General features: G+C 72.6%; 49 protein-coding genes and 7 tRNA genes (2 of these 56 only partly in view). 31 read left to right on the top strand and 25 right to left on the bottom strand.

Going from position 1 to position 57,213, the window contains the following annotated elements; genetic code table 11:
- From OG519_RS05360 to argH, 8 genes are all read left to right on the top strand, one after another.
- Positions 1-442 carry the 3' portion of a methyltransferase gene (locus OG519_RS05360; RefSeq protein ID WP_405579312.1) on the top strand. 809 nt of this gene lie to the left of the window's left edge, so the window shows 442 of its 1,251 coding nt (coding positions 810-1,251); its start codon lies beyond the left edge, outside the window; the stop codon is at positions 440-442.
- A 138-nt stretch (positions 443-580) separates the two neighbouring features.
- On the top strand, positions 581-1,609 hold the full coding sequence (gene argC / locus OG519_RS05355) for an N-acetyl-gamma-glutamyl-phosphate reductase (protein WP_405579309.1): 1,029 nt from the start codon (positions 581-583) through the stop codon (positions 1,607-1,609).
- Positions 1,610-1,676: 67 nt separating this feature from the next.
- On the top strand, positions 1,677-2,831 hold the full coding sequence (argJ, locus tag OG519_RS05350; protein WP_405579306.1) for a bifunctional glutamate N-acetyltransferase/amino-acid acetyltransferase ArgJ: 1,155 nt from the start codon (positions 1,677-1,679) through the stop codon (positions 2,829-2,831).
- On the top strand, positions 2,828-3,823 hold the full coding sequence (gene argB, locus OG519_RS05345) for an acetylglutamate kinase (RefSeq protein WP_405579303.1): 996 nt from the start codon (positions 2,828-2,830) through the stop codon (positions 3,821-3,823). The genes argJ and argB overlap by 4 nt, the downstream gene beginning before the upstream one ends.
- Positions 3,820-5,013, top strand: coding sequence for an acetylornithine transaminase (locus OG519_RS05340; protein ID WP_405579301.1), 1,194 nt, complete (start codon positions 3,820-3,822; stop codon positions 5,011-5,013). The genes argB and OG519_RS05340 overlap by 4 nt, the downstream gene beginning before the upstream one ends.
- A 225-nt stretch (positions 5,014-5,238) precedes the next feature.
- The gene (locus OG519_RS05335; protein WP_405579299.1) at positions 5,239-5,772 is read left to right on the top strand and encodes an arginine repressor; all 534 of its coding nucleotides are present in this window, start codon (positions 5,239-5,241) and stop codon (positions 5,770-5,772) included.
- A gap of 143 nt (positions 5,773-5,915) precedes the next feature.
- Positions 5,916-7,112, top strand: coding sequence for an argininosuccinate synthase (locus tag OG519_RS05330; RefSeq protein WP_405579297.1), 1,197 nt, complete (start codon positions 5,916-5,918; stop codon positions 7,110-7,112).
- A complete protein-coding gene (argH, locus tag OG519_RS05325; RefSeq protein WP_405579294.1) occupies positions 7,109-8,545 on the top strand; it encodes an argininosuccinate lyase in 1,437 nt (478 codons plus the stop codon). Before OG519_RS05330 ends, argH begins: the two co-directional genes overlap by 4 nt.
- Positions 8,546-8,610: 65 nt before the next feature.
- Here the strand turns inward: argH and OG519_RS05320 are convergent, their stop codons facing one another.
- Complete coding sequence (locus tag OG519_RS05320) at positions 8,611-9,279, bottom strand: lysophospholipid acyltransferase family protein (RefSeq protein WP_405579291.1); 669 nt, start codon at positions 9,277-9,279, stop codon at positions 8,611-8,613.
- 347 nt (positions 9,280-9,626) lie between these two features.
- Here OG519_RS05320 and OG519_RS05315 point away from each other — a divergent pair, with 347 nt between their 5' ends.
- On the top strand, positions 9,627-10,256 hold the full coding sequence (locus OG519_RS05315; RefSeq protein WP_405579289.1) for a sigma-70 family RNA polymerase sigma factor: 630 nt from the start codon (positions 9,627-9,629) through the stop codon (positions 10,254-10,256).
- Between the two features lie 165 nt (positions 10,257-10,421).
- The gene (locus OG519_RS05310) at positions 10,422-10,937 is read left to right on the top strand and encodes a GNAT family N-acetyltransferase (RefSeq protein ID WP_405579286.1); all 516 of its coding nucleotides are present in this window, start codon (positions 10,422-10,424) and stop codon (positions 10,935-10,937) included.
- Positions 10,938-10,962: 25 nt separating this feature from the next.
- Here OG519_RS05310 and OG519_RS05305 read toward each other — a convergent pair whose 3' ends face one another.
- The 3 genes from OG519_RS05305 to OG519_RS05295 form a co-directional block, all read right to left on the bottom strand.
- Positions 10,963-11,454 (bottom strand): hypothetical protein, encoded by a 492-nt coding sequence (locus OG519_RS05305; protein ID WP_405579283.1) that lies wholly within the window; start codon positions 11,452-11,454, stop codon positions 10,963-10,965.
- A gap of 46 nt (positions 11,455-11,500) precedes the next feature.
- Complete coding sequence (locus OG519_RS05300) at positions 11,501-11,869, bottom strand: hypothetical protein (protein ID WP_405579281.1); 369 nt, start codon at positions 11,867-11,869, stop codon at positions 11,501-11,503.
- 88 nt (positions 11,870-11,957) lie between these two features.
- Positions 11,958-12,773 (bottom strand): class I SAM-dependent methyltransferase, encoded by an 816-nt coding sequence (locus OG519_RS05295; RefSeq protein ID WP_405579278.1) that lies wholly within the window; start codon positions 12,771-12,773, stop codon positions 11,958-11,960.
- A gap of 202 nt (positions 12,774-12,975) precedes the next feature.
- On the opposite strand from OG519_RS05295, the gene OG519_RS05290 reads away from it, so the two are divergent.
- The 5 genes from OG519_RS05290 to OG519_RS05270 all read left to right on the top strand — a co-directional run bounded on the left by OG519_RS05290 (position 12,976) and on the right by OG519_RS05270 (position 21,519).
- Complete coding sequence (locus tag OG519_RS05290) at positions 12,976-13,683, top strand: GNAT family N-acetyltransferase (protein ID WP_405579276.1); 708 nt, start codon at positions 12,976-12,978, stop codon at positions 13,681-13,683.
- Positions 13,684-13,802: 119 nt separating this feature from the next.
- On the top strand, positions 13,803-15,002 hold the full coding sequence (cbiE, locus tag OG519_RS05285; RefSeq protein WP_405579274.1) for a precorrin-6y C5,15-methyltransferase (decarboxylating) subunit CbiE: 1,200 nt from the start codon (positions 13,803-13,805) through the stop codon (positions 15,000-15,002).
- Positions 15,003-15,347: 345 nt separating this feature from the next.
- A complete protein-coding gene (gene cobT, locus OG519_RS05280) occupies positions 15,348-18,959 on the top strand; it encodes a nicotinate-nucleotide--dimethylbenzimidazole phosphoribosyltransferase (RefSeq protein ID WP_405579272.1) in 3,612 nt (1,203 codons plus the stop codon).
- Between the two features lie 534 nt (positions 18,960-19,493).
- On the top strand, positions 19,494-20,723 hold the full coding sequence (cobA, locus tag OG519_RS05275; protein WP_405579270.1) for a uroporphyrinogen-III C-methyltransferase: 1,230 nt from the start codon (positions 19,494-19,496) through the stop codon (positions 20,721-20,723).
- Entirely contained in the window at positions 20,716-21,519 is an 804-nt protein-coding gene (locus OG519_RS05270) for a TrmH family RNA methyltransferase (protein WP_405579268.1), read from the top strand. The genes cobA and OG519_RS05270 overlap by 8 nt, the downstream gene beginning before the upstream one ends.
- Positions 21,520-21,538: 19 nt before the next feature.
- Here the strand turns inward: OG519_RS05270 and OG519_RS05265 are convergent, their stop codons facing one another.
- The 5 genes from OG519_RS05265 to OG519_RS05245 all read right to left on the bottom strand — a co-directional run bounded on the left by OG519_RS05265 (position 21,539) and on the right by OG519_RS05245 (position 27,844).
- Positions 21,539-22,120: a hypothetical protein gene (locus OG519_RS05265; protein ID WP_405579266.1), complete on the bottom strand. Its 582-nt coding sequence runs from the start codon at positions 22,118-22,120 to the stop codon at positions 21,539-21,541.
- Positions 22,121-22,407: 287 nt separating this feature from the next.
- On the bottom strand, positions 22,408-24,795 hold the full coding sequence (locus OG519_RS05260; RefSeq protein WP_405579264.1) for a beta-glucosidase: 2,388 nt from the start codon (positions 24,793-24,795) through the stop codon (positions 22,408-22,410).
- Entirely contained in the window at positions 24,792-25,634 is an 843-nt protein-coding gene (locus OG519_RS05255) for a carbohydrate ABC transporter permease (protein WP_405579261.1), read from the bottom strand. Before OG519_RS05255 ends, OG519_RS05260 begins: the two co-directional genes overlap by 4 nt.
- Positions 25,631-26,530: a carbohydrate ABC transporter permease gene (locus tag OG519_RS05250; RefSeq protein WP_405579258.1), complete on the bottom strand. Its 900-nt coding sequence runs from the start codon at positions 26,528-26,530 to the stop codon at positions 25,631-25,633. Before OG519_RS05250 ends, OG519_RS05255 begins: the two co-directional genes overlap by 4 nt.
- Positions 26,531-26,542: 12 nt before the next feature.
- On the bottom strand, positions 26,543-27,844 hold the full coding sequence (locus OG519_RS05245; RefSeq protein WP_405579256.1) for an ABC transporter substrate-binding protein: 1,302 nt from the start codon (positions 27,842-27,844) through the stop codon (positions 26,543-26,545).
- Between the two features lie 164 nt (positions 27,845-28,008).
- Between OG519_RS05245 and OG519_RS05240 the strand changes: the two genes are divergently transcribed.
- On the top strand, positions 28,009-29,025 hold the full coding sequence (locus OG519_RS05240) for a LacI family DNA-binding transcriptional regulator (RefSeq protein WP_405579254.1): 1,017 nt from the start codon (positions 28,009-28,011) through the stop codon (positions 29,023-29,025).
- A 49-nt stretch (positions 29,026-29,074) separates the two neighbouring features.
- On the opposite strand, the gene OG519_RS05235 is transcribed toward OG519_RS05240, so the two are convergent.
- From OG519_RS05235 to OG519_RS05225, 3 genes are all read right to left on the bottom strand, one after another.
- Positions 29,075-30,241, bottom strand: coding sequence for an acyl-CoA dehydrogenase family protein (locus tag OG519_RS05235; RefSeq protein ID WP_405579252.1), 1,167 nt, complete (start codon positions 30,239-30,241; stop codon positions 29,075-29,077).
- Positions 30,238-31,530 carry an acyl-CoA dehydrogenase family protein gene (locus OG519_RS05230; RefSeq protein ID WP_405579250.1) on the bottom strand — a complete coding sequence of 431 codons (1,293 nt, stop codon included), beginning with the start codon at positions 31,528-31,530 and terminating at the stop codon, positions 30,238-30,240. Before OG519_RS05230 ends, OG519_RS05235 begins: the two co-directional genes overlap by 4 nt.
- 232 nt (positions 31,531-31,762) lie before the next feature.
- Positions 31,763-33,130 carry a serine/threonine-protein kinase gene (locus OG519_RS05225; RefSeq protein WP_405579247.1) on the bottom strand — a complete coding sequence of 456 codons (1,368 nt, stop codon included), beginning with the start codon at positions 33,128-33,130 and terminating at the stop codon, positions 31,763-31,765.
- Positions 33,131-33,350: 220 nt separating this feature from the next.
- On the opposite strand from OG519_RS05225, the gene OG519_RS05220 reads away from it, so the two are divergent.
- The 3 genes from OG519_RS05220 (at position 33,351) to OG519_RS05210 (ending at position 35,680) form a co-directional block, all read left to right on the top strand.
- Entirely contained in the window at positions 33,351-33,596 is a 246-nt protein-coding gene (locus OG519_RS05220) for a hypothetical protein (protein ID WP_405579245.1), read from the top strand.
- A gap of 629 nt (positions 33,597-34,225) precedes the next feature.
- Entirely contained in the window at positions 34,226-35,341 is a 1,116-nt protein-coding gene (locus OG519_RS05215; RefSeq protein ID WP_405579243.1) for a phosphotransferase family protein, read from the top strand.
- Positions 35,342-35,374: 33 nt separating this feature from the next.
- Positions 35,375-35,680 carry a zf-TFIIB domain-containing protein gene (locus OG519_RS05210; protein WP_405579240.1) on the top strand — a complete coding sequence of 102 codons (306 nt, stop codon included), beginning with the start codon at positions 35,375-35,377 and terminating at the stop codon, positions 35,678-35,680.
- A gap of 117 nt (positions 35,681-35,797) precedes the next feature.
- On the opposite strand, the gene OG519_RS05205 is transcribed toward OG519_RS05210, so the two are convergent.
- From OG519_RS05205 to OG519_RS05185, 5 genes are all read right to left on the bottom strand, one after another.
- Positions 35,798-35,869 (bottom strand) — tRNA-Val (locus OG519_RS05205).
- Positions 35,870-35,899: 30 nt separating this feature from the next.
- A tRNA-Val gene (locus OG519_RS05200) sits at positions 35,900-35,971 on the bottom strand.
- 34 nt (positions 35,972-36,005) lie between these two features.
- A tRNA-Val gene (locus tag OG519_RS05195) sits at positions 36,006-36,077 on the bottom strand.
- 1 nt (position 36,078) lies between these two features.
- A tRNA-Cys gene (locus OG519_RS05190) sits at positions 36,079-36,152 on the bottom strand.
- A gap of 37 nt (positions 36,153-36,189) precedes the next feature.
- Positions 36,190-36,262 (bottom strand) — tRNA-Gly (locus tag OG519_RS05185).
- Between the two features lie 298 nt (positions 36,263-36,560).
- On the opposite strand from OG519_RS05185, the gene OG519_RS05180 reads away from it, so the two are divergent.
- Genes OG519_RS05180 through OG519_RS05170 form a run of 3 tightly spaced genes read left to right on the top strand, consistent with a single transcriptional unit; the run spans position 36,561 to position 39,458 of the window.
- The gene (locus OG519_RS05180) at positions 36,561-37,772 is read left to right on the top strand and encodes a chorismate-binding protein (RefSeq protein ID WP_405579239.1); all 1,212 of its coding nucleotides are present in this window, start codon (positions 36,561-36,563) and stop codon (positions 37,770-37,772) included.
- Entirely contained in the window at positions 37,769-38,590 is an 822-nt protein-coding gene (locus tag OG519_RS05175) for an aminotransferase class IV (RefSeq protein ID WP_405579237.1), read from the top strand. The genes OG519_RS05180 and OG519_RS05175 overlap by 4 nt, the downstream gene beginning before the upstream one ends.
- Before the next feature lie 46 nt (positions 38,591-38,636).
- Positions 38,637-39,458, top strand: coding sequence for a GNAT family N-acetyltransferase (locus OG519_RS05170; protein ID WP_405579235.1), 822 nt, complete (start codon positions 38,637-38,639; stop codon positions 39,456-39,458).
- Between the two features lie 213 nt (positions 39,459-39,671).
- Here the strand turns inward: OG519_RS05170 and OG519_RS05165 are convergent, their stop codons facing one another.
- Entirely contained in the window at positions 39,672-40,181 is a 510-nt protein-coding gene (locus tag OG519_RS05165) for a DsbA family protein (RefSeq protein WP_405579233.1), read from the bottom strand.
- Between the two features lie 186 nt (positions 40,182-40,367).
- Here OG519_RS05165 and OG519_RS05160 point away from each other — a divergent pair, with 186 nt between their 5' ends.
- Together OG519_RS05160 and OG519_RS05155 are read left to right on the top strand one after the other, a co-directional pair.
- Positions 40,368-40,865, top strand: a complete 498-nt coding sequence (locus OG519_RS05160; protein ID WP_405579231.1) for a hypothetical protein — start codon at positions 40,368-40,370, stop codon at positions 40,863-40,865.
- 656 nt (positions 40,866-41,521) lie between these two features.
- A complete protein-coding gene (locus OG519_RS05155) occupies positions 41,522-41,683 on the top strand; it encodes a hypothetical protein (protein WP_405579229.1) in 162 nt (53 codons plus the stop codon).
- Between the two features lie 58 nt (positions 41,684-41,741).
- Here the strand turns inward: OG519_RS05155 and OG519_RS05150 are convergent, their stop codons facing one another.
- Complete coding sequence (locus OG519_RS05150) at positions 41,742-42,299, bottom strand: CGNR zinc finger domain-containing protein (RefSeq protein WP_405579227.1); 558 nt, start codon at positions 42,297-42,299, stop codon at positions 41,742-41,744.
- Positions 42,300-42,501: 202 nt separating this feature from the next.
- Positions 42,502-42,915, bottom strand: coding sequence for an SsgA family sporulation/cell division regulator (locus tag OG519_RS05145; RefSeq protein WP_003959770.1), 414 nt, complete (start codon positions 42,913-42,915; stop codon positions 42,502-42,504).
- Between the two features lie 401 nt (positions 42,916-43,316).
- Between OG519_RS05145 and OG519_RS05140 the strand changes: the two genes are divergently transcribed.
- Positions 43,317-43,388 (top strand) — tRNA-Val (locus OG519_RS05140).
- A 179-nt stretch (positions 43,389-43,567) separates the two neighbouring features.
- On the opposite strand, the gene OG519_RS05135 is transcribed toward OG519_RS05140, so the two are convergent.
- Entirely contained in the window at positions 43,568-44,032 is a 465-nt protein-coding gene (locus OG519_RS05135; protein WP_405579224.1) for a hypothetical protein, read from the bottom strand.
- 216 nt (positions 44,033-44,248) lie between these two features.
- Here OG519_RS05135 and OG519_RS05130 point away from each other — a divergent pair.
- Positions 44,249-44,323 (top strand) — tRNA-Val (locus OG519_RS05130).
- Between the two features lie 164 nt (positions 44,324-44,487).
- Here the strand turns inward: OG519_RS05130 and OG519_RS05125 are convergent.
- Together OG519_RS05125 and OG519_RS05120 are read right to left on the bottom strand one after the other, a co-directional pair.
- A complete protein-coding gene (locus OG519_RS05125) occupies positions 44,488-44,727 on the bottom strand; it encodes a helix-turn-helix domain-containing protein (RefSeq protein ID WP_405579222.1) in 240 nt (79 codons plus the stop codon).
- Between the two features lie 109 nt (positions 44,728-44,836).
- On the bottom strand, positions 44,837-45,532 hold the full coding sequence (locus OG519_RS05120; RefSeq protein WP_405579219.1) for a hypothetical protein: 696 nt from the start codon (positions 45,530-45,532) through the stop codon (positions 44,837-44,839).
- 327 nt (positions 45,533-45,859) lie between these two features.
- Between OG519_RS05120 and OG519_RS05115 the strand changes: the two genes are divergently transcribed.
- Positions 45,860-47,299 (top strand): hypothetical protein, encoded by a 1,440-nt coding sequence (locus OG519_RS05115; protein ID WP_405579216.1) that lies wholly within the window; start codon positions 45,860-45,862, stop codon positions 47,297-47,299.
- 99 nt (positions 47,300-47,398) lie between these two features.
- On the opposite strand, the gene OG519_RS05110 is transcribed toward OG519_RS05115, so the two are convergent.
- A complete protein-coding gene (locus OG519_RS05110) occupies positions 47,399-48,220 on the bottom strand; it encodes an alpha/beta hydrolase (RefSeq protein WP_405579213.1) in 822 nt (273 codons plus the stop codon).
- Positions 48,221-48,320: 100 nt separating this feature from the next.
- A complete protein-coding gene (locus OG519_RS05105; RefSeq protein WP_405579210.1) occupies positions 48,321-49,037 on the bottom strand; it encodes an HAD family hydrolase in 717 nt (238 codons plus the stop codon).
- Between the two features lie 413 nt (positions 49,038-49,450).
- On the opposite strand from OG519_RS05105, the gene OG519_RS05100 reads away from it, so the two are divergent.
- From OG519_RS05100 to OG519_RS05085, 4 genes are all read left to right on the top strand, one after another.
- Entirely contained in the window at positions 49,451-51,148 is a 1,698-nt protein-coding gene (locus OG519_RS05100; RefSeq protein ID WP_405579208.1) for a choice-of-anchor P family protein, read from the top strand.
- A gap of 321 nt (positions 51,149-51,469) precedes the next feature.
- A complete protein-coding gene (locus OG519_RS05095; RefSeq protein WP_405579206.1) occupies positions 51,470-54,664 on the top strand; it encodes a hypothetical protein in 3,195 nt (1,064 codons plus the stop codon).
- A 29-nt stretch (positions 54,665-54,693) separates the two neighbouring features.
- Positions 54,694-56,277: a phospholipase C gene (locus OG519_RS05090; protein ID WP_405579203.1), complete on the top strand. Its 1,584-nt coding sequence runs from the start codon at positions 54,694-54,696 to the stop codon at positions 56,275-56,277.
- Between the two features lie 433 nt (positions 56,278-56,710).
- Positions 56,711-57,213, top strand: partial view of an Ig-like domain-containing protein gene (locus tag OG519_RS05085; protein WP_405579201.1) — the beginning only. The gene runs 3,556 nt beyond the window's last position; only the first 503 of its 4,059 coding nucleotides appear in the window; its start codon is at positions 56,711-56,713; its stop codon lies off the right edge, out of view.

Genomic DNA, 57,213 nt, shown 5'->3' with positions numbered 1-57,213 from the left:
CGGCCCGGACCGGGTGGTCGACCTCGGCTGCGGCAACGGTGTCGTCGGTACGGCGGCGGCGCTCGCCAACCCCGGCTCCGAGGTGCTCTTCGTGGACGAGTCCTACCAGGCGGTGGCGTCCGCCGAAGCGACCTTCCGGGCCAACACCGACCCGGCGGCGAAGGCCGACTTCCTCGTCGCCGACGCGCTCACCACGCTCCCGCCGGACAGCGTCGACCTGGTCCTGAACAACCCGCCCTTCCACTCGCACCGGGCCACCACCGACACCGCGGCCCGCCATATGTTCGCCACCGCCCGCGCCGCGCTCCGCCCCGGCGGCGAACTCTGGGTCGTCGGCAACCGCCACCTCGGCTACCACCTCCGGCTGCGCCGCCTCTTCGGGAACTGCGAAGTCGTCGCCTCCGACCCGAAGTTCGTGATCCTGCGAGCCGTCAAGCGCTGACCGCCGCCCGCCGCCCTGACCGGCTCGACCGCCCTGACCGGCTCGCCCAGAGCCGGTCCGCCGCCGCGCCCCGCCCACCATTGCATAAAACTGCGACCCCTCGTATACTCATACCGTCGAGTGTGGAGGAGCGGACCGATGGCGTTGCGGGTGGCGGTGGCCGGGGCCAGTGGGTATGCCGGAGGGGAAGCGCTCAGGCTGCTCCTCGGCCACCCCGGGGTGGAGATCGGGGCGGTGACCGGGAAGAACAGCGCCGGGCAGCGGCTCGCGGCGGTGCAGCCGCACCTGGCGCCGCTGGCCGGACGGGTGGTCGAGCCGACCACGGCCGAGGTGCTCGGCGGCCATGACGTGGTCTTCCTCGCGCTGCCGCACGGGCAGTCCGCCGCGGTCGCCGAGCAGTTGGGCGCCGATGTGCTCGTCATCGACATGGGCGCCGACTTCCGGCTGAAGGACCCCGCCGACTGGGAGCGCTTCTACGGCTCGCCGCACGCCGGCACTTGGCCCTACGGACTGCCCGAGCTGCCGGGCGGCCGCGCCGCGCTGGAGGGGTCCAAGCGCATCGCGGTCCCCGGCTGTTACCCGACCGCCGTCTCGCTCGCGCTCGCCCCCGCGTACACCGCCGCCCTGGTGGAGCCGGAGGCGGTGATCGTCGCCGCGTCCGGCACCTCGGGCGCGGGCAAGGCGCTCAAACCGCATCTGCTCGGCTCCGAGGTGATGGGCTCGATGAGCCCGTACGGCGTCGGCGGCGGCCACCGGCACACCCCCGAGATGATCCAGAACCTCAGCGCGGCGGCCGGCGAACGGGTGGGCGTCTCCTTCACCCCGACCCTCGCCCCCATGTCCCGCGGCATCCTCGCCACCTGTAGCGCCAAGGCGAAACCGGGCGTCACCGCCGCCGATGTGCGGCAGGCGTACGAGAAGGCCTACGCCGACGAGCCGTTCGTCCACCTGCTGCCGGCCGGCCAGTGGCCGGCCACCGCCGCCGTGCACGGCTCCAACGCGGTCCAGCTCCAGGTGGCCCACGACGAGTCGGCGGGCCGGGTGATCGTCGTCAGCGCCATCGACAACCTCACCAAGGGCACCGCGGGCGGCGCCGTACAGAGTATGAACATCGCCCTCGGGCTGCCGGAGACGACGGGCCTCTCAACGGTCGGGATCGCGCCATGAGCGCGGCCCGGCAGGGGGCCCGGGACCGAGCGGCCCGAACGACCGGAGCAGCGGAAAGGGATTCGAAGTGAGCGTGACCGCAGCCAAGGGGTTCACGGCGGCCGGTGTCGCCGCCGGGCTCAAGACCAACGGCAACCCCGATGTCGCCCTCGTGGTCAACACCGGCCCCGGCCGCGCCGCCGCGGGTGTCTTCACCTCCAACCGGGTGAAGGCGGCCCCGGTGCTGTGGTCGCAACAGGTCCTGAAGGCGGGCGAGGTGACCGCCGTCGTCCTCAACTCCGGCGGCGCCAACGCCTGTACCGGGGCCAAGGGCTTCCAGGACACCCACGCCACCGCGGAACGGGCCGCCGAGGTGCTCGGCCACAACGCGGGCGAGATCGCGATCGCCTCGACCGGCCTGATCGGCACCCTGCTGCCGATGGACAAGCTGCTGCCCGGAGTCGGGCAGGCCGCCGCCCAACTCTCCGCGCACGGCGGGGAGAAGGCCGCCATCGCGATCAAGACCACCGACACCGTGCACAAGACCGCCGTGGTGACCGGTGAGGGCGGCTGGGTGGTCGGCGGTATGGCGAAGGGCGCCGGCATGCTCGCCCCGGGCCTCGCCACCATGCTGGTGGTCCTCACCACCGACGCCGACCTGGACGCCGGCACCCTCGACAAGGCGCTGCGCGACGCGACCCGGCAGACCTTCGACCGGATCGACTCCGACGGCTGCATGTCCACCAACGACACGGTGCTGCTGCTCGCCTCCGGAGCCTCCCATGTCACCCCCGGGTACGACGAGTTCGCCGACGCGGTCCGTGCCGTCTGCGGGGACCTCGCCCGGCAGCTCATCGCCGACGCCGAAGGCGCGAGCAAGGACATCAGGATCGAGGTGGTGCACGCCGCCAGCGAGGAGGACGCGGTCGAGGTCGGCCGGAGCATCGCCCGCAACAACCTGCTGAAGTGCGCGATCCACGGTGAGGACCCCAACTGGGGCCGGGTGCTCGCCGCGATCGGCACCACCGGGGCCGACTACGAACCCGACCGGCTCGACGTCGCCATCAACGGCGTCTGGGTCTGCCGGGCCGGCTCGGTCGGCGAGGACCGCGACCTGGTGGACATGCGCTTCCGCGAGGTCGTCATCACCGTGGACCTGGCCGCGGGCGACGCCACCGCGGTGATCTGGACCAACGACCTCACCGCCGACTACGTCCACGAGAACAGCGCGTACAGCTCATGACCACGCGCAAGCACACCGTGCTGCCCAAGGCGCAGATCCTCATCGAGGCGCTGCCCTGGCTGACCCGCCACCACGGGCGGACCGTCGTCATCAAGTTCGGCGGAAACGCCATGGTGGACGAGGAGTTGAAGGCCGCCTTCGCCCAGGACGTGGTCTTCCTGCGGCACGCCGGGCTCAAGCCGGTCGTGGTGCACGGCGGCGGCCCGCAGATCAACGCCCAACTCGACCGGCACGGACTCGTCAGCGAGTTCAGGGCCGGGCTGCGCGTCACCACCCCCGAGGCGATGGACGTCGTCCGGATGGTGCTGGCCGGCCAGGTGCAGCGCCAACTCGTCGGACTGCTCAACCAGCACGGACCGCTCGCGGTCGGCATGACCGGCGAGGACGCGCACACCATCACCGCGGTCAAGCACTACCCGGAGATCGACGGCGAACGGGTGGACATCGGCCGGGTCGGCGAGATCACCGCGATCGACACCGGAGCCATCCAGGCGCTGCTCGACGACGGCCGGATCCCGGTGATCTCCTCGATCGCCCGCGCCGCCGACGACGCCCATGTCTACAACGTCAACGCGGACACCGCCGCGGCCGCCCTCGCCGCCGCCCTCGGCGCGGAGACGCTGATGGTCCTCACCGATGTCGAAGGGCTCTACGAGGACTGGCCGAACAGTGACGACGTGATCAGCCGGCTCACCGCGACCGAGCTGGAGAAGCTGCTGCCCGAGCTGTCCAGCGGCATGGTCCCGAAGATGCGCGGCTGTCTGCACGCGGTACGCAACGGGGTGCGCACCGCCCGGGTGATCGACGGCCGCGTCCAGCATGCGATCCTGCTGGAGATCTTCACCGACGAGGGCATCGGCACCATGGTCGTCCCGGACGATCCCGCTCCCGCCGCGGTCCCGGCCGCGCGGGCGACCGGTGCGGCCAACACGACCCATGCGATGAATACCGGCAGTGCGGCCGGAACAGCAGGAGAAGGGGGAGACCGGTGACCGGCAACGAGGAGCTGGCGCGGCGCTGGCAGGGCTCGCTGATGGACAACTACGGGCTGCCCCGGCTGCCGCTGGTTCGCGGCGAGGGCACCCGATTCTGGGACGCCGACGGCAAGGTCTACCACGACTTCCTCGGCGGTATCGCCGTCAACGCCCTCGGTACCGCCCACCCGGCCGTCGTGGCGGCGGTGACCGGGCAGATCGCCTCCCTCGGCCATGTCTCCAACCTCTTCATCGCCGAGCCGCCGGTCGCCCTCGCCGAGCGGCTGCTCCAGCTCTTCGGCCGGCCGGGCCGGGTCTTCTTCGCGAACTCCGGCGCGGAGGCCAACGAGGCCGCGTTCAAGATCGGCCGGCTCACCGGCCGCCGGCACATGGTGGCCACCGAGGGCGCCTTCCACGGCCGCACCATGGGCGCTCTCGCGCTCACCGGGCAGCCGGGCAAGCGCGACCCCTTCCAGCCGCTGCCCGGCGACGTCACGCATGTGCCGTTCGGCGACACCGAGGCGCTCCGGGCGGCCGTCACCACCGACACCGCGCTGGTCGTCATCGAGCCCATCCAGGGGGAGAACGGCGTCGTCGTACCGCCGGCCGGCTATCTCGCCGCCGCCCGGGAGATCACCGCAGCCACCGGCACGCTGCTGGTGCTCGACGAGGTGCAGACCGGCATCGGCCGCACCGGGCACTGGTTCGAGGGCCAGGCCCAGGGCGTGGCCGCCGATGTGGTCACGCTCGCCAAGGGGCTCGGCGGCGGACTGCCGCTGGGCGCCACCGTCGCCTTCGGCCCGGCCGCCGACCTGCTCACCCCGGGCGCCCACGGCACCACTTTCGGCGGCAACCCGGTCGCCTGCGCCGCCGCGCTCGCCGTGCTCGACACCATCGAAGCCGACGGCCTGCTGGAGAACGCCAAACGGCAGGGCGAGAAGCTGCGCAAGGGAATCGAGGCGCTGCGGCACCCGCTGGTCGATCAGGTGCGCGGCGCCGGGCTGCTGATCGGTATCGTGCTCCGCGAGCCGCTGTCCGCGCCGGTCCAGCGGGCGGCTCAGGAGGCGGGACTGCTGGTGAACGCGGCTGTTCCCGATACGGTACGGCTCGCGCCGCCACTGATCGTCGGCGACGATGAGACGGATGTGTTCCTGCGGGTGCTGCCCGGCGTACTCGACCGGGTGCTCCGGGCGGCCGGGGAGAACTGACGGGGGATCCGGCCGGGCGGACCGGGTCCGCAGCCGGGGCACCCGGGAAGCGCCGGGGAACGCCTGGAGAGCCGGAAACGCCGGGACCGCCCAACACCGCGTAGCACCAGCAGGCCGAGAAGACGGGGAACGCCGAGAAATGCCGGGAACGCCGAGAAGAGCGCCGAGAGCCCTGAGAACGCCGGGAACCCCGGGAAGGCCGCCGGCGCGGAGAACGGCGCGACGATGAGCGAGGCGCAGACGCACGGCGGCGGCCAGGCCGTACCGCAGACCCGCACCGCACGGCACCGCAGGATCGTGGACATCCTCGGCCGGCAGCCGGTGCGGTCGCAGAGCCAGCTCGCCAAGCTGCTCGCCGACGACGGGCTGAGCGTCACGCAGGCGACGCTCAGCCGCGACCTCGACGAACTCGGTGCGGTGAAGATCCGGACCAACGACGGCGAGCTGATCTACGCGGTCCCCTCGGAGGGCGGTTTCCGCACCCCGCAGGCGCCGCTCGGCGAATCCGTCAAGGAGGAGCGGATGCGGCGGCTGGCCGGGGAGCTGCTCATCTCCGCCGAGGCCTCCGCCAACCTGGTGGTGGTCCGCACCCCGCCGGGTGCCGCCCAGTTCCTCGCCTCCGCGATCGACCAGGCCGAGGTGTACGACATCCTCGGTACGATCGCCGGTGACGACACGGTCGTGCTGATCAGCCGCGACCCGGCCGGCGGCCAGAAACTCGCCGACCACCTGCTGCGCCTCGCCCAGGGCGAGGGCTAGGGAGCAGCGCCGCAAGCACCCCCGCGTCCCCGCCGGCCACCCCGCTGTCATCGCCCTGTCACCCCTCTGACCTGCCGCGTTGACGAGTCATACGGAGGAGTGCATACTTATACCTGTCAGTGTATGAACCTAAGGAGAGAGTCGTGACCGAGCGCGTCGTACTCGCCTACTCAGGCGGCCTGGACACCTCCGTCGCCATCGGCTGGATCGCCGAGGAGACCGGCGCCGAGGTCATCGCCGTCGCGGTGGACGTCGGCCAGGGCGGCGAGGACCTGGACGTCATCCGCAAGCGCGCGATCGCCTGCGGTGCCGTCGAGGCCGAGGTCGCGGACGCCAGGAGCGAATTCGCCGACGAGTACTGTCTGCCGGCGCTCAAGGCCAACGCCCTGTACATGGACCGCTACCCGCTGGTCTCGGCGCTCTCCCGGCCGGTCATCGTCAAGCACCTGGTCGCCGCCGCCCGCAAGCACGGCGCCGACACGGTCGCCCACGGCTGCACCGGCAAGGGCAACGACCAGGTCCGCTTCGAGGCCGGCATCTCCTCGCTCGCCCCCGAGCTGAAGTGCGTCGCCCCGGTCCGTGACTACGCGATGACCCGGGACAAGGCCATCGCCTTCTGCGAGGCGAAGAACCTCCCGATCGCGACCACCAAGAAGTCCCCGTACTCCATCGACCAGAACGTCTTCGGCCGGGCGGTCGAGACCGGCTTCCTCGAGGACATCTGGAACGCGCCGATCGAGGACGTCTACGAGTACACCGAGAACCCCGCGACCCCCCGGGAAGCCGACGAGGTGGTCATCACCTTCAAGCAGGGCGTGCCGGTCGCCATCGACGGGCACCCGGTCACCGTCCTGGAAGCGATCCAGCAGCTCAACGTACGGGCGGGCGCGCAGGGCATCGGCCGGATCGACATGGTCGAGGACCGGCTGGTCGGCATCAAGTCCCGGGAGATCTACGAGGCGCCGGGCGCGATCGCGCTGATCACCGCCCACCAGGAGCTGGAGAACGTCACCGTCGAGCGCGAACTCGCCCGCTACAAGCGGCAGGTCGAGCAGCGCTGGGGCGAACTCGTCTACGACGGCATGTGGTTCTCCCCGCTCAAGCGGGCGCTGGACGGCTTCATCAACGAGGCCAACGAGTATGTCTCCGGCGAGGTCCGGATGGTGCTGCACGGCGGTCGCGCGGTGGTCAACGGACGGCGCTCCGACACCTCGCTCTACGACTTCAACCTGGCGACCTACGACACCGGCGACACCTTCGACCAGTCGCTGTCCAAGGGCTTCATCGAGATCTTCGGCATGTCCTCGAAGATCGCCGCCAAGCGGGACATGGCGCAGTGACCGAAGGCAGGGACCACCAGGACGTCAAGCTCTGGGGCGGCCGGTTCGCCGACGGACCGTCCGCCGCCCTGGAGAGGCTCTCCGCCTCGGTGCACTTCGACTTCCGGCTCGCGCCCTATGACATCGCCGGCTCCCGGGCCCACGCCCGGGCGCTGCACCAGGCCGGACTGCTCACCCCGGACGAGCTCGACCGGATGCTGGCCGGCCTCGACGACCTCGAAACGGCCGTCGCCACGGGCGAGTTCACCGGCACCATCGCCGACGAGGACGTGCACACCGCGCTCGAACGCGGTCTGCTGGAACGCCTCGGCCCCGACCTCGGCGGCAAGCTGCGGGCCGGCCGGTCCCGCAACGACCAGGTGGCCACGCTCTTCCGGATGTACTTGCGCGACCACGCCCGGATCATCGCCGGTCTGATCGCCGACCTCCAGGACGCGCTGGTCGGCCTCGCCGAAGCGCATCCGGATGTCGCGATGCCCGGCCGCACCCACCTCCAGCACGCCCAGCCGGTGCTCTTCGCCCACCATGTGCTGGCCCATGTCCAGGCGTTCGCCCGGGACGCCGAACGGCTGCGGCAGTGGGACGCGCGCACCGCCGTGTCGCCGTACGGCTCCGGCGCGCTGGCCGGTTCCTCGCTCGGCCTCGACCCGGAGGCCGTCGCCGCGGAGCTCGGCTTCGAGCACGGCAGCGTCGGCAACTCCATCGACGGCACCGCCTCGCGCGACTTCGTCGCCGAGTTCGCCTTCATCACGGCGATGATCGGGATCAACCTGTCGCGGATCGCCGAAGAGGTGATCATCTGGAACACGAAGGAGTTCTCCTTCGTCACCCTGCACGACGCCTTCTCCACCGGCTCCTCGATCATGCCGCAGAAGAAGAACCCGGACATCGCCGAGCTGGCCCGCGGCAAGTCGGGCCGGCTGATCGGCAATCTCACCGGACTGCTGGCCACGCTGAAGGCGCTGCCGCTCGCCTACAACCGCGACCTCCAGGAGGACAAGGAGCCGGTCTTCGACTCCTGCGACCAACTGGAGGTGCTGCTCCCGGCGTTCACCGGGATGATGGCCACCCTCACGGTGCACCGGGAGCGGCTGGCGGAGCTGGCCCCGGCCGGCTTCTCGCTGGCCACCGACATCGCCGAGTGGCTGGTCAGGCAGGGTGTGCCGTTCCGGGTCGCGCACGAGGTCGCGGGGGAGTGCGTCAAGGTCTGCGAGGCCGAGGGCATCGAACTCGACCAGCTCTCCGACGAGCAGTTCGCCAAGATCTCACCGCACCTGACCCCCGAGGTGCGGACCGTGCTCAATGTGCCGGGGTCCCTCGCCTCCCGCGGCGGCCGCGGCGGCACCGCGCCCAGCGCGGTCGCCACCCAACTGGCCGAGGTCAAGGGCGATGTGGCCGGGCAGCACACCTGGGCCGAGGCCAAGAACGTCTGACAACCGCCCCGCCCCGGGCCGGCCGGCGCCGCGCCCGGGGCGGCCCGTCGGGCGCGTCGGACGGATCAGGCGGCCTTCGCCTTGGTCGCGTAGATGTCCACGTACTCCTGGCCGGACAGCTTCATCACGTGGCTCATCACCTCGTCGGTGACGGCCCGCAGCACATAGCGGTCGCGCTCCATGCCCTCGTAGCGGGAGAAGTCCAGCGGGGCGCCGAAGCGGATGGTGACCGGGGCGATGTGGATCATGCCGGTGCCGCCGGGCTGGACCTTGTCGGTGCCGACCATCGCGAAGGGCACCACCGGGGCGCCGGTCATCAGCGCCAGCCGGGCGACGCCGGTCCGGCCGCGGTAGAGACGGCCGTCGGGGGAGCGGGTGCCCTCGGGGTAGATCCCGAAGATCCGGCCCGCGTCGAGCACCCGGCGGCCGGTCATCAGTGCCGCCACCCCGCCGTGGCCGCCGTCGCGGTCCACCGGGATCATGCCGCAGGTGGTGAAGAACCACGCCATCAGCCGGCCCTTGGGGCCCTTGCCGGTGATGTATTCGTCCTTGCCGATGAAATACACCTGCCGCCGCACCACCAGGGACAGGAACAGCGAGTCCACGAAGGTGACATGGTTTCCGGCCAGGATCACCGGCCCCGTGCCGGGGATCCGTTCGGCGCCCTCGACCGTCGGGCGGTAGAAGAGGCGCATCAGCACCAGCAGGATCGCCTTCAGCACACTGCGGGACATGCGGGAGTACAACGGACCCTCCGGTCGTTCACGGTCGCCGAGCACGAGCCGCCGCCACCTGCGGCTACCGGCCCGTACCGCTGACCCTACTTCGCCCGGTCCGCCTCGCGCACCGTAAGCCGGCGACCACTTGCCGCACCCGCCGCCCGCCCCGGCCGCCGGCGGGCAGCGGGCGGGGTGCTGGTGAACAGGGGTGCATAGGGGTGAATGCGGGTGAACGCGGGGGGCCGCGGGAGGGCGCACCCGCCGCCGGACGAGTGCCGGCCGCACCACACCATGCGGTGAAACCGGCCACGCCGGGCCGCCGCCCGCCCCCTCCGCCGCCCCGCACCGGCTATGCAGAAGCCATGGAACTCGCGGCAGCCATCGACCTCGCTGACCCTGCCGACCCCGGCGGCCGGCTCGCCCGCTATGCCTCGCTGGGCCCGCTGCTCACCGCGGAGGCCGCCGCCGAGGCACCGCCCGGCGGCGGCATCGAGGCGGCCGATCTCGAACAGGCGGTCTGGCTCCGGCTGCTGGAGCTGGACGGGCCGCCGCCCGAGCCCGGCGCCTGGGTGCGCGGCGCGGTGCGGGACGAGGCCCGCTCGGAGATCCGGCGGATCCGCTGCGAACGACCCTGCGGCGCCCCCGACGCGGGGCCCCCGGTGCCGGGCGCCGACGGCGGCGGGGCGGCCGGGACGGTGGAGGAGCAGGTGCTGGCCGCCGAGCGCCATCGCGCGGTGCTCGCCGCGGTACGGGGGCTGCCCGGCCGCTGCCCGCAGATCGTCGCGGCCCTGCTGTCCCGGTCCGACCTCACGTACCAGGAGATCTCCCGTGAGCTGGGCATCTCCCAGGGGAGTCTCGGCCCGCTGCGCTCGCGTTGTCTCGGCTGTCTGCGGTCAATCCTCAATTCGAGGGTTGGATCCCCGGTGAGTCGGGGTAAGGCACGGTCAACAGTCGGCGGCGGTGGGTACCTTGGCGCGCGCGGACGGGACTGAGACGAGCAGCACACTCACGGTGCTCGGTCGGACGTTTGTGCGATCATCGGCGCCACGGAGACGGCGCGAACCCGCACCAACTCCACCTCAAGCAGGCGTCCCGGGCGCACCTTCCGGACCCATCCGGTAACCGCCGGGACGTATTCGAAGGGGAGGCCTGCGCGCATGGGCATGAGCGTGACCATCTCTACGGCGGAGCACGGCGACGCCGAGAAGATCCTGAAACTCCAATACCTCTGCTACCAGGGCGAAGCCGAGCTCTACGGCGACTACGCCATCGAGCCGCTCACCCAGACGCTGGACGAGCTGCGGGACGAACTCGCCCAAGGAGTCGTCCTGGTGGCGCGGCTCGGTCAGGAGGTCGTCGGCTCGGTGCGCGGCACGGTCGACGACAAGGGCACCGCGATGATCGGCAAGCTGATCGTCCATCCGCGGCTGCAACGGCACGGCCTCGGCGGCCGGCTGCTGGCCGCTTTGGAGGTCAGGCTCGCCGAGGAGGCGGAGACCAAGCGGTTCCGGCTCTTCACCGGCCACCGCAGCGAGGTCAACCTTCGGATGTACCGCAAACTCGGGTACGAGCAGGTGGGCGCGGCCGAGCCGGTCAGCCGCCGGCTGAGCCTGGTGCACATGGAGAAGTCCGCGGCGGGCGAGATCTCCCCGTCGCTGGCGGCCACCGCCTGACACCGGCCCGTTTACGCGGACCTGATCAGTGACCGGCCTGCCGTGGCCCCGCCCCCGCCCCCGCCGCACGGGCGGCTCGGCGCAGCCACAGCAGGCCGGCCACCGGAAGCGCCAGCGGCAGGAAGACGTAGCCGATCCCGAAGTCGGACCAGACGGTCGCGTCGGGGAAGGCGGAGGAGTCCGCGACGGTGGCGACGCCCACCGTGAGCACCCCGAGCAGCTCCGCCGAGCAGCACACCAGCGCGACCCTGCGGGCGGACTCGCCGCCCCGCCACAGCGCGACGGTGATCACCGCGTAGACCACCCCGGCCAGCCCCGAGAGCAGATACGCCAGCGGCGCCTCGTGGTATTTGGTGCTGAGCTGGACGATCGACCGGGAGAGCGCGGCCACCGTGAACACCGCGTAGAGCGAGAGCAGCAGCCGTCCGGGGCCGGTCCCGATGCCGTCCGCCGCCTTGCCCGGTGCCGGGTCCACCGCGTCGTCCGCCGGCTTGCCCGGTGCCGTCTGCTGTGTCATGTCCCCAGCCGTGTCAGGAGCCGTGTCAGCCGTCCCGGCCGTGTTGTCAGCCATGTGCGTTACCCCAGATCTCGTGCAGCCGCAGTTCGAGCACGGCCAGGATGATCCCGCCGGCCGCGACGATCGCCGAGCCCCAACGGGTCCGCTCGACCAGGGACATGAAAGCCGCCGCCGGAATCGTGCAGGCCGCCCCGATCTGATAGGCGAGGAAGACCGCCAGACCCTGCTCCGGTCGCTCACCGCGGCCGAGCTGCACCACGGAGATCACGAGCTGGACCAGGGTGACCAGCGTCACCACCGCCATCGCGGCGAAGTGCCAGTCCTTCGTCGGCGAGTCGCGGTAGGCCGCGAAGCCGCACCACGCCGCCAGCAGCAGCGCCGTGACGGATACCGTGATGATGACCGCGTCAAGCATGCGACGACTTTATTACCCGGCGTGTCGGCCGCCGCCTCCCGCCCCCCGCGCAAGCCCTCCGAGGGCGTCCCGGCAGGCGGCCCGGGCGTCAGCCGAAGCGCGTCCAGTACACGTCCGTCTGGTACGGCATCTCGATCTCGCCGCCGCCCCGGGTGGCGTCGTATCCGCTCGATCCGCTCGGTCCCCTCAATCCGCTCAGCACCGCCTCCACCTCCGAGCGCACCCGCGTCCGCGCGCCCGCGTCCAGCACCGCGATGTGGCTCGACGACATCATCCGCTCCACCACGTCCGCCACCGTCGTCGTGTGCGGATTGGGCCAGTGCCGCTCCTCGACCGCGCCCCAGCCCGCCCGGGCGGCGAACACCGCCCGCCAGTCGCCGGGGTCCCCAGGGCCGGACGTCAGCGGCGGGCTCGGCAGATCGCTCGGCGCCAGCCGGAAGTAGATGTCCTGGAAGGCCCTGACCCACCGCACCGAGGTGTCGTACGTGTTCCACACCAGGGCCAGCGCGCCTCCGGGCCGCAGCAGCCGCTCCACCTCGGTCAGCGCCTCGCCCGCGCGGAACCAGTGCCAGGACTGCGCCGCCACCACCGCGTCCGCGCAGCCGGCCGGCAGCCCGGTCGCCTCCGCCGTGCCCGAGGTCACCGCGACCCCCGGCAGCAGCTCCGCGATCTGCTCGCGCATCTCCCGGACCGGCTCCACCGCCAGCACCTCGGCGCCGGTGAGCGCCAGCAGCCGGGTGAACTTGCCGGTGCCGGCGCCGAGATCGACCACGGTACGACCGGACTCCAGGGGCAGCGCGTCGGCGAGGGCCGCCAGCGCGGCCATCGGGTAGGAGGGCCGGGAGCGCTCATAGACCCCCGCGGCCCGCTGATAGCCGACGCCTGCTGCGTGGTGCACTCTCACGCGGGCTGACGGTAGCAGTTTCGGATGACGTCCACGGATACCCGTCCTGACGGGCATTCGGCCTACCCTGGAAGGGCGTTCGCCGCCGCGCCGCCGCCGCGACCCTGCCCGGTGGCAGCCGCGCGCGATGCTGCATGCTGTTCAGTGCCGTTCACATCACAGCCGTGCAACCCACCCCATGCCCCCGGCCACGGAGCAGCGAATGACCTCAAGCCCGGCCTTCCCGGACATCTCCATCTCCACGGAGCGGCTGGGCTTGCGCGCGTACGACGAGGCCGACGTGCCCTCGCTCGTCGAGATGATGGACGACGAGCTGATCACCGCGTGGACCGGGGTGCCGCAGCCGTACACGGCCGCCGACGCCCATGAGTTCGTGGCCAGGACCGCCCCCGCCGAACGCGCCGAGGGCCGCGGCCTGGTGCTCGCCGTCACCGAGTTCCTCACCCAGCGGCTGGTCGGCACCGTGACCCTCCAGCGCACCGACTGGCGGATCCGGGCCACCGAGATCGGCTATCTCACCGCGGTCTGGGCCCGGGGCGAGGGATACGCGTGCGAAGCCGTACTCGCCGTCTGCCGCTGGCTCTTCGAGGAGCAGGCGTTCGCCCGGGTCGAACTGCGCACCGCCGCGGACAACACCGCCTCCCAGCAGGTGGCCCAGAAGATCGGCTGCGTCAGCGAGGGGGTGCTGCGCGGCGCCGGGCTGGTGCGCACCCAGACCGGGCCGGGGCACTGGGCCGAGACCCGTACCGACCTGCTGGTGTGGAGTCTGCTGCCGGAGGACCTGGACGAGGACTCCGGCCAGGGGGGCGGCGACGAGAGCTACGACGGTTACCGGTCCTACGGCGGTCACGGCGGCGCCGGCGCCGCCGGCAACTACCCGCACCACAGCGCGTATGCGCGGTGGCGCTGACCGCGCCGCGCCGCCCGCCGCCGCGCCGGGTTAGGGTTCTCACCCCGGACCGGTTCAGCGCGTGACGAGGACACCGCCGGGGCCCAGTGATCCGCACCGCCACGAAGGGGCTTCAGACGATGGCCGACCGGGTCACCGTGATCGGGTGGGACGGTTCACCGCCGTCCGAAGCAGCGATCGCCGCGCTGGACGCCGCCACACTGGTGGCCGGCTCGCGCCAGCACCTGGCCCTGCCGTATGTGCCGAAGGGCGCGGAACACATCGTCCTCGGCAGCATCGAGATCGCCGCCCGGCGGATCGCCGGCCATCGCGGCACCGCGGTGGTGCTCGCCGACGGCGACCCCGGCTTCTTCGGCGTGGTGCGCGAACTGCGCGCCCCCGAACACGGTCTCGAAGTCGAGGTCGTGCCGGGCGTCTCCTCCGTCGCTCAGGCGTTCGCCCGGGCGGGCATGCCCTGGGACGACGCCCGGGTGGTCGCCGTCACCAGCCGCACCCTGCGCCGCGCGGTCAACGTCTGCCGCGCCTATCCCAAGGTGGCGGTCCTCACCGCCCCCGGCGCGGGCCCCGCCGAACTCTCCCTGCTGCTCACCGGGGTGCACCGCACCTTCGTCATCTGCGAGGCCCTCGGCACCGAGCACGAACAGGTCACCGTCCTCACCTCGGACAAGGTCGCCGACCACATCTGGCGCGATCCCAACGTGGTGCTCGTGGTGGGCGGCATGGCCTCCAGCGCGCCCGGTGTGGCCGGCCGCACCGGCTGGATCGCCGGCCGCGACCCCGGCTTCCCCGGGCCGGTCCGCGGCTGGGCGCTCGCCGCGGGATACGGCGGCGACGTGCCCGCCCAGCTCCGCGCCTTCCAACTGGCCAGGCTGGGCCCGCGCACCGGCGACCTGGTGTGGGACATCGGCTCCGCCGACGGCTCGATCGCGGTGGAGGCGGCCCGCTTCGGCGCCGCCGTCATCGCGGTGGACCGCGACGCGGACGCCTGCGACTGGATCACCGTGACCGCCCGCCGGATCGGTGTCCAACTGCACGTCGTGCACGGCACCGCGCCGCAGGCCCTCGACGATCTGCCGGAGCCGGACGTGGTGCGGATCGGCCGCGCCGACCCCGATGTGGCCACCGCGTGCGCGGCCCGCCGCCCGGAGCGGATCGTGACCGACGCGGCCACCCGCGATCAGGCCGAAGCGGTCACCAGGGCGCTGGAGGAGGGTGGCTACGACGTGGAGCGCGTCCTGCTGCAATCCGTCGAACTGGACAACGAATGGGCCGAGCGCGAACGTTCGGTCACCTTCGCACTGAGCGCCACCCGCCGCTGACGCCCGCCCCCGGCGTACGCCCCGCCCGCTCCCGCCGCGGGGGCATCCTTGACCTCCTTGACCACGTTTTCCCTGGTCGAAGCGGCAGGAAGGCGGCAGGAAAGGGGACGGTGTGACGTACGTCCCGAGGTGCGGACTTCTGGCCGGACGGCCGACCGGCGGGGGGTAGGCTGACCGATCGTTGTGCCGTCGTCGTGCGTTGACGGGGTGTCGAGCTCTTCGGGCACCGGGCGCCGACGTGCCGCATCCCTGGCACGCTCGTTGTGCTTCATGGGGGTCATGAAGCACTGGCTCGTGGTCGGCGCAGCGGCTGGAAGGAGCGAAACCGATGGGCGAGGGGCACGCATGACGGACACCGGTCAGATCCCCGGCGAGGGGCTGCCGGAGAACGCGCTCGGAGACGCGGCCCGCCGGCCGCACCCCGACGTTCCCGGCCACGGCCTGCCGCAGCAGCCCGAGTGGGGAGGAGCGGACCCGCAGGTTCTCCTCGCCCCGCAGGCGGCCGAGCAGGGCGCGAACGGGTACGCCTATCTCGACCAGCCCGCCGCACCCGGCGCCGGCCTTGAGGACGAGGACGACGTCCTGCTGATGCCGGGACCGCAGGGCAGTTGGAGCGACCCGCAGCCGGTGCCGCCCCAGCGGTATGACGTACCGTCGGTTCCCGGCACGCCCGCCGGGCAGCCGCTCGGCGCGGAAGGGCACGCCGCCGTCGAGTCCGCCGGTGGTGAACCGGCCGGCGCCGGCCTCGGGTCCTTCGGCCCGGGCATCGCGGGGCCGGGTACGGGGGAGCAGGCCGCCCCGGGCCCGATGGCCGCGCCGCGCCGCCCGCTGCATCTGGGTCCGCCCATCGTGGACACCCCCAGCGGCGGGGTGTCGGTGCGTTCCCTCGCCGACCGCGGTCCGGCCGTCCATGCGCCGGGACCGCCCACCGTCGGCCCCGAATACCTCGATGTGCCGTCCGACGGCACCCCGGTGATTCCCGCCCAGCAGACCGGCGAGCCCGCCAACCCGGCCGCTCCGCTGCCCGGCAGCGCGTGGCCGACGGCTCCGGTCGCCTCGCAGCAGTCGCTCATCCCGCACGCCGACAGCATCATCCCGGCCCAGCACACTCCCGCGGCCCAGGCCGCCGCACCGGTCCCGGCCGCCGATCCGCTCCCGGCCGTGGCGGACGGGCCCCAGTTCGCCGCGCCCGCGCCGCAAGTGCCCGACGGCGGCGGGGCGATGCTGCCCGAGCAAGCGGTGGAAGCCCCGGCCGCGCATCCGGCGCCCGAGCCGGTGGCACCGCCCGAGCCGGCGCCCGAGGCGGTGGCCCCCCCGCAGCCGGTGGGCGATCCGTCGGGAGCGGTGGCCGTGTCGGCGACCGAGCCGACGGTGAGCGGTACGGCGGAGGTCACGTCGCCACCGGCCGAGCCGGTCGGGGCGCAGGCCGCGCCCCAGGCCGCCGCCGCCCCGGCCGCGGCGGAGCACGCCGCCGGCGCCACGGAGGCCGTCCCCGGCCAGGAGCCGGACGCACGGGACGGTTTCGCGCCCGTCGCCGACCAGCCCCCGGCCGACCCCGGCGCCGTGGATCTTCCGGCGCCGCAGCCGGCGGAACAGGCCGCGCCCCTGCCCGCCGTCGCGGCGGCCCCCACGGCCGAGCCGTCGTCGGGCGCCGCGGCCGAAGGCGCGCCGGTGCCGGGCTTCGCGATGCCGCTTCCCCCGGTGGTGCCCCCCGTCGAGATCCCCGTCGCGCCGCCCGCCGCGGTGCCCGCGCCCCAGCCGGCCGCCCCGGCCGAGGCAGCCACGCCCGTCGAGGCAACCGCGCCCGTCGAGCCGGGAGCCGAGGACGCCGGTGCCGCACCGGTCGCGGCCGGCGCCCCCACCACCCTCACCGTTGTCCCCGACCCCGTCGGACCGGACATCGCCGACGCGCGGGCCGTGCCCGACGACGCCCCGACCGGCGACGGTGACGGCGCCGGCCCGGACGTCCAGGGCGGACCCGTACCGGTCGAGCCCGAGGCCGTGACCCTCGACACCCTTGACACCCTCGGCACCCTCGGCACCCTCGACGCCCCCGAGCAGCAGCTCACGGAGGCCGGGACCGCGGGCGAGGCGGAGGCAGGCAAGGGCCGTCGCCGCCGGGCCGCGCCGGCCGAGGACGCCGACGCGGCGCCTGACGGACTCGCTGCTGACGCCCCGCCGCGCGGCGACGGTCTCGCCCTCGTCCCACCGCCGGACCCCGGCACCGCGGCCGAGCCGTACGAGCCCGCCGTCCGCGACGCCGTGCACCGGGTCATCCGCGAACGCCGCGACATCCGCAACGGCTTCCGCTCCGACCCCATCCCGCACGACGTCCTGCTCCGCGTGCTGGAGGCCGCGCACACCGCGCCCAGCGTCGGCCACTCCCAGCCGTGGGACTTCGTGGTGATCCGGTCCGAGAAGACCCGCGAGAAGATGCACGGCCTCGCCATGCTCCAGCGCGAGGCGTACGCCAAGTCGCTGCCGAAGGGCCGCGCCCGGCAGTTCCGCGAGCTGAAGATCGAGGCGATCCTCGACACCCCGGTGAACATCGTGGTCACCGCCGACCCCACCCGCGGCGGCCGGCACACCCTCGGCCGGCACACCCAGCCGCAGATGGCCCCTTACTCCTCGGCGCTCGCCGTCGAGAACCTCTGGCTGGCGGCCCGGGCGGAAGGGCTCGGCGTCGGCTGGGTCAGCTTCTTCGACGAGCGCCAGATGGTCGCGGAACTCGGCCTGCCCGAACACCTGGAGGTCGTCGCCTACCTCTGCGTCGGCTATGTCGACGAGTTCCCCGACGAGCCCGAGCTGATGCAGGCGGGCTGGTCCAAGCGGCGCCCGCTGTCGTGGGTCGTGCACGAGGAGGAGTACGGCAACCGGGCGCTGCCCGGCGAGGAGCCGCACGACCTGCTCGAAGAGACGCTGCGCGGCATCAGGCCGCTCGACGCCAAGGCGCTCGGCGAGGCGTGGGAGCGGCAGAAGCGGATGACGAAGCCGGCCGGCGCGCTCGGCATGCTGGAGATCATCTCCGCGCAGCTCAGCGGGCTGTCCCGGCAGTGCCCGCCGCCGATCCCGGAGCCCGCGGCGGTGGCGATCTTCGCCGGTGACCACGGGGTGCACGCCCAGGGTGTGACGTCGTGGCCGCAGGAGGTCACCGCGCAGATGGTCGCCAACTTCCTGGGCGGCGGCGCGGTCTGCAACGCGTTCGCCAACCAGGTCGGCGCGGAGGTGTGCGTCATCGATGTCGGCGTCGCCTCGGAGCTGCCCACCACGCCGGGGCTGTTGCCGCGCAAGGTCCGGCCGGGCACCGCGGACTTCACCGTCGGCCCGGCGATGAGCCGCGAGGAGGCGCTGCGGGCGATCGAGATCGGCATCGAGACGGCCCGCGATCTGGTGGCGGCGGGCAACAAGGCGCTGCTCACCGGGGAGATGGGGATCGCCAACACCACGGTTTCCGCGGTGCTGATCGCCGTCTTCACCGGGGCGGACCCGGCGGAGGTGACGGGGCGCGGGACCGGGATCAACGATGAGATGCACGCGCGCAAGGTCGAGGTCGTGCGGCGGGCGCTGGAGCTTCACCGGCCCGACCCGGCGGATCCGATCGCCGTCCTCGCGGCGGTCGGTGGCCTTGAACACGCGGCGATCGTCGGGCTGTTGCTCGGGGCGGCGGCGCTGCGGACGCCGGTGATCCTGGACGGTGTGAGCGCCGGGGCGGCGGCGCTTGTCGCCCGGGCGATCGCGCCGGAGGTCCTGGCCGCCTGCATCGCGGGACACCGCAGCGCCGAGCCCGGTCATGTCGCCGCCCTCACCACCCTCGGCCTGCGCCCCCTCGTCGACCTGGACCTCCGCCTCGGTGAGGGTACGGGGGCGTTGCTGGCGCTGCCCCTCGTCCAGAGCGCGGCCCGCGTCATGCACGAGGTCGCCACCTTCGACGCGGCGGGGGTCACCGAAAAAGGGTAGGACTCCCTCCGGGTGACCAGATCTCCCGGCTCACCCCGTCTGCCCCCCGCGGGCGCGTTTGGGTGGGCGGTGCGTTCGTCGCCTGCGGGTGCGTCGTGGTTGCGCGCGCGGACCCTCGCGCCCCTGGGTACGTGGTGGTTGCTCCGGGCAGGGGGGCTGGGCCCTGTAGGGGCGTGGGGAACTGCGCGATCGGCGCCCACGGGGCCGCGGTCCGGGTGCGACGGGGGCGCCCCGCTGGTTTCGGCCGTTAACGGCCTGTGGGTGCGTCGTGGTTGCGCGTGCAGTTCCTCGCGCCCCTGGGTACGTGGTGGTTGCCCCGGGCAGGGGGGCTGGGCCCTGTAGGGGCGCGGGGAACTGCGCGATCGGCGCCCACCGGGCCGCGGTCCGGGTGTGACGGGGGCGCCCCACCGGTTCCGGCCGGCCCCGCACCCCGCAGGGGGCCGCGCTGGACCCTGGGGGATCGGGCGAGGCGCGGGCCACCGTAACCTGGGGATCCGCCTGGTGGGGGCACCGCCCGGAGAAGAGGAGCCGTACATGCAAGAGCAGCGCGCCGCGTACCCCGTGGGGCTGAGGCTGGCCGGGCGGCGGGTCGTGGTGGTCGGCGGCGGACAGGTCGCCCAGCGGCGGCTGCCCGCCCTGGTCTCCGCCGGCGCGGACATCCTGCTCGTGTCGCCCGCCGTGACCCCCTCCGTGGAGGCCATGGCGGCAGCCGGCGAACTCCGGTGGGAGCAGCGCGGCTACGCCGACGGCGACCTCGCCGACGCCTGGTACGCCCTGATCGCCACCACCGACGCCGCCGTGAACGCCGCCGCCTCCGCCGAGGCCGAGGCCCGCCGGATCTGGTGCGTACGGAGCGACGACGCCGAGGCCGCCACCGCCTGGACCCCGGCCACCGGCCGCACCGACGGGGTGACCGTGGCCGTCCTCACCGGCCGCGACCCGCGCCGCTCCGCCGCCGTACGGGACGCCGTGATCGCCGGGCTGCGCGAGGGCACCCTCGTCGCGCCCCAGCACCGCACCCGTACCGCCGGCGTCGCTCTGGTCGGCGGCGGCCCCGGCGACCCCGACCTGATCACCGTCCGCGGCCGCCGGCTGCTCGCCGAGGCCGACGTGGTGATCGCCGACCGCCTCGGCCCGCGCGACCTGCTGGACGAACTGGCGCCGCACGTCGAGGTGATCGACGCGGCGAAGATCCCGTACGGCCGGGCGATGACCCAGGAGGCCATCAACGCCGCGCTGATCGACCACGCCAAGGCCGGCAAGGCCGTCGTCCGGCTCAAGGGCGGCGACCCCTATGTCTTCGGGCGCGGGATGGAGGAGGCCGAGGCACTCGCCGCCGCCGGTGTCCCGGTCACCGTCGTCCCCGGTATCTCCAGCTCCATCAGCGTGCCGGGCGCCGCCGGGATCCCCGTCACCCACCGCGGCGTCGCCCATGAGTTCACCGTGGTCAGCGGTCATGTCGCCCCCGGCGACCCGCGTTCCCTGGTCGACTGGCCGGCCCTCGCCCGGCTGCGCGGCACCCTCGTCCTGCTGATGGCGGTGGAGCGGATCGGCGCGATCGCCGAGGCGCTGATCGCCGGCGGCCGGGCCCCGGACACCCTGGTCGCGGTGGTCCAGGAGGGCACCACCGCCGCGCAGCGCCGGGTGGACGCGACCCTCGCCACCGTCGCCGCGAAGGTCGCCGAGGAGGCGGTCCGGCCGCCGGCCGTCATCGTCATCGGTGCTGTGGTGGGCGTCGGCCGGGGGACGGCCGCCCATGGCTGAGCCGGTCGTGCTGGACGACGCAGCCGATCCGCGGCTGGCCGACTACACGTCGCTCACCGACGTCGAACTGCGCCGCCACCGCGAACCCGCCGAGGGCCTCTTCGTCGCCGAGGGCGAGAAGGTCATCCGCCGGGCCGTCGCGGCGGGTTACGCGATGCGTTCGATGCTGCTCTCCGCGAAGTGGCTCGATGTGATGGGTGATGTCATCGAGGCGGCGACCGCCCCCGTCTACGTGGTCGACCCGGCGCTCGCCGAGGAGGTCACCGGCTATCACGTCCACCGCGGCGCGCTCGCCGCGATGGCCCGCCGGCCGTTGCCCGCCGCCGCCGAACTCCTCGCCGGCGCCCGCCGGATCGCCGTCTTCGAGGACACCGTCGACCACGCCAACCTCGGCGCCGCCTTCCGCAACGCCGCCGCGCTGGGCGTCGACGCGGTCCTCCTCACCCCGCGCTGCGCCGATCCGCTCTACCGCCGGGCGGTGAAGGTGTCGATGGGCACGGTCTTCCAAGTGCCGTGGACCCGGATCGAGTCCTGGCCGGCCGACCTCGAACTGCTGCGGCGGCACGGCTTTGTGACGGCCGCGCTGTGCCTCGCCGAGGACTCCGTCACCCTCGACGAGCTCGCGGCGCGCCGCCATGACAAGCTCGCCCTGCTGCTCGGCACCGAGGGCGACGGCCTGTCGAAGGCCGCACTCCGCGAGGCCGAGGTCCGGGTGTGCATCCCGATGGCCGGGGGAGTGGACTCCCTCAATGTCGCCGCCGCCTCGGCCGTGGCCTTCTACGCGACCCGGCCGTGATCCCGCGGTCCTGAACCCGTCAACCGCCCCGCGTGCCAGGTGAGTACGCCGGCCGGACGGCCACCAGGTCCTGGAGTTTCCCGCCGGCGGTGAGCCAGCCGAGCAGGCAGGACGGCCACAACCAGTGGCCGTGCGGGGTGTCGACGGGCAGCAGGGTGACCTCCTGCCGCGCGGTGTCGAGCGCGGCCCAGCCGTTTTTGGTCAGCGGCACCGCGGCCATCCGGCAGGTGTCGCGCCCGGCGGCGATGCCGGTCAGCCAGCGGATCGCGTCGCCGGGGCTCCGCGGCCGGCTGCCGTAGAGCACGTCGGCGCAGTCCAGCCAGGCCCGGTCGAGCCGGGCACCGGAGTCATGGGCGTCGGCGTCGACGACGAAGTGCTCGTCGAGGACCTGCCGGCCGCCGGGCTCGGCGGCGCCGGGGGTGGCCCGCAGCACCACCTGCCCGGCGGTGGTGCCGACGGCGAGGGAGAGCGCGGGCACGCGTCCGTCGAGGCCGCACCCGCCGCCCGGCGGGTGTTTTCTGGCCCGGGTCACTTCATAGCGTTCGACGCTGACAAAGCCGCGGGCGTCGGCTAAGGCGCCCGGTGGGGTGCCGGAATCCATGGCGGCGGCCTCCTGCTTCCGGCGGACCGACGGCGCAGCGGTGCGTTGTCGGGCGGCCACCGCCGTACGGTGCTCCGGAACGACCGGAAGGGCTGCCGCCCGCGCTGCGACCGCCGTCCTCGGGCGGTTTCTCACCGTTTCAGCTCATCAAGCCTCCGTTTCAGGCACGTTACGGCGGGCGAACAAGACGTGACGGATGTCACCTCGTGGCCAACGGCCGTTCCCCTGGCCGCCGAGGGGAGGCGAGGACCGTAGGCCCGGCGGCCATCAGCGGCCTCCAGCGGCGATCAGCGGCCGCCGGAGTCGAGCGGGGTGACCCCGAAGTCCGCGTGCAGCCGCCGGGTGTGGTCCAGTCGCCGTGCCGGCCCGGTGAGGGTGAGGATCACGGTCAGCCGGGCATCGGTGGAGGAGGGGCCGAGCCGCAGCTCCAACGCCCCCGGCTCCACGACGCGGTGGCCGTCCCGGCCGGTGAACCCGGCGAGTTCGGCCGGTATCCGCAGCGTCACCCTGGCCGCCGCGCCGGCCGCCAGCTCCACCCGCTGATAGCCGATCAGCCGCTGCACGGGCTGGACCACCGAGGCGACCGGGTCGTGCAGATACACCTGCGCCACCTCGGTGCCCCCGCGCCGGCCCGTGTTGCGCACCGTGAACGACAGACGAACGTCGCCGCCGGTATGGGTGTGCAGTTCGTCCACGTCGAGATCGCTCCAGCGGAACGTGGTGTACGTCAGCCCGTGCCCGAAGCCGAAGGCCGGCGTCGGATCGATGCTGGACACCTCGCTCACCTGCCCGAGCCGCGCGGCGAGATACGTGGACGGCTGGCCGCCCGGACCGCGCGGGACCGAGACGGGTAGCCGGCCCGACGGATCGACCCGGCCGCTGAGCACCCCGGCGATGGCCCGGGTGCCCTCTTCGCCGGGAAAGAAGGACTGCACGATGGCCGCGGCCTCCCGCACCCCCCGGCCCAGCGCGTAGGGGCGCCCGGCGAGCAGTGTCACCACCACCGGCACACCGGCGTCCAACAGCGCGTCCAGCAGGTCCTGTTGCACACCCGGCAGGGCCAGCGACTCCGCGTCGCAGCCCTCCCCGCTGGTGCCGCGCCCGAAGAGCCCGGCCCGGTCGCCGAGCGCGAGCACCACCACGTCGGCGGTACGGGCCAGCGCGGTCGCCTCGGCGATGCCGCCGGTGGCGGACCCGTCGATGTCCGTGCCGGCCGCGGTGACGATCTCACTGCCGGCGAACTCCGCCGCCAAAGCCTCGCGCAGCGTGGGCAGTTCGATGCCGACCGGCACCTCGGGATGGCGCACCCCGACATGGACGGGGAAGGCGTAGCAGCCGAGGACGGCGGCCGGCGCCTCGGCGTTGGGGCCGATGAGGGCGATACGGGCGGGCGCGGCCAGCGGCAGCGTCCCGTCGTTGCTCAGCAGCACGATGCTCTGCTCGGCGATCCGCCCGGCCACCTCGCGGTTGGCGGCGCCGTCGAGATCGACCGAGCCGCGCAGGGCCCGCGGGTCGGTCAGGTCGGCGCCGGCCAGCGCCTCGGGCACGGCGTCCCAGTCGTCGTCGAGCAGGCCGAGTTGGGCCTTCTGGACGAGCACCCGGCGCACCGCCCGGTCGATGAGCGCCTCGGGGACCTCGCCGTCCGCGACAGCGGTGAGCAGCGGCTCCCCGAAGGCCTTCACGGTGGGCAGTTCGACGTCGACACCGGCGGCGAGGGCCGCGCCGGCCGCCTCGCCGAGCGTCCCCGCCACGCCGTGCAGGGTCTTGAGGAAGGTGATGCCGAAGTAGTCGGCGACGACCGTCCCGGTGAAGCCCCAGGTGTCCCGGAGCAGCCCGGTGAGCAGCCGCTCGTCGGCCGCGGCCGGCACCCCGTCGGTGTCGGTGTAGGCGTGCATGACCGAGCGGACACCGCTCTCCCGGATCGCCATCTCGAAGGGCGGCAGGATCACGTCGGCGCGTTCCCTGGTCCCCATGCCGACGGGGGCGAGGTTGCGGCCGGCCCGGGAGGCGGAGTAGCCGGCGAAGTGCTTGAGGGTGGCGACGACCCCGGCGGACTCCAGCCCCTGGACGTAGGCCGTGCCGACGGTCCCCACCAGGTAGGGGTCCTCCCCGATGGTCTCCTCCACCCGGCCCCACCGCGCGTCGCGCACGACGTCCAGCACCGGGGCGAGCCCCTGGTGCACCCCGACCGAGCGCAGATCCCGGCCGATGCGCTCGGCCATCTCACGGATCAGCCCGGGGTTGAAGGTCGCGCCCCACGACAGCGGCACCGGATAGGCGGTGGCGCCCCAGGTGGCGAAGCCGGCCAGGCACTCCTCGTGGGCGAGCGCCGGGATGCCGAAGCGGTTGGCGGCGGCGATCCGGCGCTGGGTGCGCAGCAGCGAGAGCGCGCCGAGCGCCGGATCGACCGGGGCGGTGCCGAAGGGCCGGGTGAGCTGGCCGAGCCCGTGCGGCAGCAGGGGTTCGAGCTCGGTCCGCTCCTCCATCTCGTGCTGGTAAGGGGCGACTTCGCCGCCCTCGGCGGAAGCGCCCACCCACACGCCGAAGAGCTGCGCGACCTTCTCCCGCAGGGTCATCTCGGCGATCAGCGCGTCGGCCCTGGCGGCCGGCGCCAGGGTACGGTCCCGCCAGGCGGGGGCGGCGGGGTCTTTCTCTTCGGCCACGGTGTCGGTCACTTTCCTCCGACGCCCATGAGCCCCTGGACCAGGGCGCGGCGGGCGAACAGGTAGACGATGAGAATGGGCAGCATCGACAGGACGACCGCGGCCAGCAGACCGGGGATGTCGACGCCGTGCTCGGTCTGGAAGTTGTAGAGGCCCAGGGTGATCACCTTCGCCGAGTCGGACTGGGTGAGCACCAGGGGGAAGAGGAAGCCGTTCCACGCCTGGAGGGCGGAGAAGACGACGATGGTGGACAGGCCGCCCTTGGACAGCGGCAGGACGAGCTGGACGAAGACCCGCCACGGCGGGGCCCCGTCCATCGCCATCGCCTCGTAGAGGTCGGGGGTGATGTCGCGCATCACCCCGGTGAGGATCAGGGCGCACACCGGCAGCGAGAAGGCCGCGGTGGGCAGGATCACCCCGATCAGGTTGTCGTAGAGGCCGGCCTTGCTGATGACGTAGAACATCGGCACGATCACCGCCTGCGCGGGGATGGCGAGACCGAGCAGGAAGAGCCGGAAGACCCCGGTGGTGATGCGGCCGCGGCTGCGCACGATGGCGTACGACAGCGGTGGCACCAGCAGCAGCACGATGCCGACCACCGCGAGGGTGACCACGACCGTGTGGAGGAAGTACCGGCCGAAGCCGTTGGAGAAGTCCGCGGTGTAGTTGTGCAGGGTGAAGTGGCGGGGGAAGGCCAGCGGACCGCCCGCCGCGTAGTCGCTCCGGCTCTGCAGGGTGGCGGCGAGCATCACGTACAGCGGCAGGCCGACCAGGAAGAGCCAGACCAGCGAGCCGAGTCCGGCCAGGTAGTTGGGGCGGTGTCGTCTCGACGCGCCGCGGCGGGGGCTCACAGTCCCTCCGCCGAGCCGCGCATGTCGTCGTAGCCGGAGATCCGGACGACGATCAGGGAGATGATCGTGGCGACCACCACCAGCACCAGGGCGATGGCCGCGCCGCCGCCGAAGTCGAAGCCCTTGAAGGCCTTTTGGTACATGTAGTAGGCGCTGATGGTGGTGTCGGTGCCCGGGCCGCCCTGGGTGAGGATCAGCACCGTGTCGAAGGTGGTCAGGCCGCCGACGACCATCAGGATCATCGAGGTGATCATGGTGTTGCGCAGTTGCGGCAGGGTGATGTGGAAGAACTGCCGTACGGTGCCCGCGCCGTCGATCTGCGCGGCCTGGTAGAGGACCTGGGGGATCGCGCGCGCCGCCCCCTGGTAGATCAGGGTGTGGAACGGGGTGTACTGCCAGGCGCCCACGAACACCAGGACGCCGATGGCCCCGGTCTGGGTGCCGAGCAGATTGCCGTCGCCGAAGAGCCATCTGGCCTGGGCGGGCACCCCGAAGTTGGGGTCGAGCAGCGCCCGCCACAGGACGGACACGGCGGTCGCCGACAGCAGCAGCGGGACGAAGTAGACCGCCGACAAGACCGCGCGGTTGCGCTGCCGGCCGGCCGCCCACACCCCGAGCAGCAGGCTCAGCGGGGTCTGCACCGCGACGCCGAGCACGGTGACGACCAGGCTCAACCACAGGCTCTGGACCATCACGTGGTCGTGGAAGAGGGCGGTCCAGTTGTCGAAGCCGGCGAACGCGGGCGAGCCCAGGCCGTCCCAACTGGTGAAGGAGAGCACGGCGACCAGGATCAGCGGCACGACGGCGAACAGGACGAAGAAGGCGGTGGCGGGGACCGCCCAGGCAAAGCCCGGGCGGGTCACCGCGACAGCGGAGGTACGGTGGCTGGGATTCATCGCGCGCCCGTCTCAGGCGGACGGCAGGGACTGCATGGCCTTGATGAATCCGTCGGCGTCCAGCTTCCCGTCGAAGAACTCCTGCACGGCCTGGTGGATGGGGGTCATGGCAGCCGGCGGGTACGCCTGGTCCCAGGAGAGCTGGAAGGACGGGGCCTGCTTCACCAGGTCGAACTGGTACTGGGAGTAGGCCGGGTTGGCCGCGCTGCCGAGGAACTTCACGGTGTTGGTGGTGGTCGGCAGGTTGCCGATGGCCAGTTGGGCCTTCACGAACTCGTCGGAGTACTGGAGCTTGAGGAACTGGGCTATCGCGTCGGGGTACTTGGTCTTCTTCAGCACCGAGTAGAAGTTGTTGGTGTTGCCGACGATGTCGGCCGGGTCGCCCTTGCCGCCGTCGATCGTCGGGAAGGAGCCGTAGCCCAGGTCCTTGGCGGCGAAGTCCGGGCTGGCGTCCTGCTGGGTGGAGTACTCCCACGAGCCCATCAGTTCGAAGCCGGCCTTCCCGGCCGCGAGCAGCGCCGGTGAGCCGCCGTCGGTGAACTTCACCGAGTCGAAGGTGCCGCCGAAGGCGCCCGCGTCGATGAGCTGCTTCAGCATCGACAGCGCCTTCTTGCTGTCGTCACTGGCCCAGGCGCTCTTGTCGCCGGACATCGCCTTCTCGAAGAGGCCGGGACCGGCCACCCGGTCGTAGACGTACTCGAACCACATCAGGGTCGGCCACTGGTCGCCGCCACCGAGGGCGATCGGCGTCTTGTTCTTCGCCTTCAGTGCCGAGACCGCCGCCAGCAGGTCGTCCCAGGTCTTGGGCTCGGCGACGCCGGCCTGCGCGAGCACCTTCTTGTTGCTGAAGAGCAGGACGGGCTGGGTGCCGCGCATCGGGACGCCGTAGGACTTGCCGTCGACCACCGCGGTGTTGAACACCGAGGGCAGGAAGGCCGATTTCAGCGCCGGGTCCTTGGCGATGAGGCTGTCAAGCGGCATCAGCAGTCCGGCCTTGACGAAGGGCTGGATGCTGCCGCCGCCCCAGTTGAAGAAGACGTCGGGGGCCTGCTTGGTGTTGATCACCGTCTGCAGCTTCTGCTGGTAGTCGGCGCCGGGGATGGTGTCGAGCACCGCCTTGACCTTCGAGGTCTTGTTGAAGGTGTCGACGATCTGCTTCTCCACCTTGTTGGTGGCGTCTCCGTACACGAGCACGTGGAAGGAACCGGAACCGCTGCCACCGCCCGAGCCGCCGCCGCAGGCGGCCAGGGAGAGTCCGAGTACGAGGGTTGCGCCGCCGGCGACGGCGCGGAGGTGCCATGCGCGTTTCTTCATCGTCCCGCCCTTTCGAAAAGTTTCGGCTTCATCGCCGAAATGTGCTGCGCGCTGTGACGCTAGAGTTCGGCCAGGTGGCGGTCAACCCTCGGGTCCGGTGTTATTCAACCGTTACTGAATGCGCACGGTGTGGCCGGTCCGGGCGATGTCGTACCCTTCGCTCCATGGAAGATGAGGAGATGCCGGGCCGAGTGACCCTGGCCCAGGTCGCCGAAAATGCCGGGGTGTCTATCTCGACAGTTTCGAAGGTGCTCAACGGTCGCCAGGACGTGGCGGCCCCGACCCGGGTCAAGGTCGAGCGGCTGCTGGAGGCCCACGGCTACCGGCGCACCGCGCGGGCGGCGTCCCAGGCCCCGCTCATCGAGATCGTCTTCCACGAACTCGACGTCATCTGGGCGATGGAGCTGATCCTCGGCGTCGAGAGGGTCGCCAAGGACATCGGCGCGAGCGTGGTGCTGACCCAGAGCGGCACCCGCCACTCGCCGGGATCCGAGTGGATCGAAGGCGTGCTGCGCCGCCGGCCGCTGGGCGTGATCCTGGTGTTCTCCTCGCTCCCGGAGGAGTACAAACAGCAACTGCGCTCGCGCTCGGTCCCGTTCGTCATCATCGATCCGGCCGGCGACCCGGAGCCCGACGTCCCCTCGGTCGGCTCCGCCAACTGGTCCGGCGGCCTCGCCGCGACCCGCCACCTGATCGAGCTCGGGCACCGGCGGATCGGCATCATCACCGGGCCGGAGGACATGATGTGCTCGCTGGCCCGGCTGGACGGCTTCCGCTCCGCCATGGGCACCGCCGGCCTCGCCACCGACCCCGGACTCATCGCCCACGGAGACTTCCACGTCGAGGGCGGCTACGAGCGCGCGCTGGAGATGCTGCGCCGCCAGGACCGGCCGAGCGCGATCTTCGCCGGCAGCGACCTCCAGGCCATCGGCGTCCTGGAGGCGGCCGAGACCTGCGGCCTGCGCACCCCGGACGACCTGTCCGTGGTCGGGTACGACGACGTGGCGGTGGCGAAGTGGTCCCGGCCCGCGCTCACCACGGTGCGCCAGCCGCTGCGCAAGATGGCCGAGACCGCGGCCGAGATGCTGCTGCGGCTACGGGACGGGGCGGTGACGACCACCCGGATCGAACTGGCCACCAGCCTGGTGGTCAGGAAGAGTACGGCGCCGCCGGCCGGCTGATACGGGCACCCCGCTCGGCCGGGCGCCACCGTACTCCCCCGACCCCCGCTCACCCCTGGGAGGACGGCCCCTCGGCGATGGAAAGCCCCTGTGCGGGCGCCAGCCCCACCAGGGCGCCGAGCGCCGCCCGGTGCCGCCCCGCGGTGCCCAGCGCGATCGCGTCGGCCTTCGCCCGCTTCAGATACAGATGCAGCGGATGCTCCCACGTCATGCCGATCCCGCCGTGCAACTGGACCGCCTCCTCGGCCGCGTGGACCGCGACCCCGCTGACGTACGCCTGCGCCACCCGCACCGCGACGCCCGTGTCCAGTGCACCGGACGCCACCGCGTCCGCCGCGCTCCGCGCCGCCGCCCTGGCGTTGACCACCTCCAGCCACAGATCCGCCAGCCGGTGCTTGACCGCCTGGAAGGAGCCGACGACCCGGCCGAACTGCCGCCGCTCACCGAGGTAGCGGACCGTCTCGTCCAGGCACCACTGGGCCACGCCGAGCTGCTCCGAGGCCAGCAGGCCGGCCCCGGTGAGCAGCGCCGACTCCAGCGCCGCCGCCGGGTCCGCCGCGGGCAGCTTCCGGCCGGCGGCCGAATCGAACCGCAGATCGGCCAGCGGCCGGGTCAGATCGAGAGCGGTGAAGCCCGCGACCGTCACCTCCGCGGCGGCCACCTCGTACAGCCCGGGACCTTCCGGGCCGACCGCTGGGACCACCAGCACATCCGCCGCGCGGGCGTCCGCGACACTGGTGACCGCGCCGGTCAGCCGGCCCTCGGCGTCGGCCCGTACGCCCGCCGGGAAGGGGCCGCCCGGGGCGGTGGACAGCGGTACGGCGAGCGTCGCGGTGGCCGCCCCCGCGGCCAGCCGGCCGAGCAGCGCGCCGACCGACCCGTCGGCGAGGTCGCAGCCGAGCAGCGCGGACGTCGCCAGCACCGCGCTGCCGAGGAAGGGCGTCGGCGCCACCGCCCGGCCCAGCTCCTCCAGCACGACCGCCGCCTCCCGCGCGGACGCCCCCTGCCCGCCCAGCTTCTCCGGTATCAGCAGCCCGGCGAGCCCCAACTCGGCGGCCAGCAGCCGCCACAGCCCCGGGTCGTACGGCTCCTCGCCCTCCACCCGGCCGAGCACCGCGGCCGGCGGGCAGCGGTCGGCCAGCGCGTCGCGGACCGCGGCCCGCAGATCGTCCTCGACATCGGTGTAGAGCAGGTTCAGCGGCGCGGTCGCGGTCATCGGGGCAGGTCCTTCCAGGCGACGTCCTTGTCCGTACGGGGCTCCGCGGGCAGTCCGAGCACCCGCTCCGCGATGATGTTGCGCAGGACCTCCGAGGTACCGCCCTCGATCGAGTTCCCCTTGGCCCGCAGATAGCGGTAGCCCGCGTCCCGGCCGTAGAAGTCCACGCTCCGCGGGCGGACCATCGTCCAGTCGCCGTAGCGCAGCCCCTCCTCGCCGAGCAGCTCCACCTCCAGGCCGCTGATCCGCTGGTTGAGCCCGGCGAAGGCCAGCTTCAGCCCTGACCCCTCGGGTCCCGGGGCGCCGGCCGCGAGCTGCTGCCTGACGCGTTCGCCGCTGAGCCTGGCCACCTCCGCCTCCACCCACAGCGTCAGCAGCCGGTCGTGCAGCTCGGGCGTGCGCAGCTCGGGACGCTCCCGCCAGACGGCGGCGGGCCCGGCGATCATGCCGCCCTCGCGGGGGAGCGCCATGCCGCCGATCGCCACCCGCTCGTTCATCAAGGTGGCCTGCGCGACCCGCCAGCCGTCGCCGACCGCGCCGAGCCGGTGCGCGTCGGGGATCCGGACCCCGGTCAGGAAGACCTCGTTGAACTCGGCCTCACCGGTGATCTGCCGCAGCGGCCTGACCTCGACCCCCGGATCGGTCATGTCGCAGACGAAGTAGGTGATGCCCTGGTGCTTGGGCACGGCGGGGTCGGTGCGGGCGATCAGAATGGCCCAGCGGGCGTTGTGGGCGCCCGAGGTCCACACCTTCTGGCCGTCCACGAGCCAGTCGGAGTCGTGCGTGGCGTCGCCGTCGTGCGCGCCGTCGGCGCCGTGACGCGCGGTCTCGGGGGTGTCGCGCCCGCTCCGGCCCTCGGTGCCCGCCGGGTCGCCCTCGGCGCCGCTCGCGCGCACCGCACGGGTCCGCAGACCGGCCAGGTCGGAGCCGGCCCCCGGCTCGCTGAAGAGCTGGCACCACACCTCCTCGCCGGTCCACAGCGGCCGCAGAAACCGCTGCTTCTGCTCCTCGGTGCCGTACCGGAGGATCGTCGGGGCGGCCATCCCCAGGCCGATGCCGATCCGCCGCGGATCGTTGTCCGGTGCTCCCGCCGCCGCCAACTCCGCGTCCACCACGCCCTGCGACGCCCGGGGCGCCCCCAACCCGCCGAGTCCTACCGGGAAGTGCACCCACGCCAGCCCCGCGTCGAAGCGCGCCCGCAGGAACTCCAGCGGCTCCACCGCCGCCGGATCGACCTCCGCCAGCAGAGTCCGCACCAGCCGCCGTACGTCGTCCTCGTCCGCAGCCATACCGCCACCACCGTCTCCATGCTCGGTTATTCACTAAGCAAGCGCTTGGAAACGTAACCGACATCGCTCCGCAAAGCGAGAGGCGCACACCGCGGTGCGGCTGGGGTGCGAGCGGAGCCGGGCGAGAGCCGGCTGACCGGCGGCCGACGGGGGAGCGGGCGGCGACCCGACAGCCCGCACGCGGCGTCGACCACGGGCGGGCTCTCGGCAACAGGCCGTCGTACGGCCGACCCTAGCTCGGCGGGAGGGCTCGGGCGGTCGTGGCGGCCGGGCCCGGGGCGCCGGGAGTGGCGGCGCCTCGGGTGAGGCGGTCGCAGCCCTGGAGCGCGGCGATGCACACCGCGGCGAGCAGCGTCACGATCACGAAGACCACCAGCCGCTGCCGCATCAGCCGCCGGGAGGCCCCGGCCGCGCCCTGCGGACGGCGGCCCGCCTGCGTCCGCCCGGAAGGGTGGGACGGGTGCGAGGAGTACGGCTGGTGCTGCTGATAAGAGGGGTGCGATGGATGTGAGGGGTGCGAGGGATGCGACGGCTGGGAGGAGTGCGGTGTGTGCTGGGCCTGCGAGGAGGACTGGGAACCCCGCTCCTGCGAGCCCCCCGTCCGCACCCCCGGGCCGCGCCCCGCCCCGGAACCCGGCGACGGCGTCCGGCCCGTGCCGCGCCCGTCCCCCAGCGCGGTCCGCTGCTGTGCGTACTCCTCCGCCCGCCGCCCCACCGGCCGTTCGGGCCGCGGTCCGGCCGTTCTGGGGATGCCCTCCCGGCGCGGCACGCCGATGCCGCGCGCCTCGCGGGTCGCGATCTCGCCGAGCCGTTCGGACAACTGCACCGTGCTCGGCCGGTCCTGCGGATCCTTGGCCAGGCACGCGTAGACCAGCGGGGCCAACGCGTCGGGGACCGCGCCCAGATCGGGCTCCTCGTGCACCACCCGATAGAGCATCACCTCGGAACTGCCCTGTCCGAAGGGCGAGTCCGCGGTCGCCGCGTACGCCAGCGTCGCGCCGAAGGCGAAGACATCGGTGGCCGGCGTCACGGCCGCCCCCCGCACCTGCTCGGGCGCGAGGAAGCCGGGCGAGCCCACCGCCGTACCCACATGGGTGAGCGTGCTCGCCCCGGTCGCCCAGGCGATGCCGAAGTCGATGATCCGCGGCCCCTTGGGCGACAGCAGGATGTTCGACGGCTTGAGGTCCCGGTGCACAACACCCGCGTCGTGCACCGCCACCAGGCCGTCGGCGAGCGCCGCGCCGATCGTGGCGACCTCGGCGGCCGGCAGCACCCCGTGCTCGGCGACCTTGTCGTGCAGCGACGGCCCGGGTACGTACTGGGTGGCGAACCAGGGCCGCTCGGCCTCCAGATCCGCCGCCACCAGCCGGGCCGTGCAGCCGCCCCTGATCCGCCGCGCCGCGGACACCTCACGGGCGAACCGCGAGCGGAACTCCTGGTCCTCGGCGAGCTCGGGTCTGATCACCTTCAGCGCGACCCGCTGGCCGCGTTTGTCGGCGCCGAGATAGACCACGCCCATGCCGCCCGCGCCCAGCCGCCGGTGCAGCCGGAACGCGCCGACGACCCGCGGATCCTCGCGCCGGAGCCGCATCATCGCCATGTCTGTCCGTCCCCTACCTCCGGTGGTGGGGGATGGGCCCCACTCCGCTGACTGGCCGGTCGGCCGTCCACAGCTTACGGACTCACGTCCTCGTACGTGCTGAAGCCCCGCAGGCGACAGACCGTGAATTGTCGGTGCCTGGTGGGACCCTGGGGTGTGGGAGCGCGGTGCACGGCTTCCCGTTTCGCCAACGGATCGTCTACCAAGGGGGATTGACGCCGTGAAAGGTGATCGTGTGGAGATAGTGGTCGACGCGGGGGACAGCACCCGCACCTATGAGGTCATCGCCACCCGGGCCGGCCGCCGGGTCGAGACGGCGGTGCGGCGCGGGGTCGTGGAAGTGAGCGAGGTCACTCGAAACGGTACGGTGGTCCGCACCGCCCGGTTCATGGCCACCCGGGTGCTCGCCCTGGTCGAGCAGCCGATCCCCCGGGACGACGAGCAGATGGCCGACCGGACCGGCTGACGACCCGGCCGCCTCACCCGTCGCGCCCCTCTCAGGGATCCCCCCAGGGGCCTGGGTCCCTTCCTCCACCCAGAGGAGTAGCCGGGCGCCCGCCCGTCATCCTCCGGGAGGCCCGTGAAGGGGTACGACGGCATGACGACCGTGGCGGCGGCCCGGACCTAGTGTTGCCGTCAAGCGGCGGGCGAAGCACTCGTCCCCCGAGGCCAAACGCCCGCCGCTGCCAACTCCACAGCAACGGAACCTGACCATGGCGGCCCCGGCCGTGCGCCCGCGCCAACCGGGGCACGCGCCGGAGGCGGTGGTCACCCAAGCGTCGTCCGTGGCCGGCCTGAAGGGGCGCTGACAAGCACTCCACGGTCCGGAAGAGCGGTCCGGGCCGGGGAATCACCGGTATCAACCCCGTGGGGACGGGGGTGTGGCGGACGACTGCGGTTGCCCGGGTATCGCCAGATACCCGGGCATTACGCTGTCCGGGGCCCGAGCAGGCACCCGTACGACCCGGTGCGGGCGGGGGCGCGCGAGCGGGCCGGCGGCGGGTGCGATCCGGGGGGAGCCGGGAGGACCGCGTGCCCGGGGGTACGCGGGCACGGCACGACGAGTGAGACCGCGCGAGATACGGGGAGCAGCGCATGATTCCGGCTGAGGTGACCGAGGCGGTACGGGCCCGGGAGCCGTCCCCGGCCGCCGGCCCGCTGGTGGCGGCGCTCGCCGCCCACGCCGCCGAGGCGGCCCACCGCGCCGCCCGCGCGTCCGCCACCCCGCCCGCACCCCGCGGGCCGCGCCTGCCGGCACCGGCCCCTGTCGTCCTCGCGGACCGGCCCGACGCGACCGTCGTCCGGGTCGGCGCCGCGGTGGCCAAGGCGCACCCGGCGGACACGGACCCGGTCGCGCTCCGCACCCGGCTCGCGGTGGCCGCGCATCCGCTGCTCCGGGGGATCCTGCTGCCGCCGTACCCGCTCGTCGGCCAGGAGCTTCTCGCCACCGTGCAGCCCAGCGAGGGAGTGGCGGCGGGCGACCGAGCCGAAGGGGCCGAGCGCCCGGCGGTGGCGGGGCGGCGACCACGCGACGGGTCTTCCGGGGCGCGGCCGGTGAGCGTATGGCCCTACGGTCACCCCGTCGATCCCGGCGACCCGGCCGCCGCCCCGTGGGAAGCCGCTGCCGCGCTGCTCGCCCGCCTGCACGCCGTGCCGCCCGGCCGGCTGCCCGGCCGGCTCCCCGTGATGCGCGGGCCGGCCAAGGCGGCGCGAGCGATGGCCCGGCTGGCCGAGATCGCGGACCGGGACGACGCCGCGGTCCGTACCGTACGGCGGGCGTGGCGCGGACTGCCCGCCTGGGCCAGGGACGAGGCGCCGTACGAAGGCCGGAGCGTGCTGTGCCACGGCGACTGGCACCTCGGCCAACTCGTCCGCCATCCCGCGCCGGACGGCGACTGGCTGCTGATCGACGTCGACGACCTCGGCGTCGGCGAGCCCGCGTGGGACCTGGCGCGGCCCGCGATGTGGTTCGCGGCCGGATTGCTGGCGCCCGAGGTCTGGGCCCGCTTCCTCGGCGCCTACCAGGCCGCCGGCGGCCCGGCCGCCGGTGCGGGCGGCGATCCGTGGGCCCGGCTCGACGTGCCGGCGCGGACCTTGGCCGTCCAGGGTGCCGCGATCGCGGTGACCAAGGCGGCGCTGGGCGAGCGGGAGTTGGACGAGGCCGGCGCCGAACTCCTGGCCGCCTGCGCCCGTATCGCTCAATTAAAATGAACGGAACCGCAATGACGAGGAGTTGAACAGTTCATGGTGTGTCCCAAGTGCCACGGCCATATGCAGACCTACAATCGCAACGGCGTTCAGATCGAGCAGTGCGGCAATTGCCGCGGCATCTTCCTCGACTACGGGGAGCTGGAGACGCTGACCCAGCTCGAAGGCAGGTGGGCCCAGCCGGCCCCGCCGCCGCAGGCCTACCCGGCCCCGCCGGTCTACCAGCAGCCCGCCGCCCCGGTCTGGGCCGCTCCGTACGACGGCGGCCACGGTCACGGTCATGGGCAGCACGGCGGCCACCACGACCGGCACGGCTTCGCGCACATGCTCTTCTCGTCGTGACCTCGTGACCTCGTGACCTCGTGACCTCGTGACCTCGTGACCTCGCTCTGACAGCACGGATGAGGGCCGGAAGCGTGATCGCTTCCGGCCCTCATCCGTGCTGTCTGTACTGCCCGGTGGACGATACTGGGATTGAACCAGTGACCTCTTCCGTGTCAGGGAAGCGCTCTCCCGCTGAGCTAATCGTCCGGGTGCCCGTCCGCGGGGACGAGTGGTGCGTGCGCGATACTGGGATTGAACCAGTGACCTCTTCCGTGTCAGGGAAGCGCTCTCCCGCTGAGCTAATCGCGCCCGGGTTCAGCAAAGGCCCCGGTCAGGGGCCCGGTGGACGATACTGGGATTGAACCAGTGACCTCTTCCGTGTCAGGGAAGCGCTCTCCCGCTGAGCTAATCGTCCTTGGAGGTGGAGACGGGATTTGAACCCGTGTAGACGGCTTTGCAGGCCGTTGCCTCGCCTCTCGGCCACTCCACCAACACAGAGCGGGGACTCGGGAAGACCCCCCACATCGAGCGGACGACGAGATTCGAACTCGCGACCCTCACCTTGGCAAGGTGATGCTCTACCAACTGAGCCACGTCCGCAGTGTCTCCCCGGTAACAGGTCACCAGCAACAGGTCACCAGGTTCGACGGTGCCGGGGCGGATGTACGCCTCGGCGACGAGGTGAACTCTAGCGGATCCCCGGGCCAGCTCAAAAACCGGTTTCCGCAGCGTGCCAGGTCAATGACAAGGAGTTGACATCCGCGCTCGTCCGAAGGGCCCGCCTAGACTCGGTTACCGGGGTGGGCCGCGACCGCCTCGACCAGGGATGCCGCCCGCCCCGGCACCCGCCGCCCGCTCCCAACCGCCATTCCACCTCGACCACCTTGGGACCAGCAACGTGCCCGACCTCGCCCCCATGGCCCGCTTCGGCGGCCTTGTCGCCTCCGATCTGCGGGACGTCACGGCGGATCTCGGCGCGCTCGACTCCACGGGTTTCTGGGCGGTCGCGGCCGACTCCGAGGGCCGTACGGTCTGTGCCCGCTTCGGCGACGTGCGGCAGGCGCCCCTGCCCGGCCCCGGTGGCTGGCGCGGCCCCGCCCCCGAGGCGTGGACGTCCTCGATGGACCGCGACGCCTATCTGGCGGGGGTGCGGGAGGTCCGCGACCGTATCGCGACCGGCGAGGTCTATCAGGTCAACCTCTGCCGGGTGCTGACCGCGCCGCTCGGCGCGGGGGCCGACATCGACGCGCTCGGCGCGGCCCTGGCCCGCGGCAACCCGGCGCCGTACGCCGGCACGATCCGGCTGCCAGCGCACGGCGTGGAGATCGCCAGTGCCTCCCCGGAGCTCTTCCTGCGCCGGACCGGCGCCGTGGTCGAGTCCGGCCCCATCAAGGGCACCGCCCGCACCGCCGACGGGTTCCTTCCCAAGGACCGGGCGGAGAACGTGATGATCGTCGACCTGGTCCGCAACGACCTGGGGCGGGTCTGCGCACCGGGCACGGTCACCGTGCCGGCGCTGTGCGCGGTCGAAGCCCACCCCGGCCTGGTCCATCTGGTCTCCACCGTCCGCGGCGAGCTGCGTCCCGACGCCGGCTGGCCCGAGCTGTTCGCCGCGGCCTTCCCGCCCGGGTCGGTCACCGGGGCGCCCAAGTCCAGCGCCCTGCGGCTGATAGCCGAGCTGGAGACCGCCCCCCGGGGGCCGTACTGCGGCGCCGTCGGCTGGGTGGACGCCGACCGGGGGACCGCCGAACTCGCCGTCGGCATCAGGACGTTCTGGATCGACCGGACGGGCGGGTCCGGTGCGGGCGGCCCGGTGCTGCGGTTCGGTACCGGCGCCGGTATCACCTGGGGTTCCGACCCGGCCGGCGAATGGGCGGAGACCGAGCTGAAGGCGGCGAGGCTGCTGGCGGTAGCGTCGGAAGTCCACCAGGCGGGCGAAGGTCCGTCCGGCGGCCGGACCGCGGCCGGGCAGCAGACGATCGGGCGGTACGCCGAGAGCACCGGGAAGATCGGGAACACCGGAAACAGCGGGAACACCGGGACCACCGGGAAGATCGGCAAGATGGAGAGGATCGAGAGGATCGAGAGGATCGAGAGGATGACGTCGTGAGAATCTGGATCGACGGCGCACTGCGGGACGCCGCGGACGCCACCGTGTCGGTGTTCGACCATGGTCTGACCGTGGGCGACGGCGTCTTCGAGACCATCAAGGCGGTCGGCGGCGGGTCGTTCGCGATGACCCGGCACCTGGCCCGGCTGGCCAGGTCCGCCCGCGGCCTCGGCCTGCCCGAGCCCGACCTCGACGAGGTCGGCCGCGCCTGCGAGGCCGTACTGGCCGCCAACCCGATGCCGCTCGGCCGGCTCCGCGTCACCTACACCGGGGGTGTCTCCCCGCTCGGCTCCGACCGCGGCGAGGAGGCCCCCACCCTGGTGGTGGCGCTCGGCGAGGCCCACACCCGCCCGGACACCACCGCCGTGATCACGGTGCCCTGGGTCCGCAACGAGCGGGGCGCGCTCTCCGGCCTGAAGACCACGTCCTACGGCGAGAACGTGGTGGCGCTGGCCCGCGCGCACCAACAGGGCGCGTCCGAGGCGCTGTTCGCCAACACCCAGGGACTGCTGTGCGAGGGCACCGGGGCCAATGTGTTCGTGGTGCTCGACGGCCGGCTGCTCACCCCGCCGCTCACCTCCGGCTGCCTGGCCGGCATCACCAGGGAACTCGTCCTCGAATGGTCCGGCGCGCAGGAGGCCGATCTGCCGTTCGAGGTGCTGGCCGAGGCCGACGAGATCTTCCTGACCTCAAGCCTGCGCGATGTCCAGGCGGTGCGCCGCCTCGACGACCGGGAGCTGCCGACCGCCCAGGGCCCGGTCACCGCCAAGGCCATGCGGGTCTTCGCCGAACGGTCCGCCGCGCACCCCAACCCCTGACCGGCAACCTCCGTAGCGCCGTACCGACCACCCCGGGAGCAGGCCCGTGACGACAACTCTCAAGCCCGTGGGTCCCGAACGGCGCACCGACGACGGCGTCCGGGCCCGGACGTACGCGGTGCGCGTCAACAGCCGTACCGTCGGCTCCGCCGACCTCGGCACCGATCCGCGCTACGGGACCACGGTCGGCCGGATCAACACGCTGGAGATCGACGAGCCCGACCGGCGGCGCGGCCGCGGCACCGTGGCCGCGCTCGCCGCCGAGGAGGTGCTGCGTTGCTGGGGCTGCGCCCGGGTGGAGGTGTCGATCCCGGCGGAAGCCGGGTACGCGCTGCGGATGGCCGAGGCGCTCGCCTACACCGAGCGCAACATCCACATGACCAAGCCGCTGGACGGGCCGCCGCGTCCGCTGCCCGACGGCGTCTTCCTGCGCCCGTTCTCCACCGCCGAGTACGGGCCCTGGCGGGAGCGGGAGGGCGAGGGGTACGTCGCGGAGCTGGTCGGGCGCGGTGTGCCGAGGCAGCAGGCGGAGGCCAACGCGGCCGCCGCCTTCGCCCAGGCGCTGCCCGACGGCCCCGCCACCGAGGGCAGCGCGTTGGTGCGCCTGGAAAACGGCAGCGGCCCGCTCGGCCATCTCTGGGTACGCCTCACCGATCCGCCCTTCGTCTTCTCCGTCGAGGTGGCGGCCGACCGGCGCGGTCTCGGCCACGGCCGCACGCTGATGCTGGCCGCGGAGAACCTGGCTCTCGAGGCGGGCGGCGACACGATCCAGCTCAACGTCTTCGCGGGCAATGTGCCGGCCCAGCGGCTTTACGCTTCGCTCGGCTACCGGGCGGCGGTGCGGCACTTCTACAAGTCACTGCTCTGACCCTGCGGGGCGTCCCCGATCGCTTCGACCGCGGCCCGGTGGGGGGCTGATCGCGCAGTTCCTCCCCCGGGCGAAGCCCGGGGGAGGAACTGCGCGATCAGCCACGATGTACCCGCAGGTCACGAACCGGCGGAACCAATGGGGCGGGCGCGCGGCACTCGGGCTGCGGCCCGGTGGTGGCTGGTCGCGCGGCCCCCCGCGCCCCCGCGGGGCTCAGGCGCGGGCGGCCAGCAGTCGGTCGGTGATCTTCTCGATCCGCTCGCGCAGCCCCCGCTGGTCGTCGGAGCCGTCCAGCACCTCACCGCCGATGACGTAGGTCGGTGTGCCGCTGACGCCGATCGCCTTGCCCTCCGCCACGTCGGCGTCCACCACCAGCAGATGGCGGCCGTCGACCAGCGCGGTGTCGATCTCCTCGGCGTCCAGGCCCAGTTCGGCGCCGATCTCGACCAGCAGGGGCCCGCCCCGCTTCTCCAGCTCCTCGACCCGGTCCAGCACCGCCGCCGCGTACGGCAGCCCCATCCCCTGCGCGAAAGCCTCCTCGTACGCCTCCGCCGCCGCCAGCGCGTGCCGGTGCTTCTCGAGCGGGAAATGGCGGAGCTGCACGTCGAGATCGGCGCCGTAGCGGGCACGCAGCGCGGCCACGTCCGCGAGGGCGGTTCGGCAGTCCGAGCACTGGAGTTCGCACCAGACCTCAAGGACGACGGGAGGAGCGGAGTCGGTCATGGGCCCAGTCTCCCACCCACGGAGGACGCCCCCGCGCCGCTGGGGATGAGGCACCCCCGAGATCACCCTGAACCTGCCCCGCGGCCATGGCCCGTGGGGTATGCGCGAGGCAGGATGGGGTGAGGAGTTCCCGTGGGGCCGTCGGCCGGGCCGCTCGGGCGGACCGGTGGGCCGAGGAGCCTCGGGATGCTGACCACGACCCTTTGCGTCGCCCTGTCCGCCGCCGGACTGGCACTCGCGCTGCTCACCGCCTACCGGCGCCGCTTTCTGCGGGCCACCAGGATCGCCGCGCTCGCCCTGCTGCCGGTGGGCCTGTCGATGGCCGGCCTGGTCACCCTCGGCCGGCGGATCGGCACCGCGGTCGGCGACTGGGCCGTCGACCTGGTCTTCAAGCCGACGGTGTGGACCGGCTTCGCGGTCGTCGCCTTCTCCGTGCTGCTCTACGGGATCACCCGGCTGTTCTCCGGCGGGGAGGCCGCGAGGGGGCGGGCCACGGGGGGACCGGCAGCGGGCGGGGCGGTGGCGGGCGACCGCGGGCGCGGTCCCGCCGCGGTGCCGGGGGCTGCCGCGCCGGCCCTTCCGACGGCGGGGCGCGGCGCTTCCGGCCGTCGGCGGGGAAGCGCGGACAGCGGGCTTTCCGACTTCGCCGACGTCGAGGAGATTTTGAAGCGGCGCGGGATCTGAGGCGGGGCCCGGCGGGTGGCCCGCGCTTTCTGGCGGCCTCGGGGATGGCGCTGCCGGCCGGTCTCGGGGACCCGTCGCCTGGACCCGCCGCCCCGGTCGGCCGGCGGGCCGACCTTCCGGATCGACCTTCCGGATCGGCGGCCCGAGTCCGGCCGCCCCGGCCGCCTTCCCGGTCCGGGAAACAGGCAGCGGTCGCCCGCCGGATCCAGCATCGGCGAGGCGATATCCGATGCACGCTATATGAGACGAGCCGTCTCGGCTGGCGGATTCCGACATCCGAGACGCAGGTAAACAGCCTTGTAAACTCTGCGTGTTGGGCCCCTCGGGCTCCTCCGCTGCGCGATCATCGGGGCGTGTTGACCTACCCCGGGGATCGTCTCGCCCCGCCGTGGCCCGAAGGTGCCGAACCCTCGGCTCCCCTCCCCGTCGCCCCGCCCACCGCCCGCTGTGTTTCCGGTGTTTCCGGAGTTTCGGGTGGCTCCGGCGCTCCCGGTGCTCCCGTCCAGGCGCCGGCCCCGCCGGCGGAGTCCTCGGCGGCTCCGGCGACCCAGTCCGTACCGCGGCCCCGGCAGGAAAGCGGAGCCGGGCCGGTACGGGAGGCCAGGCCGATACGCGAGACGGGACCGGTCCGTCCGCCTCGATCCTTATCGGAGGCCGTGCCCGCACGGCGAGGGAAGGCGGCGGCGAAGTCCGAGCGGGTCTTCGTGGAGCCCAAGGGGTGCCTCTACGCGCTGTCGCAGCCGCCGTTGATGCTCTTCCTGTGCCTGGTCGGCGGGTTGATCGGCGGGGGAGCGGCCTGGGACCTGCTCTTCCTCTGATCTCCGCCGCTGATCCGCCGACGTCCGCCTGCCCAGGCGCCGGCCTCAGGCGTCGGCCTCAGGCGCTGGCCTCGCGCCTGCGGGCCCGGTACGCGGCGACGTGCAGGCGGTTCCCGCAGGTGCGGCTGTCGCAGTAGCGGCGGGAGCGGTTGCGGGAGAGGTCCACGAAGGCCCGGCGGCAGTCGGGCGCGTCGCAGCGCCGCAGCCGGTCCCGCTCGCCCCCGACGATCAGGAACGCCAGCGCCATCCCGCAGTCGGCCGCCAGGTGGTCGGCGAGCGAGGCGCCGGGCGCGAAGTAGTGCACATGCCAGTCGTAGCCGTCGTGGTCGGTCAGCCGCGGGGTGGTGCCGGCCTCGGCGATCATCGCGTTGAGCATGCGGGCCGCCGCGGCGTCGTCCCCGGCGGTGAAGACCTCGGTGAACCGGGCCCGTACCGCGTGCAGGGCGGCGACGTCACGCAGGTCGAGCCGGCCCACCTCGCTGATCCGGTTGCGGTCCACGAAGCCGCGCAGCGCGGCCACGTCGCCGAGCCCTTCCCGCCCCTCGATCTGCGGCTGGGTGTTGACCAGGTCGACCACGCTGTCGAGCGCGCACCTGGAGTCATGGTTGATCAGCACCGAAAACGCTCCCTGCAGGCGGGGACTGCGGCTGCGATTCCGGTGACTCTAGCGCGCGGGAGCCGCCGCCGTGGGCTTGTGCTGCCCACGGGCGGCGGCTCTCGCGCGTGCGGTGGCCGGCCGCCGCACGGTCGCCCGCGCGGCAGCGAGCGGTCCGGGCAGTCCCCCCGAGTAGGACGGCCGCGGACGTCGGGATACGGGTTCAGCTCTCCGCGAGGATGTGCGAGAGCTCCGTATCGAGATCGAAGTGACGGTGCTCGGTGCCTGGCGGTACGGCGGCGTCCGTCCGCTTCAGGAAGGACTCCAGGGCCCGAGCCGGGGCTTCGAGCAGGGCTTCGCCCTCCGGGGAGCTGAGGGCGATGCACACGACGCCCTGACCGTGGCTGCGGGACGGCCAGACTCGGACGTCGCCGGTGCCGGTGGGGCGGTGCAGCCCCTCGGCGAGCAGATCGCGGGCGAACACCCATTCGACCGTCTCTTCGGCTCCGGTGTGGAAGGTGGCGTGCACGGCATACGGATCGGCCGTGTCGTACCGCAAGCCCGCGGGTACGGGCAGTGAGGATTCGCTCGACACAACGAGGCGCAGGTGCAGCTCGCAGCTGACCGTGGTGTTCATAAGCGCCATGGCCTTTCGCTCAGTGTGCGCTCGGGGATTCGCACGTCGGCGACATCGACTTGCCACCTACGGGGACGTTGTAAACACCTCTGAGCGGTTTGTGAAGCTTCTGATAACTCGTCCAGCCCAGTGCTTGGACCTGCGAAGCGGCCATTTCGGTGATGGGCGCGGATCTGGCAGGTTTGAACTCACAACTACGGTGCGTGACTGTTCGACCGGGGCCGTGGCCAAGGATTCGGGGGCGGATCTCCGGGCCGTGGGTTTTTCGGTGTTTGGCCCCGGTTTCCCCGGCGTCCCGGGTGTCCCTGGCGCCTCAGCTTTCCAGGGGTGGACGTGTCCCGCCGGCCGACCGGGGTGGTCGTGACCTGCTGCTCAGGTGCGGTAGTGTTGTCGGCACGCCAGGGCGATTAGCTCAGCGGGAGAGCACTTCGTTCACACCGAAGGGGTCACTGGTTCGATCCCAGTATCGCCCACCCTGGTCGCGCCGTTCATCCCCGGATGAGCGGCGCTTTTGTCTGCTCCGGTCTCCTCTCGTCGGCGTAGGGTCGCCCCGCTCGGGCCGTGCCCGACGGCGAGAGGCGTGGACCGCCCACGATCGCCGAGGGCGGGTCGGGCGGGGCGGTCGCCGAGGGCGGTGCGGGCTCAGCGGGGATCACGTCCCTGGCCCCTCCGCTGGTTCCCGGGGTCCGTCCGGTTCTTCGCCCGCTGGTCCCTCCCGTTCCTCGCGCTCCTCCCGTTCCTCGCGCTCGGCTTCCAGCGCGGGTCGGATCCCGGTGACCATCTCGACGGCCGCGCGGAGCGCGTGCTCTTCCGACGGGTTGTCCAACGAGGTCAGCTCGATCCTGCCGTGCTGCCCCTCGATGATGAGCTTCCCCCGGCCGCCTCGGCCCCGCAGCCGCCGGGCCAGTTCCGGGATGACCGGCTCCTTGAAGAGCAGCGCGGTGGCCAGCGTGACGATGATCGAGACGTTCTCGACGCCGAAGGCGAAGCGGCCGGGATCCTCCGCGGGGCCCCGCGACAGCACCGGGGCGTCGTATTCCTCCAGCACGCGCACCAACTCGTCGGCGGCCTCGTCGCCGGCGAAGATCCGTACGCGCGGTCCTCTGCCCTGAGGCATGGCGGTCCCCCCACCGTGTCCCGAGCCGGCACCCCCATGCCGTGGACTCTCGGTGTCAATGCCATTCCGCCGGGCGGGCCTTGGGAAACCTCCGGCGGTGCGGCGTGCCGATGCCGGCGCCGAGCCCGCCTCGGCCGCCGCTTCCCGCCTCGCCGCCGACCCGCGCCATCTCGTTTGAACGCGGCCCCACCCAGACGGTATCGTTCCTCTCGTCCCGGGCGATTAGCTCAGCGGGAGAGCACTTCGTTCACACCGAAGGGGTCACTGGTTCGATCCCAGTATCGCCCACCAGCGAGAGCGGGATCCGTCCGCAAAAAGCGCGGACGGATCCCGCTCTCTTCTTTGCTCGTCCGCGCCTCGCCCGGCGGGGGCCCCGCCGCCTGGACCCTCGGGGGCGGCTCACCAGGACGGCCGCTGTTTGCTGCTGACCGAGGCCGGGTGATCGGGCTTCCGCCCTACCGCGGCGCATCGTGCTGCTTCCGCTCCAGCATCACCACCGGGCACCTCAGCGTGTCGGCTATCTTCCGCAGGTTGGCCGGGGTGGCGCTGCGCCACCCGGACTCGATCTCGTTCATGAGCTGTTCGGAAATACCGACCGCCTCGGCCAACGCCCGCTTGGTCAGTCCGCATTTCTCCCGCGCCCAGGTGACCGCCGTCGGCTCATGGTGCAGATTGCGTGGGCGCTTCCGGGTCACGAGTCGGCTTTCGCCGGTGATTGAGCGAGCGTCCGGGCAATAAGCCGTGTCAGTTCCTCCGACCGTCGTTGTTCCACCGTCTGCCGGGCATAGCCGTCGAGTTCCATGCTCAGCACCCCTGACCGTGGGCGCGGTACTCCGCTTCCAAGTCGACGAGCCTGAAATCCTCGAGGCGCATCATGAGCTGGGCAGCCTGCACCCAGGGCATGCGACGGTCGCCGAAGTCCAGGCCGCCGACGTCGTGCGGCACGGGGACCGGGTGGCTCGGGCGGTACAGCACACCGTGCACACCGCTCAAGCCGAACCGACGGACCCGCACCGCGGCGTATTGCTTCCGCAAATGCGGACAGGCTTGCACTGACACCCAGGCACACGACAAGCAGACCGGCGGATGGCCGGTCACCAGGTCGGCCGGCCAGGTGCTGATGTCGTCCGGGTCCTCGCTCAGAAGCCACAGCAGCCCGCTGTCGGTGGCGTCCTTGCTGGCGGGCCGGCCGCACACCTGGCAGAGCAGGGCTTGCATGGCCCGGCGCTGCCGGAGGAAGTGCACCTTCCCGTACTGCGGTTTGCCCTTGCCCGGGATGCTGGGCGACCGACGCCACAGGATGCCGTCGCTGTCGCGGTCCCACGGCCGCTCGTTGAGGTAGGCCAGCCTCCCCCGACGCATGGTGACTTCGGGCTGCACGGTCGTCTCCATCGACCAGCAGGCGATGAACGGCACACGGTCGGTAAGGCGAAGACTGCCGATCGGCCGACGCTCAGGGTTGCGGGCTGTGGTGATGTGACCGTCTCGTGACTGCTGCATGGGCGCTTCCCTCAAGGCGTGGGGGCTGGAGTCACCCACTCTGAGACGCCTGTGATCGTCAATACACCCAGTGCCGAACCCACGTTTCGTGCAGAACTTCCCGGTTCAACCGCCAACCTTCGCGGCTGTCTTGTGCGGCCGCGGTTCGGCGTTACCGTTCAAGGCAGGAGCCATGCGTGCGTAGCAGACGTGGGAGGACCGTTGGCTGTCAAGCCCCGTAGCCGTCGGCAAGAGCAGACCCAGGCCGCCCAAGAATTACGCTCCCGAGGCTGGAGTTGGGCACAGGTAGCGGCTGAATTCTGCGGTCGTTACCACGTCAATCCCCGCGTGGCGCACCGTATTGCGCGTGGTTGGAGCCAGCGTGAAGCCGCCGACGCGTGGAACGGTCGCTGGCCGGACGACCCCAAGACCTTCAAGAACTTCTCGACGTGGGAGCTGTGGCCCGGCCCGACCGGCCATGCACCCGCACTGGCCACCCTCGATCGCCTGGCCCAACTGTATGAGTGCGCGGTGAGCGATTTGGTTGCCGATATGCCGAACCACGGCACGAAGATGAAACCAACAACCACGCCACCGGGCAGCGTCTTAGCCACGATGAGGAGAAGCGCCGCGCCGCTGGCTCTCGTTCCGGACCTGGCCGACACGCTGAGCCGGCTCATTGCCGATATGGATTACGTTGAACTGGCCGAGGAGGTCGTCATGTGGGTGAAAGGTGTGAACGCCGACATGAACCGTCGGGAGTTGTTGCAGAAGATGAGCACGGCCCTGACGGTGGCGGCGGCTGCCCCCTTGCTGGACATGGCTGACCTGGACAGCCACCAGCGGGCAGCACGAGCGCTCAATGACCCCCGCCAGATCGACGCCGTGACCGTTGCCCAGGCAGAACAGGGCCTCAAAACCTTCCGCATGCAAGGCGACACTCTTGGCCCGCACGTGGCCTTGCAGACCGCCCTTGCGCAGCGAAAGATCGTTGGGGGGTTCGCGGCCCATGCACCCGGTCATCTTCGGCCGCACGTGCTGTCGCTGTACGCCGAACTCAGCCAGCTTGTCGGTTGGGAGCTGTTCGACCTCGGCGACTACCGGGCAGCGCAGTATTACTACGACGACGCCCGCACCGCGGCCCACGACGCCGAGAACGTCGAGTTGGTGACGTATGTGCTGTGCACCATGAGCCAGTTGGCGACGTGGCAAGGCAAACCGCGGGTCGGCATCGACCACGCCGTCGCGGCGCAGACATGGGCCACCCGAGCGGGGAGCCTCATGGCGCGGGCGTACGCGGCGGACGTTGCCGCCAAGGCGTTCGGCGCTGCCGGAGACGCAAGCGGCGCGCATGCCGCCCTTGACGCCGAGCGAACCGCCGCCGCTGATTCCCGCGCCAGCGGGGAGCCGCTGGCGGCGTGGTGGTACTTCTACGACGAGTCGTTTTATTGGGGTACGCGCAGCAAGGTCAGTCTCGACCTCCACGATCCGGATGACGCCATCCACGCGGCGACAACCGCGCTCCCGTTCCGGAACCTGGAGAACGCCCGAGACTTCACGCACCTGCTGACACGGCTCGGTGAGGCTCGTGTGCAGCAAGGCGACATTCACGAAGCCAGTCAGGTGCTTGCGGACGCGGCGCGCATCACGGCCGTCAACCGCTCACCTCGACTGGAGCGGAGCATCCGCGAGGTGCGGACGAGCCTTGCCCCCTGGGGGCGGACGAAGTCGGTGCGACAGCTCGATGAGGCGTTGCGGGCGTACGGGGTCGGCAGCGTACAGGCGTAGTGGTCGGCCGACGTCGGCGGTATTTGTCGATGTGTCGGTCTGAAGCGAAACCGATATCCGGTAGACGGCCTACGACGGCAGAGGTGTTCCACACCAAGGTCATCCAGGCGCCGTTACCCACTCGGCCACCGTGCGGATGGCGAACGCCTGCCATTCCTGGCTCTGCGGGTGAAGGTACTGCGGGTCGTCGTGGACGGCGAAGCCGTGTTGTGCGCCTTCGATTTCCACCAGCCGGCACGGGCCGCCGAACCGTGGCACTGCTGCCCGCGAAGCCTCGATCGAGACGAACGTGTCCTTGGTACCGTGCACGATGAGTGTCGGCGCCTGGACCTCACCAAGCGCCTCGTGCGGGCGGAGCCAGAAGACCTCGTTGTAGAGGGCCCGTCCGTGCTTGAGCGTCGGCGAGTGTGACAGGTAGCCCCGTTCGCTGAGTTGAGCGGCGGCCTCGTCGGTGAGGCGGTCATCCACCCAGAACGGCCGGTTGTCGATGGTGCGCTGCTTGTAGTTGAGCTGCGGGTTGAACAGCGCCAGCCGGGCGATCTCATCCGGCTGCCTAGCTGCGTAGTAGGCACAGACACCGCCGGTGAAGCTGGCGCCAAGGAGGCTGATGTCCTGTGCGCCGGTTGCCTGCCGCAGATGCGCCAGCACCACGCGAATGTCGTTGAGAATGATCGAGAGCGTCAGCTCTTCTTGTCGGCCCTCGCTGGCACCGTGGCCGCGAAGGTCGAAGCGCAGTGAAGCAACGCCCGCGTCGGCTAGCCCGTCCGCGAGCCGTGTGAAGAAGCCGCCCTCCTCGCGGGTGACGCCGCCGCCATGGACCAGCACAACGGCGCGGATGGTGGCTTCCTGAGGCTGAGTCAGCGTGCCCGCGAGCTGCTGGCCGTCGAGGGTGCGAACCGTCACGTCTGCGGTGGTGGGCATGGAGCAAGGCTAAAGCGGTCGCATAGAGGTACAGGCGTACCTCGTCGCAGCCCGGTAGGGAACGCGCCGTCCAGCCGCGTGCGAAGTGGGGTGGTGGGGGCTACCAGCACAGGGGTTTGGCGCAGTGGGTGGCGAAGTTCGTGAGACGTGGGAGCACGATGTCCGCTCCGGCTTCGCGGAGTTCGGCAGATGTGGACTTGCCGCTGGCCACGCCTATGGCGAGGGCGTCGGCGTCGAGGGCGCCGCGGATGTCGTGGGGGGTGTCGCCGATGACGACCGTGCGGGTGCCGGGGAAGCCGTGGCCGTACTTCTCGGAGGCCCGTTGGCGGGCCAGGCGGACCAGGTCGGCCCGGTCGCTGCCGTCGTCTCCGTAGCCGCCCACGGTGAAGTCGAGGCCGTCACCGAGGCCCAGGGCGGTGAGCTTGGTGATGGCGATGGGACGTATGTTGCCCGTGACGGTCGACTGGACGGTGCCCTGAGCGGCGCACGACGCGATGGCCTCGGGCGCTCCCGGCAGGACGGTGCCGACCTCCCGCATACGGTCGGCGAGTTGTTCGGCGGCTGTCGCCAAGGCGGCGTAGAAGTCGCTGAACAGCGCCTCCGGCTCGTCGATGCCGTTCAGGCGCAGCGTCTCCGCCGTGATGGCCCGATCGGTCCGGCCGGACATGTCCGCCAGTTCGCCCAGCGGCTTGCCCGTCACCTGCCGGAAGGCCCGTTCATAGATGGCACGGCTTGTCCCACCGCCGAAACTCACGAGCGTACGGTCCACGTCCCACAGGATGAGCGAGGGACCGTGGGCGAGCTGGTCGGTCGGCATACGGGTCAGGGTAGTTCGGCCGCCCGCTGATCCACAGCCGCTCGGCGGAGGGCAAACCTCGGGACGGGCCTTGTGAACGGGGCCGCCGGGGGCTTGTTGCGGTGCGCACCGGCTTGTGCGGCGCGCGTGCCCGGGACGCGCATCAAGGGAGGTGCCGTGCGCCGATGTGCGCGGCGGCGGTGGGCGTGGAAGGTGGCCGCGGACGTTCATCGTGGCGGCGCGGCGGAACCGCGCCGCGCCCGGCGATCGGACGGCGTATCGGCATGCCCGCACGAAGGGGGTACTGGATGAGGGGCTTCGGCTCAGGACACAGCGACGTGGAGAGGGCTGACGCGGCATCACGGCGTAGGCACACACGGCGCGGACACACACGGTGGGTCACCGGAGGGGCGGCGAGGGCTCGTTGGCGTCGGGTGGCCGCGGCGCTGGTGGGCGTCAGCATGGTGGCCGCCGGAACGCTCGCCGGGGTCGGGCCGGCCGCGGCGAACGCGCCCGGCCACCCCGGCACACCGAGCGCGCCGAGGACCGTGTTCACCGAGGGCTTCGAGAACGGCGAGGGCGCGGCGGTGACACCGCTGCCCGACTACACCGGCGCCGCCCCGCAAGGCCAGACCTACGCGGCCGACCCGGCCTGGCTGACCTCCTGCAACGGCCTGCTCGTCTCCCAGCAGGCCCCCGCCTCGCCCCCCGCCGGCGTCAACTGCGGCGGCTTCTGGGCGGCGAACAAGCAGATGGCTGCCGCGCTGGGCACCTGGGCGGGCGGCGACGCGGCCACCAACCACTCGCTCACCGCCTACACCTCGGGCAATCCGGGGGCCGGGCGCACCGAGTTGGAGACCGTGCGGCCGATCCCGCTGAGCGCGGCCAACCGGTTCCTCGCCTTCTCGGTGGACGCGGCGGCCCAGAACTGCTTCACCAACCACCCGCTGCTCGCCTTCTACCTGCTCGACGGCGGCGCCGCCCGCGCCGCCTTCAGCTCGCCCATCGACCCCTGCCAGAACCCCGGCCAGGTCATCGGCGGCACCTCGGTCGGCACCTACGCCAGCAACGGCTCGGTCCTGTTCTCCGGCGACTCGGCCGGCATCCGGCTGGTCAACGAACAGGCCAGCGGCAACGGCAACGACGGCGCGATCGACAACGTCCGCCTGCTGGACGCCACTCCGCAGCTCGACCAGGCCTTCGCACCGGCGCGGCTGCCCGTGGGCGCGCCCACCACGCTGACCTTCACCATCACCAACACCAGTGAACTGGCCGCCAAGAACGGCTGGTCCTTCACCGCCCAACTGCCCGCGGGGCTACGCCTCGACGGCGGAAGTGCCGCGACGAGCTGCGGCTCCGGTACGGCCACCGCGGACGCGGCGAACGGCACGGTGACCGTGCACGGTGACCTGGCCGCCGGGCAGCAGGACTGCACCGCCACCGTCCAGCTCACCTCCATCACCGGCGGCACCTATCAGGTGTGCGGCTCGGCGATCACCGACGCGGTCGGCGTCGACCTGCCGGGCTGCGCCTCGGTGACCTTCACCGCACCGGTCTTCGACGCGCGCTCCCACGGCGTACGGCTCACCTCGCCGCTGCTCGACATCGGCCCGCTGGCCCCGTCCGCCCACTCCTGCACGCCGCTGCCGGGCGAGGACGACCACTCCGTGCTCAGCGCCGGGCTCGGCTCCGTCGGCACCCTCGGCGCGCTGACCACCGACGCCTCCGGCACCATCGGCGCCGACGGATCGCGTACCGCCGCGGCCCACGCCCGGACCGCCGGGGTCAACCTGCTCGGCGGCCTGATCACCGCCGACCTCGTCGGCACCTCCGCCCAGGCCCGGCAGCCGCTCACCGACAACGGGCCGGGTGCGATCACGCTGACCGGCGCGACCACCCTGACCAACCTCCGCGTCGCCGGAGTGGCCGTCGCCGCCGACGCCGCACCGAACACCACCATCGGCCTGCCCCTGGTCGGCTCCCTGGTCATCAACCAGCAGACGCCGATCGCCGCGGGCAAGGGCATCACCGTCACCGCCCTCTCGCTGACCCTCCTCACCGGAGTCCACGTCACCATCGCCCAGAGCACGGCGGCCCTGCTCACCACCACCGACCCCTGCCCCGCCTCCTGACCGTCGGCCCCCGCGCCGACCAGCACCGACCAGCGCCGACCCGCACCGACCAGCACCATCCCGAGGTCCGGCCCCGCCGCCCACCGGCGGGCGCCGGGCCTCGCAGACGGGGAGCTGACGCCGCCGGACGTACGGCCCCCCGCCGCCGGACCACCGCACCGGCCGCCCGGGCCACACCCACCCCGCTCCCGCGCCCAAACGGACACCCCGCGACAGAACGGGCCAACCCCGCGCCCCGCCTGATGAGAGTTCACCCAGGGGTCGTCAGGCGGTCGGAAGCGAGCCGCCCGGAATCTGTTGCCCCATACATCAATAAGGGCCATGATTCCTCAGAAGAAGGCCCGCTGGGCGGGGCTGGCGGTGGTCGCGGCGGCGGCGACCGCCTTCGGCCTCGTGGGGGCCGACGTCGTGGGCGGGAACGCCTCGGCGGCCACCACCGGTCAGCGTTACTCCGCCGCCTGTCCGGCCGCGGACGTGGTGACCCCGGCCCTGAACACCAACCTGATCGAGAACCCGGGCGCCGAGGACTACACCGCGCTGACCGACCTCGGCGCGCCCGCCGGCGACGCGCAGTACGTCCCCGGCTGCTGGGAGGCGTCCTCCCCGATGAGCGTGCCCGGCGCCGTCCTCGAGTCACTGTCGTCGTCGGTCCCGGGCCAGACCGGGACCCGCACCTTCTACGGCGGCTACGACTACGACTCCCCGCAGGTCTCGATCGTGGGCATCACCACCACGGCCACCCAGGCGATCGACGTCAGCCCGCTCGACGCGGGCGGCAAGTCCTTCACGCTGACCGGCGCGATCGGCGGCTACACCACCCAGACCGACTACGCGACGGTCACCGCCGCGTTCGAGGACGCCTCGGGCGCCACCGTCGGCTCCGCGGTGCTCGGCCCGGTCAACGCCGCCCAGCGCGGCAACGTCACCAGCCTCGTCCCGGAGGCCGCGGCCGGCACCGTCCCGGCCGGCACCGAGAAGATCCTCATCACCGTGGCGTCGACCGGCGTCAGCTCCGGCTACGGCATCGACGGCCGCGCCGACAACCTGAACCTGACGATCGCCGCGAACGGGGCCGGCCAGCGCTACGCCGCGCCCTGCCCGTCCGCCGACCAGGTCACCCCGGCCCTGAACACCAACCTGATCGCCAACCCCGGCGCCGAGGACTACACCGCGGCGACCGCGCTCGGCGCGCCCGCGGGCGACGACCAGACGATCGCCGACTGCTGGACCAGCGCCTCCCCGCTCGACGCCCCGGACGGCACGCAGGAGTCGCGCGCGTCGACGTACCCCGGCGTCACGGGAAGCCGGGTCTTCCACGGCGGCACCAACGCCGGCACCGTCCAGGTCGCGGGCGTGGTCACCACCGGCACCCAGCTCATCGACGTCAGTTCGCTGAACGCCGACGGCCAGCCGTACAAACTGACCGGTGAGGTCGGCGGCTTCTCGACGCGGAGCGACTTCGCCCAGGTCGTCGCCACCTTCCAGGACGCGGCCGGCACGAGCCTCGGCGCGGCCGGCCTCGGCCCGGCCACCCCGGCCCAGCGCGCCGACACCTCAGAACTGCTCTCGGACGGCACCTACGGCACGATTCCGGCCGGCACCAAGAAGATCCTCGTCACGGTCATCACCGCGGCGGTCGACAACGGCGCCGACAGCGACGGCACGGCCGACAACCTCGACCTGACGATCGGCCAGACATCGGTCGGCCAGAGCTGGGCCGCGCCCTGCCCGTCCGCCGACCAGGTCACCCCCGCCCTCGACGCCAACCTGATCGCGAACCCGGGCGCCGAGGACTACACCGCGGCGACCGCGCTCGGCGCCCCGCTGGGCGACGACCAGACGATCGCGGACTGCTGGACGAGCGGCTCCCCGCTCAACCCGCCGGACGGCACCCAGGAGTCGCGGACCTCGACCTACCCGGGCGTGACCGGCGGCCGGGTCTTCTACGGCGGCACCAACCCCAGCACCGTCTCGATCCCCGGCATCACCACCACCGGCATCCAGTCGATCGACGTCAGCGCGCTCGACACCGGCAGCCGGCCCTTCAAGCTCTCCGGTGACCTCGGCGGCTACTCGACGCAGAGCGACTACGCGACCGTCACCGCCAGCTTCCAGGACGCCAAGGGCGCCACCCTGGGCTCCGGGGTCATCGGGCCGGTCACCGCCGCCCAGCGGGCCAGCGTCTCCAGCCTGATCCACCAGGCCTGGTACGGCACGGTCCCGGCCGACACCCGGAAGATCGTCATCACGGTCGCCACGGTCGGCGTCAGCAGTGGCGCCAACAGCGACGGCACGGCCGACAACCTGAGCCTGACCATCGGGTCGAGCGCGGTGCCGTCCGGACCGATCCTCCAGACGATGCCGTACACCTCGGTGGGCGACGTCCCCGGCACCCACGTGGACCCGGGCACCGGCGCCGTCCTGCCCAACGTCACCCCGGGCTCGCTGTACCGGCCGGCGGGCGTCTCCGTCGGCGGCGGCTCCGCGCGGGCGCCGAAACTCGGCGACAGCCTGGCCGCCGAGCTCAGGAGCGTCGGCGACGGCTCGGTGTACGTCTCGAACACCGGTGACAACGTGGTGGCCGAACTCCGCGACGGCGAGACCTCGGTCATCGCCGGCTCGCTGGAGGGCTACGGCGAACGGGGCGACCGCGGCAAGGCCGACAAGGCGACGATGTACCAGCCCTCCGGCACCGCGGTGGACGCCGACGGCGACCTGTTCATCTCCGACAGCGGCGACAACGTCGTCCGCGAGGTCACCCCGGACGGCGTCATCCGGCGCTTCGCCGGCACCGGCGACGCGGGCCGCAGGCTCTCCCCGAGCGCCCTGTCGTCCCAGCTCGACCGCCCCACGGCGGTGGCGGTCGACGCGGCGGGGAACGTGTTCGTCTCCGACACCCACAACAACCGGGTGGTCGAGGTCTCCCCGAAGCGGACCGTCATCCGGGTGATCGGCACCGGCCGGGCCGGATACGCCGGTGACCGCAAGGCCGCCTCGCGCGCCGAGCTGAACCAGCCGACCGGGCTGGCGCTGGACGTGAAGGGCAACCTCTACGTCGCCGACTCGGCCAACAACGTGATCCGCCGGGTGGACGCGAAGACCGGGACCATCACCACCGTGGCCGGTGACCGCGCGGCCGGCTCGGCGCACGACGGCCTCGGCGGGTTCTCCGGCGACGGCGGCCCGGCGACCTCGGCGCAGCTCAACGACCCGCAGGGGGTGGCCGTCGACGGCGCGGGCGATCTCTTCGTCGCCGACACCTTCAACAACGCGGTCCGCGAGATCACCCCGGCCGGGGTGATCAGCACCGTGGTGAACTCCTCGGCCGCCCCTGGCGGCGAGAGCAGCGGCGCCGCGCCGACCGCCTCGAAGCTCAGCACGCCGTACGCGATCGCGGTCGACCGGTCCACCAACCTCCTGTACATCGCCGACACGCGCAACAGCGCGATCGCCCAGGTGCTCGGTGTGGCCCGGTCCGGCGCCGCGGCGGGCCCGACGGCCCCCACGAAGTCCTGACCCGGCCCACGAGACGAAGAAGAGAGACCATGAGCAACACCGCTTCCGCCCGCTCGGGCCTGTCCCGCCGCCGGTTCGTTTCCAGCGCCGCGGCGCTGGCCGGGGCGGCCGGCATGGCCGGCCTGCTGCCGGAGAACCTGGCCCGGGCCGCGACCGCGAGTCCGGCCAAGGGGAGCCTCTCCCAGGTCAAGCACGTCGTGTACGTGATGATGGAGAACCGCTCCTTCGACCACTACTTCGGCACCTTCCCCGGCGCCCGCGGCTTCAGCGACCGCACCGCGATCACGCTGCCGAACGGCAACTCGGTCTTCCAGCAGCCCGACCCGGCCAACCCGGACGGGTACCTGGAGCCGTTCCACATGTCCACCATCAGCACCGGCGCCGCCGCGGTCCCGTCGCTCTCCCACGACTGGCGGGACCAGCACGCCTCGTGGAACCAGGGCAAGATGGACGGCTGGCTGTCCACCCACCTCGCCTCGGACGGCGACGTCAACGGCTCGTACACGATGGGCTACTTCACCCGGGAGGACATCCCCTTCCACTGGGCGCTCGCCGAGTCGTTCACCCTGCTCGACAACTACCACTGCTCGATCCTGGGCCCGACGGACCCCAACCGGCTGGTGTGGATGTCCGGCACCAACGACCCGCAGGGCAGGTTCGGCGGGCCGGTGCTGGAGACCGTGACCCCGAACCCGATGACCCACCCGTCGGCGGCCGAGATCCTGTACGAGGCGGGCTACACCGTCAAGACGTACTTCTCCGGCGCGACCAGCGGCTTCAACGTGTTCGGCTGGTTCGCCAACTTCCAGAACAGGACGACACTGCCGGCCGGGCTCTACAACTCCGTGATGAGCGGCGGCACGCTCTTCGGCGACGGCACGCCCGGCGGGATCGGCGACGCGGCCGCCCCGACCCCGGCGGCCGACCCGGCGCTCGGCTTCGAGGAGGACTGCGCCAACGGCGTGCTCGCCGACGTGTCCTGGCTCTACATGCCGAGCGAGGCCGACGAGCACCCGCCGAACCTCCCCGCGGCCGGCGCGCAGTACCTCGCCGCCAAGCTGGAGGCGCTCGCCTCCAACGAGGAGCTGTGGAACTCGACGGTGTTCGTCCTGAACTACGACGAGAACGACGGGTTCTTCGACCATGTCCCGCCGCCCGTCCCCAAGCTGCGCGACCATCCCGAGGAGTTCGTGCACCTGCCCTCGCCGAAGGGCACGCCGGGCGGCGGCCTGCCGGTGGGCGCCGGCTTCCGGGTGCCGTGCGTCATCGTGTCCCCGTGGACGGTGGGCGGCCGGATCTTCTCCGAGGTCTCCGACCACACCTCGGGGCTCCAATTCATCGAGACCCTCACCGCCGCGGGCGGCCTGTCCGGTCACGGACCGGTGCGGTTCACGCCGATCAGCACCTGGCGGCGCCGGACCTTCGGCGACCTCTCCGGCGCCCTGCGGCTGCACGACCGCAAGCCGGCCCCGGCCAACCCGCAGTTCGAGGCCGGCACCACGGCGGCCAACCTGGCCGCCCAGACCACGGCCGCGACGCAGCCGATGCCGCCCCGGCCCGGCGCCACGCAGAGCAGGCCGAGGCAGTCGCACGACCACGGACACCAGGGCTGACCCTCCTGGTCGCTGCCTGAGCCCAGGGTCAGCTCAGGGTCAGCTCGGGTCCAGCCGGGGTGCAGCCCAGGTCCAGCCGGGACTCGGCCGCTTCTGAGCCGGGTCCCGGCCGAGCGCGCCCCCTACCAGGGGGCGCGCGGTGTCACGGGGCCGTCCGCCACAAGCGGGCGGCCCCGTGCCGCGACACGCGGGTGCCGGCCGATCCGCTCCGGACGGCCAGGCCGGTGCCGCGCACTCACCGCACCGCCGGTTCGGGCTGTCGCGGGTCTTTACGGCGCTGGTGTCGATGGATTAGAACGACAGTCGTCCGATGTTAGTTGGCCTCAGCGACAATTTTCGTCGCTCTCGCGCGTTGGCCGCGTGTCCTGCGGTGCATTCATCGGACCACTGTTGACTTCCCTCGGTCGAGAGCCGTACAGCCCTGGAGGACCACGTGCAGCCCACCCCCTCGTCGGTCGTGTCGATCGCCTTGTTCCGGCGGCCCCGGCTCAGACGCGCCCTCGCGCTCTGGTCGGCGCTGCTGGCCGCGCTGGCCGGCGTGGTGCTGGTGGACACCGGTACGGCCGCGGGGGCCGGCACGGCGCCGACCACCGCGTGGCGGCACGGCGGCTTCGATCTGGACCCGGCCGGTGTGGTCAGCCGCTCGGACATCGTGCTCGGGGCGCCGAACGTGAACCCCACCGCGTCGATACCGCTCGGCAACGGCTCGCTCGGCGTGGCCGCTTGGGCGGCCGGCGGCTTCACCGCCCAGCTCAACCGGTCCGACACCATGCCGGACCGCAAGTCGCCCGGCCAGCTCACCATCCCCGGCCTGTCGGTGATCTCGCACGCGGCCGACTTCAGCGGACACCTCGACCTCACCGACGGCGTCCTGCGCGAGTCCGGCGGCGGCATGTCGCTGAAGGCGTGGGTGGCGACCGGCAAGGACGAGCTGAT

The sequence above is a fragment of the Streptomyces sp. NBC_01190 genome (genome assembly GCF_045039895.1).
GTDB lineage: Bacteria > Actinomycetota > Actinomycetes > Streptomycetales > Streptomycetaceae > Actinacidiphila.
Note: the sequence above shows the minus strand (reverse complement) of the source record. Positions and strands in the feature narration are given on the sequence as shown.

Coding starts and splice junctions, on each gene's coding strand:
- OG519_RS05250 (WP_405579258.1), bottom strand. CDS start 26,530: ATGAATCCCAGCCACCGTACCTCCGCTGTCGCGGTGACCCGCCCGGGC.
- OG519_RS05305 (WP_405579283.1), bottom strand. CDS start 11,454: ATGACACAGCAGACGGCACCGGGCAAGCCGGCGGACGACGCGGTGGAC.
- argB (WP_405579303.1), top strand. CDS start 2,828: ATGACCACGCGCAAGCACACCGTGCTGCCCAAGGCGCAGATCCTCATC.
- OG519_RS05315 (WP_405579289.1), top strand. CDS start 9,627: ATGGAACTCGCGGCAGCCATCGACCTCGCTGACCCTGCCGACCCCGGC.
- OG519_RS05095 (WP_405579206.1), top strand. CDS start 51,470: ATGATTCCTCAGAAGAAGGCCCGCTGGGCGGGGCTGGCGGTGGTCGCG.
- OG519_RS05135 (WP_405579224.1), bottom strand. CDS start 44,032: ATGCCTCAGGGCAGAGGACCGCGCGTACGGATCTTCGCCGGCGACGAG.
- cbiE (WP_405579274.1), top strand. CDS start 13,803: ATGGCCGACCGGGTCACCGTGATCGGGTGGGACGGTTCACCGCCGTCC.
- OG519_RS05235 (WP_405579252.1), bottom strand. CDS start 30,241: ATGACCGCGACCGCGCCGCTGAACCTGCTCTACACCGATGTCGAGGAC.
- OG519_RS05165 (WP_405579233.1), bottom strand. CDS start 40,181: ATGACCGACTCCGCTCCTCCCGTCGTCCTTGAGGTCTGGTGCGAACTC.
- OG519_RS05105 (WP_405579210.1), bottom strand. CDS start 49,037: ATGCCGACCGACCAGCTCGCCCACGGTCCCTCGCTCATCCTGTGGGAC.
- OG519_RS05230 (WP_405579250.1), bottom strand. CDS start 31,530: ATGGCTGCGGACGAGGACGACGTACGGCGGCTGGTGCGGACTCTGCTG.
- OG519_RS05225 (WP_405579247.1), bottom strand. CDS start 33,130: ATGGCGATGATGCGGCTCCGGCGCGAGGATCCGCGGGTCGTCGGCGCG.
- argC (WP_405579309.1), top strand. CDS start 581: ATGGCGTTGCGGGTGGCGGTGGCCGGGGCCAGTGGGTATGCCGGAGGG.
- OG519_RS05270 (WP_405579268.1), top strand. CDS start 20,716: ATGGCTGAGCCGGTCGTGCTGGACGACGCAGCCGATCCGCGGCTGGCC.
- cobA (WP_405579270.1), top strand. CDS start 19,494: ATGCAAGAGCAGCGCGCCGCGTACCCCGTGGGGCTGAGGCTGGCCGGG.
- OG519_RS05290 (WP_405579276.1), top strand. CDS start 12,976: ATGACCTCAAGCCCGGCCTTCCCGGACATCTCCATCTCCACGGAGCGG.
- OG519_RS05110 (WP_405579213.1), bottom strand. CDS start 48,220: ATGCCCACCACCGCAGACGTGACGGTTCGCACCCTCGACGGCCAGCAG.
- OG519_RS05145 (WP_003959770.1), bottom strand. CDS start 42,915: ATGAACACCACGGTCAGCTGCGAGCTGCACCTGCGCCTCGTTGTGTCG.
- OG519_RS05240 (WP_405579254.1), top strand. CDS start 28,009: ATGGAAGATGAGGAGATGCCGGGCCGAGTGACCCTGGCCCAGGTCGCC.
- OG519_RS05160 (WP_405579231.1), top strand. CDS start 40,368: ATGCTGACCACGACCCTTTGCGTCGCCCTGTCCGCCGCCGGACTGGCA.
- OG519_RS05300 (WP_405579281.1), bottom strand. CDS start 11,869: ATGCTTGACGCGGTCATCATCACGGTATCCGTCACGGCGCTGCTGCTG.
- OG519_RS05090 (WP_405579203.1), top strand. CDS start 54,694: ATGAGCAACACCGCTTCCGCCCGCTCGGGCCTGTCCCGCCGCCGGTTC.
- OG519_RS05245 (WP_405579256.1), bottom strand. CDS start 27,844: ATGAAGAAACGCGCATGGCACCTCCGCGCCGTCGCCGGCGGCGCAACC.
- cobT (WP_405579272.1), top strand. CDS start 15,348: ATGACGGACACCGGTCAGATCCCCGGCGAGGGGCTGCCGGAGAACGCG.
- OG519_RS05320 (WP_405579291.1), bottom strand. CDS start 9,279: ATGTCCCGCAGTGTGCTGAAGGCGATCCTGCTGGTGCTGATGCGCCTC.
- OG519_RS05210 (WP_405579240.1), top strand. CDS start 35,375: ATGGTGTGTCCCAAGTGCCACGGCCATATGCAGACCTACAATCGCAAC.
- OG519_RS05215 (WP_405579243.1), top strand. CDS start 34,226: ATGATTCCGGCTGAGGTGACCGAGGCGGTACGGGCCCGGGAGCCGTCC.
- OG519_RS05120 (WP_405579219.1), bottom strand. CDS start 45,532: ATGCAGCAGTCACGAGACGGTCACATCACCACAGCCCGCAACCCTGAG.
- OG519_RS05310 (WP_405579286.1), top strand. CDS start 10,422: ATGGGCATGAGCGTGACCATCTCTACGGCGGAGCACGGCGACGCCGAG.
- OG519_RS05265 (WP_405579266.1), bottom strand. CDS start 22,120: ATGGATTCCGGCACCCCACCGGGCGCCTTAGCCGACGCCCGCGGCTTT.
- OG519_RS05335 (WP_405579299.1), top strand. CDS start 5,239: ATGAGCGAGGCGCAGACGCACGGCGGCGGCCAGGCCGTACCGCAGACC.